The sequence below is a fragment of the Streptomyces sp. NPDC047014 genome, from assembly GCF_040644195.1.
Taxonomy (GTDB): domain Bacteria; phylum Actinomycetota; class Actinomycetes; order Streptomycetales; family Streptomycetaceae; genus Streptomyces.
This window is the reverse complement of sequence record NZ_JBEYVX010000034.1, coordinates 1-57,671: the sequence shown is the minus strand read 5'-3', so window position 1 is coordinate 57,671 and position 57,671 is coordinate 1. Positions and strand designations below refer to the sequence as shown.

45 protein-coding genes and 1 pseudogene (1 of these 46 running past the window's edge) are annotated in these 57,671 nt (G+C 73.0%); 26 read left to right on the top strand and 20 right to left on the bottom strand.

What is annotated here, in order from left to right; all coding sequences use genetic code 11:
- Both ABZ873_RS19765 and ABZ873_RS19760 read left to right on the top strand, forming a co-directional pair.
- Positions 1-742, top strand: the 3' portion of a protein-coding gene (locus tag ABZ873_RS19765; protein WP_360873374.1) for a polysaccharide deacetylase family protein. It extends 143 nt beyond the left edge of the window; 742 of the gene's 885 nt are visible here — the last part of the coding sequence; its start codon lies beyond the left edge, outside the window; its stop codon occupies positions 740-742.
- 257 nt (positions 743-999) lie between these two features.
- A complete protein-coding gene (locus ABZ873_RS19760; protein WP_360873371.1) occupies positions 1,000-1,656 on the top strand; it encodes a polysaccharide deacetylase family protein in 657 nt (218 codons plus the stop codon).
- Between the two features lie 46 nt (positions 1,657-1,702).
- Here ABZ873_RS19760 and ABZ873_RS19755 read toward each other — a convergent pair whose 3' ends face one another.
- From ABZ873_RS19755 to ABZ873_RS19740, 4 genes are all read right to left on the bottom strand, one after another.
- Positions 1,703-3,868: a tetratricopeptide repeat protein gene (locus ABZ873_RS19755; RefSeq protein WP_360873368.1), complete on the bottom strand. Its 2,166-nt coding sequence runs from the start codon at positions 3,866-3,868 to the stop codon at positions 1,703-1,705.
- 86 nt (positions 3,869-3,954) lie between these two features.
- The gene (locus ABZ873_RS19750; RefSeq protein WP_360873365.1) at positions 3,955-4,563 is read right to left on the bottom strand and encodes a DUF6879 family protein; all 609 of its coding nucleotides are present in this window, start codon (positions 4,561-4,563) and stop codon (positions 3,955-3,957) included.
- Complete coding sequence (locus ABZ873_RS19745; RefSeq protein ID WP_360873362.1) at positions 4,556-4,825, bottom strand: hypothetical protein; 270 nt, start codon at positions 4,823-4,825, stop codon at positions 4,556-4,558. Before ABZ873_RS19745 ends, ABZ873_RS19750 begins: the two co-directional genes overlap by 8 nt.
- A gap of 51 nt (positions 4,826-4,876) precedes the next feature.
- A complete protein-coding gene (locus tag ABZ873_RS19740) occupies positions 4,877-6,289 on the bottom strand; it encodes an FtsW/RodA/SpoVE family cell cycle protein (RefSeq protein ID WP_360873360.1) in 1,413 nt (470 codons plus the stop codon).
- Between the two features lie 779 nt (positions 6,290-7,068).
- Between ABZ873_RS19740 and groES the strand changes: the two genes are divergently transcribed.
- Complete coding sequence (groES, locus tag ABZ873_RS19735) at positions 7,069-7,377, top strand: co-chaperone GroES (RefSeq protein WP_030011064.1); 309 nt, start codon at positions 7,069-7,071, stop codon at positions 7,375-7,377.
- Between the two features lie 111 nt (positions 7,378-7,488).
- Positions 7,489-9,117: a chaperonin GroEL gene (gene groL / locus ABZ873_RS19730; RefSeq protein ID WP_360873357.1), complete on the top strand. Its 1,629-nt coding sequence runs from the start codon at positions 7,489-7,491 to the stop codon at positions 9,115-9,117.
- Between the two features lie 68 nt (positions 9,118-9,185).
- On the opposite strand, the gene ABZ873_RS19725 is transcribed toward groL, so the two are convergent.
- From ABZ873_RS19725 to ABZ873_RS19715, 3 genes are all read right to left on the bottom strand, one after another.
- Positions 9,186-9,896 (bottom strand): ester cyclase, encoded by a 711-nt coding sequence (locus tag ABZ873_RS19725; RefSeq protein ID WP_360873355.1) that lies wholly within the window; start codon positions 9,894-9,896, stop codon positions 9,186-9,188.
- An 88-nt stretch (positions 9,897-9,984) separates the two neighbouring features.
- Positions 9,985-10,758, bottom strand: a complete 774-nt coding sequence (locus ABZ873_RS19720; RefSeq protein WP_360873352.1) for an SDR family oxidoreductase — start codon at positions 10,756-10,758, stop codon at positions 9,985-9,987.
- A gap of 31 nt (positions 10,759-10,789) precedes the next feature.
- Positions 10,790-11,476 (bottom strand): MOSC domain-containing protein, encoded by a 687-nt coding sequence (locus tag ABZ873_RS19715; protein ID WP_360873400.1) that lies wholly within the window; start codon positions 11,474-11,476, stop codon positions 10,790-10,792.
- A gap of 90 nt (positions 11,477-11,566) precedes the next feature.
- On the opposite strand from ABZ873_RS19715, the gene ABZ873_RS19710 reads away from it, so the two are divergent.
- Entirely contained in the window at positions 11,567-12,499 is a 933-nt protein-coding gene (locus ABZ873_RS19710; RefSeq protein WP_360873349.1) for a LysR family transcriptional regulator, read from the top strand.
- Positions 12,500-12,682: 183 nt separating this feature from the next.
- Here the strand turns inward: ABZ873_RS19710 and ABZ873_RS19705 are convergent, their stop codons facing one another.
- The gene (locus ABZ873_RS19705; protein ID WP_360873347.1) at positions 12,683-13,009 is read right to left on the bottom strand and encodes a WhiB family transcriptional regulator; all 327 of its coding nucleotides are present in this window, start codon (positions 13,007-13,009) and stop codon (positions 12,683-12,685) included.
- A 389-nt stretch (positions 13,010-13,398) separates the two neighbouring features.
- Between ABZ873_RS19705 and ABZ873_RS19700 the strand changes: the two genes are divergently transcribed.
- The 4 genes from ABZ873_RS19700 to ABZ873_RS19685 all read left to right on the top strand — a co-directional run bounded on the left by ABZ873_RS19700 (position 13,399) and on the right by ABZ873_RS19685 (position 17,907).
- Positions 13,399-14,010, top strand: a complete 612-nt coding sequence (locus tag ABZ873_RS19700) for a response regulator transcription factor (protein ID WP_003948568.1) — start codon at positions 13,399-13,401, stop codon at positions 14,008-14,010.
- Positions 14,011-14,367: 357 nt separating this feature from the next.
- Positions 14,368-14,997, top strand: coding sequence for a sigma-70 family RNA polymerase sigma factor (locus tag ABZ873_RS19695; protein ID WP_360873344.1), 630 nt, complete (start codon positions 14,368-14,370; stop codon positions 14,995-14,997).
- Positions 14,998-15,120: 123 nt separating this feature from the next.
- Positions 15,121-16,629: an IMP dehydrogenase gene (guaB, locus tag ABZ873_RS19690; RefSeq protein WP_360873341.1), complete on the top strand. Its 1,509-nt coding sequence runs from the start codon at positions 15,121-15,123 to the stop codon at positions 16,627-16,629.
- Positions 16,630-16,782: 153 nt separating this feature from the next.
- Entirely contained in the window at positions 16,783-17,907 is a 1,125-nt protein-coding gene (locus tag ABZ873_RS19685; RefSeq protein WP_360873338.1) for a GuaB3 family IMP dehydrogenase-related protein, read from the top strand.
- 199 nt (positions 17,908-18,106) lie between these two features.
- Here ABZ873_RS19685 and ABZ873_RS19680 read toward each other — a convergent pair whose 3' ends face one another.
- Entirely contained in the window at positions 18,107-18,577 is a 471-nt protein-coding gene (locus tag ABZ873_RS19680) for a hypothetical protein (protein ID WP_360873336.1), read from the bottom strand.
- A gap of 114 nt (positions 18,578-18,691) precedes the next feature.
- Positions 18,692-19,921 carry a nucleotide sugar dehydrogenase gene (locus ABZ873_RS19675; RefSeq protein ID WP_360873333.1) on the bottom strand — a complete coding sequence of 410 codons (1,230 nt, stop codon included), beginning with the start codon at positions 19,919-19,921 and terminating at the stop codon, positions 18,692-18,694.
- A 238-nt stretch (positions 19,922-20,159) separates the two neighbouring features.
- On the opposite strand from ABZ873_RS19675, the gene ABZ873_RS19670 reads away from it, so the two are divergent.
- The gene (locus ABZ873_RS19670) at positions 20,160-21,866 is read left to right on the top strand and encodes a glycerol-3-phosphate dehydrogenase/oxidase (RefSeq protein WP_360873330.1); all 1,707 of its coding nucleotides are present in this window, start codon (positions 20,160-20,162) and stop codon (positions 21,864-21,866) included.
- Between the two features lie 347 nt (positions 21,867-22,213).
- On the top strand, positions 22,214-24,829 hold the full coding sequence (locus tag ABZ873_RS19665) for a serine/threonine-protein kinase (RefSeq protein WP_360873327.1): 2,616 nt from the start codon (positions 22,214-22,216) through the stop codon (positions 24,827-24,829).
- A 113-nt stretch (positions 24,830-24,942) separates the two neighbouring features.
- Here the strand turns inward: ABZ873_RS19665 and ABZ873_RS19660 are convergent, their stop codons facing one another.
- Positions 24,943-25,401, bottom strand: a complete 459-nt coding sequence (locus ABZ873_RS19660) for a hypothetical protein (protein WP_360873324.1) — start codon at positions 25,399-25,401, stop codon at positions 24,943-24,945.
- Between the two features lie 3,397 nt (positions 25,402-28,798).
- On the opposite strand from ABZ873_RS19660, the gene ABZ873_RS19655 reads away from it, so the two are divergent.
- The 5 genes from ABZ873_RS19655 (at position 28,799) to ABZ873_RS19635 (ending at position 37,179) form a co-directional block, all read left to right on the top strand.
- Complete coding sequence (locus tag ABZ873_RS19655) at positions 28,799-29,929, top strand: hypothetical protein (RefSeq protein ID WP_360873322.1); 1,131 nt, start codon at positions 28,799-28,801, stop codon at positions 29,927-29,929.
- Positions 29,930-30,055: 126 nt separating this feature from the next.
- Positions 30,056-31,705, top strand: coding sequence for a serine/threonine-protein kinase (locus ABZ873_RS19650; RefSeq protein ID WP_360873319.1), 1,650 nt, complete (start codon positions 30,056-30,058; stop codon positions 31,703-31,705).
- 113 nt (positions 31,706-31,818) lie between these two features.
- On the top strand, positions 31,819-33,450 hold the full coding sequence (locus ABZ873_RS19645) for a succinic semialdehyde dehydrogenase (protein ID WP_360873317.1): 1,632 nt from the start codon (positions 31,819-31,821) through the stop codon (positions 33,448-33,450).
- A gap of 10 nt (positions 33,451-33,460) precedes the next feature.
- Positions 33,461-35,269 carry a GMC family oxidoreductase gene (locus ABZ873_RS19640; protein WP_360873314.1) on the top strand — a complete coding sequence of 603 codons (1,809 nt, stop codon included), beginning with the start codon at positions 33,461-33,463 and terminating at the stop codon, positions 35,267-35,269.
- Between the two features lie 206 nt (positions 35,270-35,475).
- Positions 35,476-37,179, top strand: coding sequence for a peptidase (locus ABZ873_RS19635; protein WP_360873311.1), 1,704 nt, complete (start codon positions 35,476-35,478; stop codon positions 37,177-37,179).
- A 262-nt stretch (positions 37,180-37,441) separates the two neighbouring features.
- Here ABZ873_RS19635 and ABZ873_RS19630 read toward each other — a convergent pair whose 3' ends face one another.
- Positions 37,442-37,708, bottom strand: a complete 267-nt coding sequence (locus ABZ873_RS19630; protein WP_360873307.1) for a chorismate mutase — start codon at positions 37,706-37,708, stop codon at positions 37,442-37,444.
- Positions 37,709-38,004: 296 nt separating this feature from the next.
- Here ABZ873_RS19630 and guaA point away from each other — a divergent pair, with 296 nt between their 5' ends.
- The 4 genes from guaA to ABZ873_RS19610 all read left to right on the top strand — a co-directional run bounded on the left by guaA (position 38,005) and on the right by ABZ873_RS19610 (position 42,425).
- Positions 38,005-39,591, top strand: a complete 1,587-nt coding sequence (guaA, locus tag ABZ873_RS19625) for a glutamine-hydrolyzing GMP synthase (RefSeq protein WP_360873304.1) — start codon at positions 38,005-38,007, stop codon at positions 39,589-39,591.
- Between the two features lie 179 nt (positions 39,592-39,770).
- Positions 39,771-40,538, top strand: a complete 768-nt coding sequence (locus tag ABZ873_RS19620) for a class II aldolase/adducin family protein (RefSeq protein ID WP_360873301.1) — start codon at positions 39,771-39,773, stop codon at positions 40,536-40,538.
- A 102-nt stretch (positions 40,539-40,640) separates the two neighbouring features.
- Entirely contained in the window at positions 40,641-41,897 is a 1,257-nt protein-coding gene (locus ABZ873_RS19615; protein WP_360873299.1) for a hypothetical protein, read from the top strand.
- Between the two features lie 18 nt (positions 41,898-41,915).
- A complete protein-coding gene (locus ABZ873_RS19610; protein WP_360873296.1) occupies positions 41,916-42,425 on the top strand; it encodes a TQO small subunit DoxD in 510 nt (169 codons plus the stop codon).
- On the opposite strand, the gene ABZ873_RS19605 is transcribed toward ABZ873_RS19610, so the two are convergent.
- Entirely contained in the window at positions 42,371-42,595 is a 225-nt protein-coding gene (locus ABZ873_RS19605; protein WP_360873293.1) for a hypothetical protein, read from the bottom strand. The genes ABZ873_RS19610 and ABZ873_RS19605 overlap by 55 nt on opposite strands.
- Positions 42,582-43,925, bottom strand: a complete 1,344-nt coding sequence (locus ABZ873_RS19600) for a PspC domain-containing protein (RefSeq protein ID WP_360873291.1) — start codon at positions 43,923-43,925, stop codon at positions 42,582-42,584. The genes ABZ873_RS19605 and ABZ873_RS19600 overlap by 14 nt, the downstream gene beginning before the upstream one ends.
- Positions 43,926-44,057: 132 nt before the next feature.
- Between ABZ873_RS19600 and ABZ873_RS19595 the strand changes: the two genes are divergently transcribed.
- From ABZ873_RS19595 to ABZ873_RS19585, 3 genes are all read left to right on the top strand, one after another.
- A complete protein-coding gene (locus ABZ873_RS19595; RefSeq protein ID WP_360873287.1) occupies positions 44,058-45,353 on the top strand; it encodes a PspC domain-containing protein in 1,296 nt (431 codons plus the stop codon).
- Positions 45,350-46,048, top strand: coding sequence for a response regulator transcription factor (locus ABZ873_RS19590; RefSeq protein ID WP_360873285.1), 699 nt, complete (start codon positions 45,350-45,352; stop codon positions 46,046-46,048). Before ABZ873_RS19595 ends, ABZ873_RS19590 begins: the two co-directional genes overlap by 4 nt.
- Before the next feature lie 107 nt (positions 46,049-46,155).
- Positions 46,156-47,259 (top strand): alpha/beta hydrolase-fold protein, encoded by a 1,104-nt coding sequence (locus ABZ873_RS19585; RefSeq protein WP_360873282.1) that lies wholly within the window; start codon positions 46,156-46,158, stop codon positions 47,257-47,259.
- A 48-nt stretch (positions 47,260-47,307) separates the two neighbouring features.
- Here the strand turns inward: ABZ873_RS19585 and ABZ873_RS19580 are convergent, their stop codons facing one another.
- The 3 genes from ABZ873_RS19580 to ABZ873_RS19570 all read right to left on the bottom strand — a co-directional run bounded on the left by ABZ873_RS19580 (position 47,308) and on the right by ABZ873_RS19570 (position 49,909).
- On the bottom strand, positions 47,308-48,372 hold the full coding sequence (locus tag ABZ873_RS19580; protein ID WP_360873278.1) for an NlpC/P60 family protein: 1,065 nt from the start codon (positions 48,370-48,372) through the stop codon (positions 47,308-47,310).
- 147 nt (positions 48,373-48,519) lie between these two features.
- Complete coding sequence (locus ABZ873_RS19575; protein ID WP_360873275.1) at positions 48,520-48,873, bottom strand: hypothetical protein; 354 nt, start codon at positions 48,871-48,873, stop codon at positions 48,520-48,522.
- A 61-nt stretch (positions 48,874-48,934) separates the two neighbouring features.
- Entirely contained in the window at positions 48,935-49,909 is a 975-nt protein-coding gene (locus ABZ873_RS19570; protein WP_360873272.1) for an alpha/beta hydrolase, read from the bottom strand.
- 111 nt (positions 49,910-50,020) lie between these two features.
- On the opposite strand from ABZ873_RS19570, the gene ABZ873_RS19565 reads away from it, so the two are divergent.
- Positions 50,021-50,374, top strand: a complete 354-nt coding sequence (locus ABZ873_RS19565) for a helix-turn-helix domain-containing protein (protein WP_360873269.1) — start codon at positions 50,021-50,023, stop codon at positions 50,372-50,374.
- Positions 50,358-52,874, top strand: coding sequence for a DNA helicase PcrA (gene pcrA, locus ABZ873_RS19560; RefSeq protein WP_360873267.1), 2,517 nt, complete (start codon positions 50,358-50,360; stop codon positions 52,872-52,874). Before ABZ873_RS19565 ends, pcrA begins: the two co-directional genes overlap by 17 nt.
- An 82-nt stretch (positions 52,875-52,956) precedes the next feature.
- On the opposite strand, the gene ABZ873_RS19555 is transcribed toward pcrA, so the two are convergent.
- Both ABZ873_RS19555 and ABZ873_RS19550 read right to left on the bottom strand, forming a co-directional pair.
- Complete coding sequence (locus ABZ873_RS19555) at positions 52,957-54,603, bottom strand: M23 family metallopeptidase (RefSeq protein ID WP_360873264.1); 1,647 nt, start codon at positions 54,601-54,603, stop codon at positions 52,957-52,959.
- 220 nt (positions 54,604-54,823) lie between these two features.
- Complete coding sequence (locus tag ABZ873_RS19550; RefSeq protein ID WP_360873261.1) at positions 54,824-55,624, bottom strand: alpha/beta fold hydrolase; 801 nt, start codon at positions 55,622-55,624, stop codon at positions 54,824-54,826.
- A 173-nt stretch (positions 55,625-55,797) separates the two neighbouring features.
- Here ABZ873_RS19550 and ABZ873_RS19545 point away from each other — a divergent pair, with 173 nt between their 5' ends.
- Positions 55,798-56,199: a cobalamin B12-binding domain-containing protein gene (locus tag ABZ873_RS19545; RefSeq protein WP_360873258.1), complete on the top strand. Its 402-nt coding sequence runs from the start codon at positions 55,798-55,800 to the stop codon at positions 56,197-56,199.
- 162 nt (positions 56,200-56,361) lie between these two features.
- Here ABZ873_RS19545 and ABZ873_RS19540 read toward each other — a convergent pair.
- Positions 56,362-57,579 (bottom strand): annotated as a pseudogene (locus ABZ873_RS19540) (DUF5691 domain-containing protein); the annotation flags it as partial.
- Positions 57,580-57,671: the final 92 nt, after the last annotated feature.

The window sequence follows — 57,671 nt, the reverse complement described above, 5'->3', positions numbered from 1 at the left end:
CGACAAGGCCAAGGCGCTGCAGCAGGCGCGCGTGGTGGCGGCGAAGAAGTGGGGTCTGCGCAAGACGCCGCTGGCCGCGCCGCCGGGGCCCAAGGAGAAGCCGGAGATCGGCACACGGGACGGCTTCGAGGTCTACGACCACGTGGAGGACGGGCTTCCGCCGGTCTTCACCACGGTGCCGACCGAGGACAAGGTCGTCTTCCTGACCATCGACGACGGCTCGGAGAAGGACCCCGAGTTCCTGAAGATGATGCAGGAGCTGAAGATCCCGTACACGGCCTTCCTCAGCGACTACCTGGTGCGGGACAACTACCCGTACTTCAAGCAGATGCAGGCCGCCGGCGTCACGCTGAACAACCACACCATCAACCACCGCTACATGCCCGGCCTCTCCTACGAGCAGCAGCGCGAGGAGATCTGCGGCCAGCAGGACACCATCCAGAAGCGGTTCGGCAAGCGCCCGACCCTCTTCCGGCCGCCGTACGGCAACTACAACCAGGACACCCTGCGCGCGGCCAAGTCCTGCGGCATCAAGGCGGTCCCGCTCTGGAACGCGGAGGCGTTCACGAACCGGATGGACTACCGCGAATGGGACCGCGATCTGCACCCCGGTGACATCATCCTCACGCACTTCCGGGGCAAGGAGGACTGGAAGGGCACGATGCCTGACATGATCCGTCAGGTGATGAAGACCGTCACGGACAAGGGATACGCCGTGGCCCGTCTGGAGGACTACTTGTGAGGTACGCGCGCCGGTTGGTAGCCGGAACGCTGGCGGCCGGCGCGCTCGCGCTGTCCCTGACGGGGTGCGGGGACAGCGTGGACCCCACCGAACGAATGGGTCGCACGACGCAGGAACCACAGGGCGCGGGCGGCGCGACGCCGTCGGCGCCCGCGTCCGGATCGGCATCCGGACCCGCATCCGGATCCGCGTCCGCGTCCGCTTCGCCGACCGGCCCGTCCGAGGACGCGTACCGCAAGTGGGGCCTGACGGCCCCCGTGCAGTACGCGCCCAGGCCCGCCCAGAAGCCGCAGTTCCCGCAGGCGGGGCCGGGCAAGGTGCCGGTGATCGACCGAATACCCGTGCCCGCCGGGGAGAAGGTGGTCTTCCTGACCTTCGACGACGGCGCGGAGAAGGACCCCGAGTTCCTGAAGATGGCGGCCGACCTCAAGCTGCCGATCAGCATGTTCCTGACGGACAACGTGGCCTCCTCGGACTACGGCCACTTCGAGAAACTGCGCGACAACGGCTCGGGAAGCACGGTCAACAACCACACGCTGACCCACCCGAACCTGCGCACCCTGTCCTACGCGGCCCAGAAGAAGGAGATCTGCGGCCAGCAGGACAAGCTGGAGAAACGATTCGGCCAGCGCCCGGCGTACTTCCGCCCGCCCTTCGGCAACTACAACGACGACACCCTCCGCGCGGCCTCGGAGTGCGGTGTCCGGTCGCTGCTCCTGTGGCGGGTGTCGATGCAGATCAACAACTTCCAGTACGCCCAGGGCTCCGCCCTCCAGCCCGGCGACATCATCCTGGCCCACTTCCGCGGCCCGTCCGAACTCAAGGGCACCACGGAAACCCAGATGACGACCCGCATGCTCCAACGCATCCAGGACCAGGGCTACAGGATCGCCCGCCTGGAGGACTACCTGTAACTCCGCCGCGGGCAGGGGCGCCGGGCGGCCCGGCCGCCGCCCGCCGTCAGGCCCCGTCGCGCTCGGCCCGCCGCTCCGCCAGCCGTTCCAGCGACCAGGCGGTCCACGGGTGCGCGGGCCCCAGCACCCGTGTCCGCGCCTCGGCCACCCGCTCGGCCTGGGCCACCGCCTCCTCCCGCAGTCCCAGCTCGCCGAGGACCCGGCTCAGGAGCGAGCGCGCGGCCAGGGTCTTGGGGTGGTCCGGCCCGTGCGTGTGCGCGAAGGCGTCGACCGCGCCGCGCAGGAGGGGCAGGGCCTGGCGCTGCCGGCCACTGGTGGTCAGGACGAAGGCGTAATTGAGCTCGGCCGCCAGCGTGATGGGGTGCGTGGGGCCGACCACCCGGCGGCAGTCCTCCAGCAGCCCGGGGCCGGTGGCAGGGGCCAGCTCCGAGGCGTCCGTGAACTCCAGCAGGTAGGTCCGCGCGACGAGCGTCGACGGATGGTCCGCGCCCAGCGCGGCGGTCCTCCCCTCGACGGTCCGGCGCAGCAGGGCCAGCGCCTCCTCCTTCCGGTCGAATCCCCAGAAGAGCACCGGCGACAGGCCCAGACAGCTCTCCAGTGTCTCGACGGCATCCGGGCCGAACGCCGCGGTGCACGCTTCGAGGGCACCGCGGTGCTCCGCCTCGGCCTCCTCGTACCGTCCGAGCCGGTAGAGGGCCCGCCCGGCCCGCTGGCGGATCGCGATCAGCGCGGGGTGGTCCGCCGCTAGTACGAGCGACCCGCGTGCGATCGCGTCCTGTGCGACCGACAGCGCGGACGCGTAGTCGCCCGACCGGTGCAGCCCCACGACCAGCCGCAGCGCGCAGTCCCACGCGCCCGCCACGGCCGCCGGGCCCGTACCGGGCCACCACTGGCCCGTCCGGCGCAGCAGCGCCCGGAGGTGCGGCGCGAGCGGAGCGAGCGGCGGGTCCTCGGGCGACCACGGCCGCGTGACATCGGGCAGCACCGCGCCGAGCAGATCGGCGGCCGCGGCGGCCAAGGGGCCGCGGAGACCTTCCGGCGTGCCCCGCGCGACGCTGTCGAGCAGCACCCCGTGGGTACGCACACAGCGGGGCGGGCCCGGTACGAGGCGGGTGAGCGAATGGTCGATCAGCCCGCGCAGCGCCGTCTCCACCCGGGCCCGGGGCACCACCGCGCCGATGCCCGCACCGGCCAGCAGATGCAGCGGGAGCGGGTCGTGGGACCAGCAGGCGAGCAACTGGATCAAGGTCGTGGCCTCGGGCAGTCCGAGGGCGCGCAGCGCGTCGAGGGACAGTTCCCAGGTGCTGCTGACGAGGTGCCGCGAGTCGTGGCCGCCGCCGTACCCGGCCCCCTGGTCCAGGAGGTCGATGGCGTCCACCTCGCTGCCCCGGTCGAGGGCCCGGCCGTACTCCGCCATGCTCCAGGGGTCGATCACCTGATGTGCCAGGTAGCCGCCGGCGAGGGTGAGCGCCAGCGGCAGCCGGCCGAGCCTGTCGGCGACCGCGGCCGCCTCCTCCGGCGTACCGCTCGCCGGAGCCAGATCGCACAGCACCTGCGCCGCGTCCTCCCGCGGCAGCACCCCCACGTGGTGCAGCTCGGCGCCGGGCCACCAGCGGGCGGCGACCTGCCGGGTGGTGACCACGGTGGTACCGCGCGGACTCGTACGCAGCCAGCTGCCGTCGCGCAGGATGGACGGGTCGTCGGCGTTGTCGATCACCAGCAGCCACGGCTGCTCGGACCGGTCCAGCCGGTCCCACACCAGGTCCGCGGCGGCCCGCAGCCCGGTGCGGGCGGCGGTCAGCTCGCCCTCGCCCGCACCGCGGTCCGCGGCGACGGCGAGCATTCCCGCCCGGAGGGAGGCCAGGTCGGAGGCGTTGACCCACAGCCCGACGCGGGCCCCGCCGGAGGTCGCCGAACGGAAGATCTCGGAGGCGACGGCGGTCTTGCCGCAGCCGCCCAGTCCGTACAGCACGTAGACCTGGTGCGCCCCGCCCTCCTCCAGGGCGGTCCGCAGGCGTGTCATCAGCTCCACCCGGTCGCGCAGGACCATCGGCGAGCGCCCTGTCGACGGCCTGCGCACGGAGGCCGGGGCGTTCCAAGGCGCGGCGGTCCAGGCGTCACCGTGGTGGTGGTGCTCGGTGATGTGCTGGTCCCCACGGGCCTGGAAGACCCGGCCGTGGCCCTCGGCCCGGCCCTCGGTGCCCCCGCTCATCGCTCGGCCGCGTCGGCCGTCACGAGCGCGGTCGGCTCCGGAACCATGGCGCACACTCCTCACGCCGCCGCACACGGGCCGGCGGATCAGTGGACGGTAGGGGGATCCAGCGGGGCGATCTCGCGCTTGAAGAACTCCGAGAACTCCTCACCCTTGCGGTACAGGTGCTCGAACTCGGCGATCGTCGTCCCGATCTGCCCGGGGTCGACGAACCGGCGGGCACCGGCCCCTTTCAGCTCCTCGTCGTAGATCACGGAGTACATCACCGAGCTCCCGAGGACGACGACCTCGGGCAGCGGGCCGTCGCTCTCCAGATCGGCGATCGCCCGGGCGTCCAGTACGCGGATCTCCTCGCCCAGCTCCGACCGGAGCCGGAAGGAGTTCATCTCCCACTGGAGGTACGGGGTCACGGGGAACTCGACGATCCGCAGCCGCCGGAAGGCCAGACCGCGCCGGGCCGCGTCCTGGAAGTACGCGGCCACGGAATCCCGCTCGGCCTCGATCAGCCGCAGCGCGCCCGCCCAGTCCCCGGAGGCGAAGGCGTCCCAGCTCGGCGAGCCCTGCTCCTTGAACGTCTGGCCGCGTTCGATCTTCGCGAGGAGGCGGATGTCGCTCCCGTAGACCCGGCCGAAGTCGTCCAGGTAGTCCCGCCTCTGCAGGACCTCGCCGGCGCCGTCGCGGAAGCACTCAAACATGGGGGATGTCCTTCTTCGCCGCGATGAGCATGCTGCGGGGGATGACCACGAGGCGTTCGTCCCGGCCGATCGAGACCCCCTCCGGCAGCCGGGTGCCGAGGGAGGCGGTGAGATCGCGGCCGACCACGGCGATGTCGCCGTTCTCCAGCTCCCAGATGTCCGGGCACTCGGGTCCGCTGTTGGTCGCGCCCAGTTCGAGTGCCGACTTGCCCAGACGCCGCTTGAAGTTCGTTGCCGGGTCCGCTTCCCATGGCCTGCTCATGATGCCGCCCCCTCTGCTGCACAGCCACGCCAACGTAACGGTGATCGGTCATCAAGTGCTGTGCATCATAAGGGGTTTGCTCTGAACGGGTGAAGGGTGCGGCCCGCTGTCGGCGATGTCCGCCTCGCGTTGGCGTTCGGCGTTGTCGCTGATGCGGAGGAGGAGGGCGATCATGAGCCAGTTGGCCAGGAGGGACGAGCCGCCCTTGGCCAGGAAGGGCAGGGCCTTGCCCGTCAGGGGGATCAGGCCCGTCACGCCGCCGGCGACCACGAAGACCTGGAGGGCCAGGGCCGAGGCCAGGCCCACCGCCAGGAGTTTGCCGAAGGGGTCGCGGGCGCCGAGGGCCATGCGGAGCCCCCGCTGGACGAGGAGGGCGTACAGGAGCAGGACGGCCATGACGCCGGCCAGGCCCAGTTCCTCGCCCACCGTGGTGAGGATGAAGTCGCTGCGGCCGGCGAACTTGATCAGCTCGGGGTGTCCCTGGCCGAGGCCGGTCCCCGAGATGCCGCCCGTGCCGAAGCTGAACAGTGCCTGCGCCGACTGGTCCGAGGTGACGCCCGGGGGAGGGGTGTCCCAGTAGACGGAGAGCGGGTTCAGCCAGGCCGCCACGCGTGCCTTGACGTGCGGTTCCGTCGAGCCGACGACGAAGGCGCCCGCCGCGGCCATGAGTACGCCGCAGACGATCCAGCTGGTGCGCTCGGTGGCGACGTACAGCATCACCACGAAGACACCGAAGAAGATGAGCGAGGTGCCGAGGTCGCGCTCGAAGACCAGGACCAGCATCGAGAGGATCCACACCGTGACGATGGGCCCGAGCTGGCGCATCGGGGGCAGGCGGACGCCGAGGAACTTGCGGCCGGTCAGGGCGAGGGAGTCGCGGTGGACGACCAGGTAGCCGGCGAAGAAGATCGCGATCATGATCTTCACGAACTCGCCGGGCTGGACCGAGAAACCGAAGAGGATGATCCACCGCTTGGCGCCGTACGTGTCCGCGCCGAAGAACGCCGGCGCGATCAGCAGCACCAGCGCGACGGCCATCGTGATGTAGATGAACCGCTGGAGCAGCCGGTGGTCGCGCAGCAGCCCAAGCACCGCGATGCACGCGGCGACGCCGACCACCGTCCAGAGGAGCTGGCCGGGGGCGTTGGCGTCGGAGTTCCACCGCTCGATGTAGCCCTGGTCGAGCCGGTGGATCAGTACGAGTCCCAGGCCGGTCAGCAGCATGGCGAGCGGCAGGATCAGCGGATCCGCGTAGGCCGCGAAGCGGCGGACGCCGAGGTGGGCGACGAGGGACAGCAGGGTCATGCTGATGGCGAAGCCGGCGAGGTCGGGCGGGAGGGCGCCGTTCATGGCGAGGCCGGCGGCGGCGTGCCCGAAGACGGCGATGCCGACGACGAAGGCGAGCAGCAGCCCCTCGGTCCGGCGGCGGACGCCGGCCGTCGTGAGCGGTTTCAGGCCGCGCACGGTGCGGGGCCCTCGCCGGGCGGGGTGGCGGGGGTGGGTCCGGTCCTTGGTCCGATCTGATCCGCATTCGGGCGCTTTATCTTCATATCTTCTACGACGGTGTCGGCCGGCCGATGGTTCCTCCCGTTTGCGTATGGCCGGATGTGTACGGGTCGGGGGGCGGTGCCGGGGTGGGGTATCTCCTCGGCTCGCGCGTGCGGCGGGGTTCGTCCTGTACCAGGTGGTTGCGCGCTCGTCCTGCGGGGACACCCCACCCCGTCCCCACCCCCCTCGGCGGAATCCCCGCAAGGCCCAAGGGGGTTCAGGGCCGGGGTGTCGGAGCCGGGGCGGTGGGGTGGGGACACGCAGGAGGGTCCCCGCAGGACGAGCGCGCAACCCAGGCCGCACAGGGCGACCTAGGCCGCAGGCGCGAGCCGAGGAGACACTCCGGAGGGGCCCCGCCCCACCCCGCACGCGGGCACCCGCGCCCCGGAACCCCCGCACTGCCGAGCCCGCCCGCAGGGCACCCGCGCCCCGGAACCCCGCACCGCCGAGCCCGCCCGCAGGGCGCCCGGAGCCCCGTCCGCCGGGCAACCCCGCAGGGGCCCCGCAACGCGCCCGCGGCCAGAATTGGCACTCCGCTTGACCGAGTGCTAATCGCCGGAATAGTCTCGCACCTGGCACTCACCCCCGGTGAGTGCCAACACAGCGACAGGCAGGTCCGGCACCCGCGACGACGGATCGACCTGGTCGCCACCTCAGACAGTTAACCCCGGATCTCCGAAGGGGGAGGTCGGACAGTGACGACCGCCAGCTCCAAGGTTGCCATCAAGCCGCTTGAGGACCGCATTGTGGTCCAGCCGCTCGACGCCGAGCAGACCACGGCCTCCGGCCTGGTCATCCCGGACACCGCGAAGGAGAAGCCCCAGGAGGGCGTCGTCCTCGCGGTGGGCCCGGGTCGCTTCGAGGACGGCCAGCGTCTCCCGCTGGACGTCACCGTCGGCGACATCGTGCTGTACAGCAAGTACGGCGGCACCGAAGTGAAGTACAGCGGCGAGGAATACCTCGTCCTCTCGGCTCGCGACGTGCTCGCGATCGTCGAGAAGTAATTCGCCTCACCAGCACTGCTTTGAGCTGCGCCCCTGGTCACCCCGCTGATTGCCGGGCGGCGAGGGGCGCAGCACGTTAAACCGAGTTTTCGAGAGGGCTGAACCGCTCCCATGGCGAAGATCCTGAAGTTCGACGAGGACGCCCGTCGCGCCCTCGAGCGCGGCGTCAACAAGCTTGCCGACACGGTCAAGGTGACGATCGGTCCCAAGGGCCGCAACGTCGTCATCGACAAGAAGTTCGGCGCCCCCACCATCACCAACGACGGTGTCACCATCGCCCGCGAGGTCGAGCTGGACGACCCGTACGAGAACCTGGGCGCGCAGCTCGTGAAGGAGGTGGCGACCAAGACCAACGACATCGCGGGTGACGGCACCACCACCGCCACCGTGCTGGCCCAGGCGCTCGTCCGCGAGGGTCTGCGCAACGTCGCCGCGGGTGCCTCCCCGGCCGCCCTCAAGAAGGGCATCGACGCCGCGGTCAAGGCCGTGTCCGAGGACCTCCTCGCGACCGCCCGCCCGATCGAGGACAAGTCCGACATCGCCGCCGTCGCCGCGCTCTCCGCGCAGGACGCCCAGGTCGGCGAGCTCATCGCCGAGGCGATGGACAAGGTCGGCAAGGACGGTGTCATCACCGTCGAGGAGTCCAACACCTTCGGCCTGGAGCTGGAGTTCACCGAGGGCATGGCCTTCGACAAGGGCTACCTCTCGCCGTACATGGTCTCCGACCAGGAGCGTATGGAGGCCGTCCTCGACGACCCGTACATCCTGATCAACCAGGGCAAGATCGCCTCCATCCAGGACCTCCTGCCGCTGCTGGAGAAGGTCATCCAGGCGGGTGGCTCCAAGCCGCTGCTGATCATCGCCGAGGACGTCGAGGGCGAGGCGCTCTCCACCCTCGTCGTCAACAAGATCCGCGGCACCTTCAACGCGGTGGCCGTCAAGGCCCCCGGCTTCGGTGACCGCCGCAAGGCGATGCTCCAGGACATGGCCACCCTCACCGGTGCCACCGTCATCGCCGAGGAGGTCGGCCTCAAGCTCGACCAGGCCGGTCTGGACGTACTGGGCTCCGCCCGCCGCGTCACCATCTCCAAGGACGACACCACCATCGTCGACGGCGCGGGCAGCTCCGACGAGGTCCTCGGCCGCGTGAACCAGATCAAGGCCGAGATCGAGTCCACGGACTCGGACTGGGACCGCGAGAAGCTGCAGGAGCGCCTGGCGAAGCTCGCCGGCGGCGTCTGCGTCATCAAGGTCGGCGCCGCCACCGAGGTGGAGCTCAAGGAGAAGAAGCACCGTCTTGAGGATGCCATCTCCGCGACCCGCGCCGCGGTCGAGGAGGGCATCGTGTCCGGCGGTGGCTCCGCGCTCGTCCACGCCGTCAAGGTCCTGGAGGGCAACCTCGGCCTGAACGGCGACGAGGCCACCGGTGTCGCGGTCGTGCGCCGCGCCGCCGTCGAGCCGCTGCGCTGGATCGCCGAGAACGCCGGCCTCGAGGGCTACGTCATCACCTCGAAGGTCTCCGAGCTCGACAAGGGCCAGGGCTTCAACGCCGCCACCGGCGAGTACGGCGACCTGGTCAAGGCCGGCGTCATCGACCCGGTGAAGGTCACCCGCTCCGCGCTGGAGAACGCCGCCTCCATCGCCTCCCTGCTGCTCACGACCGAGACCCTGGTCGTCGAGAAGCCGGCGGAGGACGAGGGCGACGCCGGTCACGGCCACGGTCACGGCCACAGCCACTGATTGCACGCACCACGCCGGAAGGCCCCGCTCCGCACTCGCGGAGCGGGGCCTTCCGGCGTGTCGGCCCGTCAGCTCCCGTACGGGGGGCCGGATCCGCCCATCTGTCGTTGCAGGGCGGCCGGGTTGTAGTGCCACCAGCCCTCGACGATCTCGCCGCCCAGGCACCGGAACGTGGTGCTCCCGGACATCTCGTACGTCTTCCCGGTCGGCTCCATCCCCATGAACGGGCCCTTGTGGGTGCCGCGCCAGTTCCACACCGTCGTGACCATGTCCCCCTCGGCCACCCGGGCCACGGGCTCGAAGACCATGTCGAAGGCGGCCCGCCAGGTCTCCATGTCCGCCCGCGTGGCCTCGCGCCCGACGACGGTGGGCTCCTCCTTGCCGGCGTCGTGGTCGATGTAGTTCGCCGCGAAGCACGCGTCGAGCGCGCCCATGTCGCCCGCCTCGGCCATCTCCGTGAACACCCGTTCCGCGAGCTGCTTGTTGAGGTGCTCGTCGCGGACGACGTCGAGGTTCATGAAGCTCGGCATGCCCTCGCAGAGGGACACCATCTCCTGGAACATCCGGTCCGTCTCCGGGAGGCCGGAGTTCTTCATCGCCTCCTCGTACGACGGGAACTCCACCATGTCCACGTAGTGGTTCCGCGCCGCGCGGTCCTGGCCGATCATCGTGTGCGTGGCGGTGCGCCTGCCGCTGCTCTGCTCCGCCCAGCGGTCGATGAGCGCGTTCATCTCGTCGAACCGCGTCGTCTCGTAATCGATCACTTGTACGAATGTCATCGCGTCGCCTCCCGCAATGGATGGGACAGCACCATTTTAGGGAGATTTCACCCGATCGGTCGCTCCCGAGCAGCGGCCCGCCGCACGGCTACTGCGGGCCGTACTTCCGCCCCGTACGCGAGGACACCCCGCCCAGCAGCCCGCGCGGCGTCAGCTTCACCACGCCCATCAGCGCCTTGTACCGCGGGTCCGGCACCGACACCGTCTTCCCGCGCGCCAGATCGGCCAGGGCCGCGGCCACCAGCTTGTCGGCGTCCAGCCACATCCAGCCGGGGATGTTGTCCGTGCCCATGCCGGCCCGCTGGTGGAACTCCGTCCGTACGAAGCCGGGGCACAGCGCCATCAGCCGCACCCCGGAGCCCGCGAGGTCCCGCGCCGCGCCCTGGGTGAACTGCACGACCCACGCCTTGCTCGCCCCGTAGGTGCCGCGCGGTACGAAGGCGGCCACCGAGGCCACGTTGATCACACCGCCGCGGCCGCGCGAGCGCATCGACTCCGAGGCCGCCGAGGTCAGCCGGAGCACCGCCTCCACGTGCACCTTGAGCATGGTCAGCTCGTCGGCCATGGAGACTTCCAGGTAGCGGCCCTTGTTGCCGAAGCCCGCGTTGTTGACCAGCAGGTCGACCGGGTGCGTCCGGTCGCCGAGGCGGTGCTCGACCGCCGCGATGCCCTCCTCCGTGGAGAGGTCGGCGGCCAGCACCTCGGCCTCGATGCCGTGCCGGTCGTGCAGCTCGGTGGCCTGCTCGCCGAGCCGCTTGGTGTCGCGGGCCACCAGCACCAGGTTGTGCCCCTGGGCGGCGAGTTTGCGTGCGAAGGCGGCACCGATGCCCGCCGTGGATCCCGTAATCAGCGCAGTCGTCATAGGCGCAACCTAGCCGCCCCGTCCGACGGCGCTACCGCGCCCCGGCCCCGTCCCCGTACTTCTCCACGTACTGGCGCACCGTCTCGTGGGCCTCCGGCTCCATCGCGGAGCCCGCCGCCAGCGTCCGCGGCAGCAGCGCCCGTTCGGTGGTGAAGGCCCGGAACCAGAACTGCACCGTCACCTCGTGGTCCGGCCGGTGGACGATCTCGATCGGGTCGCCGGGGGAGACCGCGCCCTCCTGGATCACCCGCAGGTACGCCCCCGGGCGGGCCTCCCGGGTGAACCGCTTCACCCAGCCGGGCTCGCCCAGCACGCCCTGGAAGGTCCGGCACGGGATGCGCGCCGAGGCCACCTCCAGGACGAGGTCCGCGCCGACCCGCCAGCGGTCGCCGAGCCGCGCGGTGTTCAGGTCGATGCCGGAGGTGGTGAAGTTCTCGCCGAAGAGCCCGCCGGGCAGCTCCCGGCCCAGCTCGCGCTCCCACAGGTCCAGGTCCTCGCGGGCGTACGCGTACACGGCCTGGTGGTCGCCGCCGTGGTAGCGGCGGTTGCAGACGGCGTCCCCCTCCAGCCCGCTGCCCAGGCCCGCGGCCTTGGATCCCGGGGCGAAGACGCGGACCGGGCCGGGGACCGGGCGCTTGCCGATGCCCGTCACCCCGCCCTCGTAGTCGGTGTGGGCGTCCGGCTCGGCGCGGCCGACGTTCACGGAGATCAGATGCATGGGGGCCATGGACCCCACGCTAGCCGAGGCATCCCAAAGGGGGCACCGGGGTATTCGTGCCCGGCTGAAAGCGGGCCTTATGCTCGAAGGGTGATCGAGGCACGTCATCTCCGCGTCCTGCGCGCCGTCGCCGGGACCGGTTCCTTCTCCGCCGCCGCCCGCGAGCTCGGCTGCACCCAGCCCGCCGTCTCCCAGCAGATGAAGGCGCTGGAGCAGTCCGCCGGCACCCCGCTGCTCATCCGTACCGGCCGCGAGATGCGGCTGACCCAGGCGGGCGAGGCCCTGGTGCGGCACGCCGCCGGGATCCTGGCCGGGCTGACGGCGGCCGAGGAGGAGGTCGCCGCCATCGCCGGGCTGCGCGCGGGCCGGGTGCGCCTGGTCTCCTTCCCCAGCGGCAGTTCCACCCTGGTCCCCACCGCCCTCGCGGCGATGCGCGCCGAGCACCCGGGGACCCGTATCTCCCTGGTCGAGGCAGAGCCGCCGCGCTCGGTGGAGATGCTGCGCGAGGGCGACTGCGATGTGGCACTGGCCTTCCGCTACGGCGCCGACGGCGCGGACGGCGGCCCGGCGGCCTCCGGCGGCCCGGCCCCGGCCGCCGAGTGGGAGGACCTGGTGGTGCGCCCGCTGCTCACCGACCGGCTCGTCGGGCTGGTCCCGGAGGGGCACCGGCTGGCCGGCGCGGAGCGCGTGGGCATGGCCGAGCTGGCCGGCGAGCCGTGGATCGCCGGCTGCCCGCGCTGCCGCCGCCATCTGGTGGAGGTCTGCGAGGGCGCGGGATTCACCCCGCGGATCGACTTCGCCACCGACGACTACCCGGCGGTGGTCGGCCTGGTGGGCGCGGGGCTGGGCGTGGCGGTGCTGCCGGAGCTCGCGGTGGAGTCCGTACGCGCCAAGGGCGTGAGCACGGTCGCCGTGGAGCCGGCGGTCGAGCGGGAGGTCGTGGCGCTGACCCTGCCCGACCTGGCCCGGGTGCCGGCCGTCGCCGCGACCATCGCCCAGCTGGAGCGCGCGGCCGCGCGCTGACCCGTACGGACGGCCGCGCGCCGACGGTACGGACGGCCCCGCGCGGCCGTACGCACCGGGGAGGGTGCGTACGGCCGGACGGGTGAATCCGGGCCGGGGCGGCGACACGCCCGGGAGGGTGGCGGACGGAAGGGCGGGAGGAAACGTTCCTGCTCGATGGGGGGTTCGTCGGTCCGCCGGCACTCAGTCCGGGGTGACGCGACCGATCGCGCTCGACGCGGGGATGAGCCGGTGGCGGGCGCGGCCCATCAGCTCCTCGCGCTCGTCCTCGGTGAGGCCGCCCCACACCCCGTAGGGCTCACGGACGGCGAGTGCGTGCGCGGCGCATTCCGAGCGGACCGGGCAGCGCATGCAGACCTCTTTAGCCGAGGTCTCGCGCGCGCTCCTGGCCGCACCCCGCTCGCCTTCCGGGTGGAAGAAGAGCGAGCTGTCGACCCCTCGGCAGGCAGCGAGCAGCTGCCAGTCCCAGAGGTCGGCGTTGGGTCCGGGGAGGCGGGAGAAATCTGCCATGGGTAGTCCTCTTGGTGCCGGTACTGAGGCGGATACGGTCCATGTCTCCAAAGGTCTCCACACCTACTGTCCGAGTAGATGTAAATATGACTCATTGGGAATCTAGCCTCAGACACGTGCCAAACGGAAGGAAAGCCGCCAAATAGGGCATAGCTCCAGATGGAGGACAGGCGGCCCGCGCCTCCGCCGCCGTGATCGCTTCCTCACGTAGAGTGCCGAAGGTGTCCGTCCGACCCGTAACTCTTTCGAGTGACCATCGTTGAGAGTGCGAAGGCGGTTGAACTCAGAAGTTCTCGGACAGGTGTCCGGGGGCATCGACCGCACAGGTGACGATACGTACCAGCCTGGAGGCTCAAGGTGACGCGCATCAGCAGCTGCGGAGGGCGGTCATGACTTCCGTCCTCGTCTGCGACGACTCCCCGCTTGCCCGAGAGGCGCTCCGTCGCGCGGTTGCCACCGTGCCCGGCGTCGAGCGTGTGACGACGGCTGCCAACGGCGAGGAAGTCCTCCGCCGCTGGGGCGCCGACCGCTCCGACCTGATCCTGATGGATGTACGGATGCCCGGGCTCGGCGGTGTGGAGACGGTCCGCCGCCTCCTCTCGGCCGACCCCGGGGCCCGCATCATCATGCTCACGGTCGCCGAGGACCTGGACGGCGTGGCCCTCGCGGTCGCCGCCGGCGCCCGCGGCTACCTGCACAAGGACGCCTCGCGCGCCGAACTGCGGGCCACGGTCACCCAGGCCCTCGCCGACCCGACCTGGCGGCTGGCCCCGCGCCGGCTGCGCTCGGCGGAGATGGGCGCCGCGCCCACCCTCACCGCGCGCGAGATCCAGGTGCTGGAGGGCATGAGCCACGGCCGGTCCAACGCGGAGATCGGGCGCGAGCTCTTCCTCTCGGAGGACACGGTCAAGACGCACGCCCGCCGGCTGTTCAAGAAGCTCGGCGCCTCGGACCGCGCGCACGCCGTGGCGCTCGGCTTCCGCTGGGGTCTCGTCCGCTGACCCCGGCCGCGGCCGGGCCCGGCCCGGTCCGCCGTACACCGCGGATCGTCGGGAGCGGTCCCGTCCGCCATCGGTGGACGGGGCGCCCCGCCCCTCGTACCGGCTCCTGTCCGCGGGCCATCCCCGTCCCGCCGTACCCGGTGCGCACCCGGGGATTGGCGGGGCACAATCCGGGGGACGTCTCGCTTCGTGCGCGATGCCGCATCCTTGAGGGTGTGGAGTCTCTCGGGGACTATTCGGCCGAGCGGGGAGGGGAGGGCGCAGATGATGAGCTCCGGCGCACCCGCTCATAACGCTTCTGTGCACAACACGGGCCGCGGTGCCGCGGATGCTCCGGCGTCAAGGCACCATGGATTGATGCGCGACGACGAGGCCCTGGGGTCCCCCGCGGCCACAGGCCCCACCGGCGCCGCCGGAGGCGGCGGTACCGGGGGCGTCAGCGCGCTCGTCCGCCGGGCGGTGGAGGGCGACGAGCAGGCCACGCACGACCTGCTCGCCTTCGTGCACCCCCTCGCCATCCGCTACTGCCGCACCCGGCTGTCGCGGCTCCCGGGCGACGCCCGGCACTTCGTGGAGGACCTGGCGCAGGAGGTCTGCGTCGCCGTGCTGATGGCGCTCCCGCGCTACCGGGACACCGGCCGGCCCTTCGAGGCGTTCGTCTTCGCCATCGCCGCCCACAAGGTCGCGGACCTCCAGCGGGCCGCCATGCGGCACCCGGGCAGTACGGCCGTGCCCTCGGACGAGATGCCCGAGCGGCCGGACGACTCGCTGGGCCCGGAGGAGCGCGCGCTGCTCAGCAGCGACGCCGCCTGGGCCAAGAAGCTGCTGGCCAACCTCCCGGAGAACCAGCGCGAGCTGCTCGTCCTGCGGGTGGCCGTCGGGCTGACCGCGGAGGAGACCGGGCAGATGCTCGGCATGTCCCCGGGGGCCGTGCGGGTGGCCCAGCACCGGGCGCTCAGCCGGCTCCGCGCGCTCGCCGAGCAGTAGCCGGGCCGCGTGGCCGACGTAGGAAACTACGAATCTTCCGGTTGACCTTGGTCGTGGAATGAGACGCGTCGGTATCCCGTTAGCATGGACATCCGCGCTGAGCAAGACCATTTGGAAGGTGTCATGACTGACAGCGGTTCGACTGGAGTGCCCGACAAATTCGCCACGCTCGGACTGACCTACGACGACGTGCTGCTGCTGCCGGGCGCGTCGGACATGGCTCCGGACGACATCGACACCTCCTCCCTGATCTCCCGCAACGTGCGCGTGAACATCCCGCTGCTCTCCGCGGCGATGGACAAGGTCACCGAGGCCCGCATGGCCATCGCTATGGCCCGCCAGGGCGGCGTCGGCGTGCTGCACCGCAATCTCTCCATCGCCGACCAGGCCAACCAGGTGGACCTGGTCAAGCGCTCCGAGTCCGGCATGGTCAGCGACCCGATCACGGTGCACCCGGAAGCGACCCTGCGCGAGGCCGACGAGCTCTGCGCGAAGTTCCGTATCTCCGGCGTCCCGGTCACCGACCCGGCGGGCAAGCTGCTCGGCATCGTCACCAACCGCGACATGGCCTTCGAGTCGGACCGCAGCCGCCAGGTGCGCGAGGTCATGACCCCGATGCCGCTGGTCACCGGCAAGGTCGGCATCTCGGGCGTGGACGCCATGGAGCTGCTGCGCCGCCACAAGATCGAGAAGCTTCCGCTGGTCGACGAGTCGGGCGTCCTCAAGGGCCTCATCACCGTCAAGGACTTCGTCAAGGCCGAGAAGTACCCGAACGCCGCCAAGGACAAGGACGGCCGGCTGCTCGTCGGCGCGGCCGTCGGCGTCGCGGGTGACGCCTACGAGCGCGCCCAGGCCCTGATCGAGGCCGGTGCCGACTTCATCGTCGTCGACACCGCCCACGGCCACTCCCGCCTGGTCGGGGACATGGTCTCCAAGATCAAGTCGAACTCCTCCGTGGACGTCATCGGCGGCAACATCGCCACCCGCGACGGCGCCCAGTCCCTGATCGACGCCGGCTGCGACGGCATCAAGGTCGGCGTGGGCCCCGGCTCCATCTGCACCACCCGCGTCGTCGCCGGCATCGGCGTCCCGCAGGTCACCGCGATCTACGAGGCTTCGCTCGCCGCCAAGGCGGCCGGCGTCCCGGTCATCGGCGACGGCGGCCTGCAGTACTCCGGCGACATCGCCAAGGCCCTGGTCGCGGGCGCCGACACGGTGATGCTCGGCTCGCTGCTCGCGGGCTGCGAGGAGTCCCCGGGCGAGCTGCTCTTCATCAACGGCAAGCAGTTCAAGTCCTACCGCGGCATGGGCTCGCTCGGCGCGATGCAGTCCCGCGGCGACCAGCGCTCCTTCTCCAAGGACCGCTACTTCCAGGAGGGCGTGGGCGGCGACGACAAGCTCATCCCCGAGGGCATCGAGGGCCAGGTGCCCTACCGCGGCCCGCTGGCCGCGGTGGTCCACCAGCTCGTCGGCGGTCTGCGCCAGTCGATGTTCTACGTGGGCGGGCGCACCGTGCCGGAGCTCCAGGACAACGGCCGCTTCGTCCGGATCACCTCGGCGGGCCTCAAGGAGAGCCACCCGCACGACATCCAGATGACCGTCGAGGCGCCGAACTACAGCCGCAAGGGCTGAGCGGGCGGTACGACGTCACGCAGTACGCCGAGGGGCGGACCCGGTCACCGGGTCCGCCCCTCGCGCGTGACGTCCGTACGGTGGTCGGCGGAACGCGGCTCCCCGGCGTTCGGGGATACTGGACGGGCAGACCCAGAGGAAAGGCCACCACACGTGACTGAGATCGAGATCGGGCGCGGCAAGCGCGGCCGCAGGGCGTACGCGTTCGACGACATCGCCATCGTCCCGAGCCGGCGTACCCGGGACCCGAAGGAGGTCTCGATCGCCTGGCAGATCGACGCGTACCGCTTTGAGCTCCCCTTCCTGGCCGCCCCCATGGACTCGGTCGTCTCCCCGCAGACCGCCATCCGCATCGGTGAGCTCGGCGGCCTCGGCGTGCTGAACCTCGAAGGTCTGTGGACCCGCTACGAGGACCCGCAGCCGCTGCTCGACGAGATCACGGAGCTGGACGAGGAGGCCGCCACCCGCCGCCTCCAGGAGATCTACTCCGCGCCGATCCAGGCCGACCTGATCGGCCGGCGCATCAAGGAGGTGCGCGACTCCGGCGTCGTCACCGCCGCCGCGCTCTCCCCGCAGCGCACCGCACAGTTCTCCAAGGCCGTGGTCGACGCGGGCGTGGACATCTTCGTGATCCGCGGCACCACCGTCTCCGCCGAGCACGTCTCGGGCGCGGCCGAGCCGCTGAACCTCAAGCAGTTCATCTACGAGCTCGACGTCCCGGTCATCGTGGGCGGCTGCGCCACCTACACCGCGGCCCTGCACCTGATGCGCACCGGCGCGGCGGGCGTCCTGGTCGGCTTCGGCGGCGGTGCGGCGCACACCACGCGCAACGTGCTCGGCATCCAGGTCCCGATGGCGACGGCCGTCGCGGACGTGGCCGCGGCCCGCCGCGACTACATGGACGAGTCCGGCGGCCGCTACGTGCACGTCATCGCCGACGGCGGCGTGGGCTGGTCGGGCGACATCCCGAAGGCCGTGGCCTGCGGCGCCGACGCCGTGATGATGGGCTCCCCGCTGGCCCGCGCCACCGACGCGCCGGGCCGGGGCAACCACTGGGGCATGGAGGCCGTCCACGAGGACGTGCCGCGCGGCAAGAAGGTCGACCTCGGCACGGTGGGCACCACCGAGGAGATCCTGACCGGCCCCTCGCACAGCCCCGACGGCTCGATGAACATCTTCGGCGCCCTGCGCCGCTCGATGGCCACGACGGGCTACAGCGAACTCAAGGAGTTCCAGCGCGTAGAGGTCACGGTCGCCGACTCCCAGCACCGCCGCTGACCCGCGGCAGGCCACACCGAAGGGCCCTGCCCCTGTCCTGGGGGCCGGGCCCTTCGGCGTGCCGACGGCCGGATCGGCCGTCGCCGCGGCGGCGCTTGCGCAGGATCCCGGTCCACGAACAGGCGCAGGACGGTGCCCAGCAGCCAGATACACGCCGTGACGGCGCCGCTGCGTACGGGCCGCGGGGGCGGCCGGTGCCTCAGTGGGCGGTCTTGCGGGCCGTCTGGAAGGCCGCGTAGCCGCCGATGGCGAAGAAGAGGAACGTCATCGGGTCGGCGTTCTCCTTCCAGCCCTCGAACAGCAGGGAGACGCCGAGGTTCAGGACGTCGGTGGTGGAGACGGAGTTCTGGTCGGCCACGATCATCGCCAGGCCGAACATCTGGCCGCCGAGGACGGCGGCCAGGGCGAGGAGGACGCTCAGGACCGGCAGGACCGGGTTGCGGCCGCCGACCTTGCCCGCGGCGAGGCCGATCACGGCGCCGACGGCGACGGCGGCGTAGCCGATCTCGTACTTGGTGGTGCCGATGACCGCGCCGTACACGGCGGCGAGGACCAGCGCGGCGCCCACGGCCGCGGCGATGCCCAGACCGATGTTGCCGCCGCGGGCCGGGGCCGGCGCGGGGGCCGGGGTGTAGGAGGCGGGTGCGGGCGGCTGGAAGTTCTGGGTCATGCGAGGTCCCCCCAGGGATGAAGATCGCACAGGTGTCCGTGACACATAAGTGCGAGATAAGTGACGCCGAAGGCTAGCAGGCACCTGCGACAAGCCCTGGGGGGTTTTCGGCGGTCAGAGGCGGTGGGCCGCGCCCGCCGGGCTGGCGCCGCGGGTGTCCAGGAGGAGCTGGGCCTTCACCGCCAGGCCCTGGAGGTCGTACGTGCGGTGGTGCTGGAGCAGGATCGTCAGGTCCGCGTGGGCCGCGGCCTCGTACAGGGACTCCGCGCGCGGGACCGGCTGGTCGCGGACCCGCCAGCCCGTGATGTACGGGTCGTGGTAGCTGATCAGCGCGCCCAGGTCGATCAGCCGGCTGGCGATCTCGCGGGCCGGGGAGCCCTCCTGGTCGGCCAGGTCCGGCTTGTACGTCACGCCGAGCAGCAGGACGCGGGCCCCGCGGGCGGATTTGCCGTGCTCGTTCAGCAGGGTGGCGGAGCGCTGGATGACGTACTGCGGCATCCGGTTGTTGATCTCCTGCGCCAGTCCGACCATGCGCAGCGGGTGGCCGGGGGTGCGGGTGGTGTGGGGGAGGTAGTTCGGGTCCAGGGGGACGCCGTGGCCGCCGACGCCCGGGCCGGGGCGGAATGCCTGGAATCCGTACGGCTTGGTCTCGGCGCAGCGGATGACGTCCCACAGGTCCACGCCGAGGTCGTGGCAGAGCACGGCCATCTCGTTCATCAGGGCGATGTTGACGTGCCGGTAGTTCGTCTCCAGGAGCTGTACGGTCTCCGCCTCGCGCAGCCCGCGGGCGCGGACCACCTTCTCGGTGAGGCGGGCGTAGAAGGCGTGCGCGGACTCGGTGCAGGCGGGGGTGAGGCCGCCGATCACCTTGGGGGTGTTGGCGATGCCGTGGGTGCGGTTGCCGGGGTCGTGGCGGCTGGGGGAGTACGCGAGGTGGAAATCGCGTCCGGCGCGCAGCCCGGAGCCCGCTTCGAGGATCGGGCGCAGGTAGTCCTCGGTGACACCCGGATGGGCGGCGGATTCGAGGATCACGGTGGTGTGCGGGCGCAGCCGGGCCGCGAGGGCCCGGCCGGCCTCGCCCACGGCGGAGAGGTCCAGTGCGCGGTCGGCCCCCAGCTGGGTGGGCGCGCAGATGACGGCCGTGCGGACCCGGCCGAGCTCGGCGGGGTTGGTGGTGACCCGGAAGCCGGCCGCCGACATGCGGCGGATCTCGGCAGCGGTGAGAGTGGAGTCGGTGACCGGGCCGCTGTCGTAGCCGACCGTCTCGATCCCGGCGGCGACCGCCGCCTGCGCGAGGGGCAGGCCGAGGTGGCCGAGTCCGATGACGGCGAGGTCTGCGGGCATGGGGGATGCCGTCCCTTCCCTGGCGTGCGGGGCTGCGTCGCAAGTCCTCCGTGGGGCACGGGAGCTGGCGCAATGTCAGACTAGGCTTATATATGACAGATATGTCGCATTCTGGAGCGAGCGTCATTGTTGTGTTGTCGCCGGGTTGTCCACAGGCGGTGGCTGATGTCGGGCCGGCGGGTCAGAATCATGGAACGGGGCATGTGAGCGGGATCACCCGCACCAACGGGAGGCAGCCGTGAGGACAGCGACACTGGGGCCGGAGCAGCGGGCCGAGGCCCTCGCCCGGATGGCCGAGCGCGAGCTGGACGTGCTGGTCGTGGGCGCGGGCGTGGTGGGCGCCGGCACCGCGCTCGACGCCGTGACCCGGGGCCTGTCCACCGGCCTGGTCGAGGCCCGGGACTGGGCCTCGGGCACCTCCAGCCGGTCGAGCAAGCTGATCCACGGCGGTCTGCGGTATCTGGAGATGCTGGACTTCGCGCTCGTCCGGGAGGCGCTGAAAGAGCGCGGCCTGCTGCTGGAGCGGCTCGCCCCGCACCTGGTGAAGCCGGTGCCGTTCCTGTACCCGTTGCAGCACAAGGGCTGGGAGCGTTTCTACGCGGGCTCGGGCGTCGCGCTGTACGACGCGATGTCCGTCTCCAGCGGCCACGGGCGCGGCCTGCCGCTGCACCGGCACCTGTCGCGGACCCGGGCCCTGCGGGTGGCTCCGGCCCTGCGCAAGGACGCGCTGGTGGGCGCCCTCCAGTACTACGACGCCCAGATGGACGACGCGCGCTACGTCACCGCGCTCGTGCGGACGGCCGCGGTGTACGGGGCGCACTGCGCCAACCGGGCGAGGGTCATCGGCTTCCTGCGCGAGGGCGAACGGGTGGTCGGCGCGCGCGTGCGGGACGTGGAGGGCGGGGTCGAGTACGAGATCCGCGCGAAGCAGGTCGTCAACGCGACGGGCGTGTGGACGGATGACACGCAGGCGCTGATCGGGGAGCGCGGGCAGTTCCACGTACGGGCCTCGAAGGGCATCCATCTGGTGGTGCCCAAGGACCGGATCCATTCGAGCACCGGGCTGATCCTGCGGACCGAGAAGTCCGTGCTGTTCGTCATCCCGTGGGGCCGGCACTGGATCGTGGGCACGACGGACACCGACTGGGACCTGGACAAGGCGCATCCGGCGGCGTCGAGCGCGGACATCGACTACCTGCTGGAACACGTGAACTCGGTGCTGGCCGTGCCACTCACGCGCGACGACGTCCAGGGCGTGTACGCGGGCCTGCGGCCGCTGCTGGCCGGGGAGTCCGACGCGACGAGCAAGCTGTCGCGCGAGCACACGGTGGCCCATCCGGTTCCGGGGCTGGTGGTGGTGGCGGGCGGCAAGTACACCACGTACCGGGTGATGGCGAAGGACGCGGTGGACGAGGCGGTGCACGGGCTGGACCAGCGGGTGGCGCCGTGCGTGACGGAGGACGTGCCGCTGGTGGGGGCCGAGGGGTACCGGGCGCTGTGGAACGCGCGGGCGCGGATCGCGGCGCGGACGGGCCTTCATGTGGTGCGGGTGGAGCACCTGTTGAACCGGTACGGGTCGCTGACGGAGGAACTGCTGGACCTGATCGCGGCCGATCCGGGGCTGGGCAGGGCGGTGACCGGCGCGGACGACTACCTGCGGGCGGAGATCGTGTACGCCGCCTCGCACGAGGGGGCGCGGCATCTGGACGACGTGCTGACGCGGCGTACGCGGATCTCGATCGAGACCTTCGACCGGGGGACGCGGTCGGCGCGGGAGTGCGCCGAGTTGATGGCGCCGGTGCTGGGCTGGGACAAGCAGCAGATCGAGAAGGAAGTGGAGCACTACGAGAAGAGGGTGCAGGCGGAACGGGAATCGCAGCGTCAGCCCGACGACCAGACGGCGGACGCGGCGCGGCTGGGGGCGCCCGACATCGTTCCGTTGTAAGTCCGGAATGCGGAAGGGGGAACCGCAGACCCGGGGGGCCCGTCCGTTGCGGAGTGAGGAACAATGAGGGCTCTGCCGGGGCGGGTTACCGTGGGCCCCGGACGCCGGGTCGCTCAGCCGCTGGGGCAGGCGGAGCAGCGGCGCGATCGCAGAGGGGACGCATGTCGAAGCCGGAGCACACCGAGTCACCCGCCGTTGCGCCTGCGGCGCCGCTCGACGGTACGGATTCGGCCGGGACCGAGCCCGACGCCGCGTCCGCCCCGCCGAAGCGGGGGCCTGCGGCGCGCGCTGACGACGCGAAGCCGGGGGCTGCGGCGCAGGCCGGCGACGCGAAGCCGGGGCCTGCGGTGGAGGCTGGCGACGCGAAGCCGAGCGTCCCGAAGCCGAGGGTCGGCGCCGGGCGGGGCGGGGCCGGGGCCGATGCGTCGTCGCCCGAGGCCGAGCCGTCGCCGCCTGCCGCCGACGCGGGCGAGGCCGAAGCGGCTTCTGCGAAGCCGGAGGCCGACGCGGCCGAAGCCGGGGCTGCCACCCCGGGCCCGGCTGACGCGGCTTCCGCTCCGGCGAAGGACCGGCTGAGCAAGGGCGCTGCCGGGGCTGCCACCCCGGCGGTGGAGCCGCCGTCCGGCGAGGCCGAGGCCGCGCCCGCCAAGGACCGGCTGAGCAAGGGTGCCTCCGACTCTGGCGCGGCTGACGGTGCTTCCGCTTCGGCGGAGCCGGGCGCCGGCGCGGGCGAGGCCGCGCCCGCGAAGGGCCGCCTGAGCAAGGCAGCCGCCGAGGACGCTCCCGTTGCGGCGAAGCCGGATGCCGAGGCCGCACCGGCCAAGGGGCGGCTGGGCAAGGCCGGGGCTGCGAAGCCCGCGGCTGACGCCGCCTCCGCTCCGGCGGAGCCGGAAGAGGGCGCGGCCGCTTCGGTGAAGTCCGCCCCTGCCGTCAATCCCGTGGTCGAAAAGGCCGACGCCGTGGCGGCCGCCGTCAAGGCCGCTGCCGCGAAGGCCGCCGACAACGGGCAGGACGAGGGGCGTCTGCTCGCGGGGCGCTACCGGCTGCGCGCCGTGCTCGGCAAGGGCGGCATGGGCACCGTATGGCGGGCCCAGGACGAGACCCTGGGCCGTACCGTCGCCGTCAAGGAACTCCGCTTCGGCAACGGCGTCGACGAGGACGAGAAGCGCCGTCTGATCACCCGTACCCTCCGCGAGGCCAAGGCCATCGCCCGGATCCGCAGCGGCGGCGCCGTCACCGTCTACGACGTCGTCGACGAGGACGGCCGGCCGTGGATCGTCATGGAGCTCATCGAGGGCCCCTCCCTCGCCGAGTTCATCCGCGAGAACGGCCCCCTCACCCCGCACCGCGCGGCCGAGGTCGGCCTCGCCGTGCTCGACGTACTGCGCGCCGCGCACGGCCAGGGCATCCTGCACCGCGACGTCAAGCCGTCCAACGTGCTCATCGCCGGCAGCGGCCGCGTCGTCCTCACCGACTTCGGCATCGCGCAGGTGGAGGGCGACCCCTCCGTCACCTCCACCGGCATGCTCGTCGGCGCCCCCTCCTACATCTCGCCCGAGCGCGCCCGCGGCCAGAAGCCCGGTCCGCCCGCCGACATGTGGTCGCTGGGCGGCCTGCTCTACGCGTCGGTGGAGGGCGTGCCCCCGTACGACAAGGGCTCCGCCCTCGCCACCCTCACCGCGGTGATGACCGAGCCGGTCGAGCCGCCGAAGAACGCGGGCCCGCTCACCGAGGTCATCTACGGCCTGCTGGTCAAGGACCCCGACCGCCGTCTCGACGAGGCCCGCGCCCGCACCATGCTCACCGCCGTCCTCGCGGCCCCCGAGCCCGTACCCGCCCCCGTGGCGGTCGCGGCGGCCGAGGAGACCCGGCAGATCTCCCTCGCGGACGCCAAGGAGGCGGCGGAGAAGGCCGCCGCCGACAAGGCGGCCGAGAAGGCGGCGAAGAAAGAGCGGGACCGGCGCGAGCGCGAGCAGCGCGACCGCGCGCGGGCCGCGTTGAAGGCGGCCCGCAAGGCGGCGTCGGTCTCGGCCGCCACCGCTGCCGCCGCCCCGGCGGCCGCCTCGGCCGCGGAGGCGCCGAAGCCGAGGCCGGGCCGCGTGCCGGCTCCGCTCACCGATGTCATGCCGCGCCGGACGATCGTGCTCGCGGTGGTGGCCGTGGTCGCGGTGCTGGCGGTGGTCGGCTCGCTCATCGCCTACGCCCTCAGCGGCGACGACAAGGACACCCGGAACCAGGGCAAGAACGGCCAGGACGGCAAGGCCACCCCGGCCGCCTCCGCCCCGCAGGACCCGGGCGGCAACGGCCAGACCTCCCCGAAGCCCTCGCAGAACGGTGGCGAGGCGGCGGCCGGCGCCGGCAACGCGGGCACGGGTAACGGCACCGGAAACGGGAACGCCGGTCAGCCGGACGGCCAGGGCCAGCAGAGCGCGGGCGCGGCGCAGGGCCAGGGCCAGGGCCAGGGACAGGGCAATACCACCGGTGGCGTCGGCCCCGGCGGTGAACTGCCCGCCGGATACACGATGGTGCAGGACTTCGCCTTCCACTTCTCCATGGCGATGCCCGAGGGCTTCAAGATGGACGCCATAGCGGGCGAGAACTCCGGCGCCATATACAACCGCGACGGCGGCTTCCCGCGGATCCAGGTCGACCACACCAACTCGCCCGGGAACGACGCCCGTCTGGCGTGGACCAAGGCGGTCTCGGGCGTGGCCGGCAGCAGCAAGGGGTACCGGACGATCCGCATCGACCAGGTGGACTACCGGGGTTACCCTACGGTCGCGGACTGGGAGTTCGAGCGGGAGCAGAAGGGCATCAAGGTCCGGGTCCTGAACCGCGGCTTCAAGGTGGACGGGAGCCACGGCTACGCCATCATGATCAGCTGCGCGGCGGATCAGTGGGACGGCCCGGAGTGCACGCAGATGCGTAACGTCGCCTTCCAGACCTTCCAGCCTCTGGGCTGACACCGGGACGCGGGTGCCCGCGGCGACGTATCGTGTCAGCGGGGCCATGGGGGGTCAGCCGCACTCGGGGGAGGCGATGTGGAGGAGTACGCGGGCCGGATCCTGGCCGGCCGCTACCGCCTGCCGTTGCCGCCGTCGGACGAGTACGAGCTGGTCGAGACCCGGGCGTTCGACACGCGCAGCGGGCAGGAAGTGCTGGTGCGGCAGGTGCCGTTGCCGGAGGTCGTGGACGCGGAGCTGGTGGAGGGGAGCCGGGCCGTACCGGCGGCGCCGGGTGCGCCGGGGGGCGGGCGTGGGCGTGGGTCGGCTGATCTGCCCGCTGTGCGGCGGGCGATCGAGGCCGCGCAGGCGGCGGCCTCCATCCCCGACCATCCTCGGCTGGACCAGGTCTTCGACGTGTTCGCCGAGGGCGACTCGCTGTGGATAGTGAGCGAACTGGTTCCGGCGAGGCCGCTGGCCGCGCTGATCGCGGACGCGCCGCTGAGCCCGTACCGGGCGGCGGAGGTCGCGTCGGACGTACTGACCGCGCTGCGGGTGCTGCACGCGCACGGCTGGACCCACCGGAACATCACGGTCCGCACGGTGCTCGTCTGCGAGGACGGCCGCGTGGTCCTGACGGGCCTGGCGGCGGGCGCGGCGGAGGAGGCCCTGTCCGGCTACGACCCGGTCCCACCGCCACCGGACCCGGACCCGAACTGGTCCCCGCCCCCCACGCCCACCACAGGCTGGGCCCCGGCCCCCACCACGCCCGTCCGTAGCCAGCCCCCGCCGCCTCCTTCCGCCGACGCCGGGCCCTTGGCGTCCCCGGCCGAGCCGTCCACTCCCGGCCGCGCCACGGCGCCCGCCGATCCGGCCAACTCCGGCCCTGGGTGGGCCCCGGCTGCCGCCGGTCCGGCCAATTCCGGCCCTGGGCGGGTCCCGGCTGCCGCCGGTCCGGCCAACTCGGGCCCTGACCAGGCCCTGACTCCCGCCGGTCCGGCCAACTCCGGTCCTGGGTGGGCCCCGGCTCTCGCCGGTCCGGCCAACTCGGGCCCTGGCCGGTCCCCGGCTCCCGCTGACCCGGCCAACTCCGGCCCAGGGTGGGCCCCGGCCCTCCCCGAGTCCGCCAACTCCGGGCCCGGGGAGCCCCCTGACTCCGCCGGTCCGGGTGCGGGCTGGGCGCTCCCGCCCACCAAGTCCGCAGCTCCCGGCGCTGAATACCCCTCAGGTCCAGCTCAGTCCGCTGACGTCGGTCCTGACTGGGAGCAGACGCCTGACGGGTCCGCTGCCTCCGGCCCCGGCTGGGACTCGGCGTCCCCTGACTCGGCCGGTCCGGGTGCGGGGTGGACGCCCGCGCCCACCTCGCCTGCTGCTCCCGGTACTGGATACGCCTCGGGTCCAGCTCAGTCCGCTGACGTCGGTCCTGACTGGGAGCAGACGCCTGACGGGGCCGCTGCCTCCGGCCCCGGCGGGGCCCCGGCGTCTCCTGACTCGGCCGGTCCCGGTACGGGCTGGGCGCCCGCGCCCACCAAGTTCGCCGCTCCCGGTACCGGATACGCCTCGGGTCCCGCTCAGTCCGCTGACGTCGGCCCTGACTGGGCGCAGGCGCCTGACGAGTCCGCCGAACCTGGCCCCGGCTGGGTCCCGGGATCTCCTGACTCCGCCGGTCCCGGTGCGGGATACGCCTTAGGGCCTAACCAGTCCGCCGGTTTCGGCCCCGACCGGGCCCAGTCGCCCGACGGGTCCGCTGCCTCCGGCCCCGGCTGGGACCCGGCGTCACCTGACTCCGCCGGCCCCGGCACGGGGTGGACGCCCGCGCCCGCCCCGACTGCCGCTCCCGGCGCTGGATACCCCTCGGGGCCGGCCCAGTTCGCCGACGTCGGCCCTGACTGGGCGCAGGCGCCCGACGGGTCCGCCGAACCTGGCCCCCGCTGGGCCCCGGCGTCCGGTGATCCTGCGGGTCCCGGTACTGGCTGGGCGCCCGCGCCTGCACAGCCCGCTGCTCCGGGCGGAGCCCCGGCGTCCCTTGATTCCGCCGGTAACGGCGCTGGGTATCGTTTGGGGCCCGACCAGGACGCTGGGCCTGGGCCCGGTGGGGCCGTGGAGCCCGTCGAGTCGGGTGACTCCGGTGCTTGGTGGAGGAGGGATTCCGCCGAGTCCGCCGATTCCGGTCCCGGCAAGGACTGGGCACCTGTGCCCGCACACCTCCCCGGCACCGGCCGGGTCCCGGCGTCCGGTGACCCGGAGGCCGGGGAGCGGCCGCAGATCACGCCGCCCTCGCCCGCCGAGTACGCGCCGATCGTCGCGCCCGGCTACGACACCACCCCGCGGTACACCGACCACATCGACCCCGAGGCCCCGCAGAACCGGCCCGACCCCCAGGCGGCGGCCCGGGCCGGAGCCATCGCGGCCTACCGGGCCGGGGCCCAGGCCGCGGCCCGTATCACCGCACAGCGCCGGGCGGCGGCCCGGGAGAACGAGGGCCGTACCGCCCCCGAGCTCGAAGCGGAGCGTCGCCCTTCGGGCTCGACCATCCCGCAGGGGTACTCGTACCCGTACGGCGGCCCGCAGACCGCCACCCCCTGGCACGGCGCCACCCCCCGCCGCCCCGCCCTCCCCGCAGCCACCCCGGAACCGGACACCGGCTCGGGTCCCGCCTCCAGCCCAGGGGCGGCTTTCGGTCCGGGCCCGGCCCCGCGACCGCGAACCAGTCCCGAGCGGGCCTATGACCCCGACGCCGCCCCGGGGTCCGCACCCGCGCTGGGTCCCGGATCGGAATTCGACCCCCGGCCGGGATCCGGTCCCGCCCCGGCGTCCGCGAACGGGCCCGCTTCCGGGCGCACCCCGGCACCCCTGCCAGGCTTTGACGCCGAGCCGGGGGCCAATCCCGGAGCTGCGTTCGGGCACGGTCCGGCGCCCCGACCGGGATCCGAATCCGGGTCGGCACCCGACCCCCAGCCGGGCTTCGGCCCCGGACCGGCGTCCGGCCCCGAGTCGGCACCGCGGCCGGGAACCCACCCCCCTGCGGCTTACCGGCCCGGATCCGGGACCGAAGCCGGACCGGACGCAGGCCATGGACTTGGAACCGCGCCGGGGTCCGTACCCGAGCTGGGGCCGGGATCGGCATTCGGCCCCCGGCCGGCAGACGGTTCCGGCCCGGCCGCCCAGCCGGGCTCCGGAATGGAACCGGGGACCCGTTCCGGGCCTGCGTCCGGGCAGGGCCCGACACTCCGGCCCGGCTCCGACACCGAGCGGGGATCGGGTTCCGGATCCGCGTCCGGGCATGGCCCCGCATCGGGAGCGGGGTTCGATTCTGGCGCGGTAACCGGGGCCGCGCTGGAGCCTGGGCCGGGCGCCGGGCTTCGGCCGGGAAGCGAAAGTGGACCGGCACACCGGGAGGCGTCCGGCTCCGCCCACGGGCCGGGCTCCGAGGCCGGAGCGGCGCCCTGGGCGGGCTCCGGGGCCGCCCCCGGCCCCCGAGGGGCTGGCGGGGCGGCGTACGCGCCCTCCGCCACGCCGCAGCCAGGACAGCCGGGCCAGTCGAGCCACCCCGCTCCGCAGCTCGGCCAGTCGGGTCAACCCGCGCCGCAGCCTGGCCAGTCGGGCCACCCCGCTCCGCAGCCGGGCCAGCCCGGGCAGTCGGGTCAGCCCGCGCCGCTGCCGGGCCAGCCCGCGCCGGAGTCGGGTCGGCCCGGCCACCCCGCGCCGCAGCACGGCCAGTCCGGCCACCCCGCGCCGCAGCACGGCCAGTCCGGCCACCCCGCGCCGCTGCCGGGCCAGCCGGGCCAGCCCAGTCGGCCAGGCCAGAACGGTCAGCCCGCACCGCTGCCCGGGCAGTTGGCCCTGCCGCACGGTTACCGGCAGGCCGAAGTGGAGGGTGGGCATGGCGGCGTCGGCCCTGTTCCCGCGCCCGTGGTACCCGCCGGGTGGGGTGGGGTGCGGGGCGGGGGGCCGAGTGGGCTTGATGCCGAGCGGGCTCGGCAGACGCGGATGGCCGTCGTCGGGGCCGTCACCGAGCGGTGGGCGCCCGAGCAGGCCGGGCCCGTGCACGGGCACTGGCAGCTCGCCGCCCCCGTCGGCCCCGCCACCGACCTCTGGGCGCTCGGCGCGCTGCTCTACCGCGCCGTGCAGGGGCACGCCCCCTACCCCGAGGACAGCGTCGCCGAACTGGTCGAGATGGTCTGCGCCGAGCCCCCCGCCTTCGCGGAGGAGTGCGGGGCGCTGCGGCCGATCGTCGAGTCGCTGCTGCGCCAGGACCCCACCGAGCGGCCCGACTTCGAGGAGCTGCGCGGCTGGCTGCGTTCCCTCGTGCGCTCCGCGCCCGAGCCCGACGCCGGGCTGCACATGCTGCCGATGCCCGAGCCGGACCCCGCCCGCCTGCCCGTCGTCCGCCGCCGCGGCGAGGTCCACGGGCGGCACCGCAACCCCGCGGGCCCCCGCAAGCCCCGCGCCCTCGGCCGGACCCTGCTGCTCGGGATCCTGGCCCTGCTCGCCGCAGGCGTCGCGTACGCCGTGCTGTTCATGCCCCGCGCGGACCAGAGCGACCAGGGAGGCGGTGCCGCCCCGGCGAGCCCGGCCCCGGCGAGTCCCGCCCCCGCCACCAGCGCGCCCCCGGCCCCCCGGCCCACACCCCCCGCCCCCTCCCAGTCCGCCCCCGCCCCCGCCCCCGCCCCGCCCGGGTACACCACCCAGCAGGACCCCGAGCACTTCGAGATCGCCGTCCCCGAGGGCTGGGAGCGCCGCGGGATCAACGAGGCGGGCCAGGTCCGGTACACCGACGGGCAGTTCGTGCTCACCGTGGTCCCCGGCCGGGACAAGGTGCAGGGCAATCCGGACCCGGCGGCCTACCAGAAGGACAAGGAGCCGGAGCTGACCCCGTACCGGACGTCCACCTGGTCCACCGTCGGCGAGGTGAAGACCACCACCGTCGGCCAGCAGATGCGCGCCACCGGCCGCTACACCTGGATCGACGGCACCGGCCGCAACGTCTACGCCCGCAACTTCGTCGTCGCCCTCGCCGGCAGCTACCACGTCGTCCTCGTCACCGGACCGGAGGACGAGCAGTCCAAGGTCACCGAGGTCTTCGAGAAGGCCACGGCGAGTTACAAGGCGGGCGGTTGAGACGGATACTGACGACGGATCAGTACGGCGATTGCGTCACAGTGCCGTCTTTCGGCGCCCCGGCGGTTCCAGCAGCCCCCGTGGGCTCCGTAATCTGGCCTGAAGTGCAGAGAGCGGCGGGAATTCGTGGAACAGCAGACAGGTGGGGGCGCCGTGCTGGCGGGCCGGTACCGGCTCGTCGAGCCGATCGGCCGCGGCGGCATGGGCAAGGTGTGGCGCGCGCATGACGAGCTGCTCCACAGGACCGTTGCCGTCAAGGAACTGACGGCGGGTCTGTACGTCGCCCAGGCCGACCGGGACGTCATGCACGCCCGGACGCAGAAGGAGGCGCGGGCCGCGGCCCGCATCCAGCACCCGGCGGTCGTCACCGTCCACGACGTGCTGGAGCACGACGACCGGCCGTGGATCGTCATGGAGTACATCGACGGCCCCTCCCTCGCGGACGCGGCCAAGGCGGCCGGCCGTATCGAGCCCCGCGAGGCGGCCCGCATCGGGCTGCACGTGCTGGGCGCGCTGCGCGCCGCGCACGCGGTCGGCGTACTGCACCGGGACGTCAAGCCGGGCAATGTGCTGCTCGCCAAGGACGGGCGGGTGCTGCTCACGGACTTCGGTATCGCCGCCATCGAGGGCGACTCCTCGATCACCCGTACCGGTGAGATCGTCGGCTCCATCGACTACCTGGCCCCCGAGCGGGTCACCGGCGGGATCCCCGACCCCTCCTCCGACCTGTGGTCCCTGGGCGCGACCCTCTACACGGCGGTGGAGGCCCGGTCCCCCTTCCGCCGTACGTCGCCCATCTCCAGCCTCCAGGCCGTCGTCAACGACGAGCCGCCGGCGCTGCGCCAGTCCGGTGCGCTGGGCCCGGTGATCACGGCCCTGCTGCGCAAGGACCCGACGCAGCGCCCCTCGGCCGAGGAGGCCGAGCGGATGCTGCTGGAGGCGATGGAGGGCCGCGAGCCGAAGGCGGCGCAGGCGTACGTACCCACGCGCGCGGTGTCCTCCGAGGAGCTGGCCCCGGCGCAGGAGCCGCCCGAGGAAACGTCCCCTCCGGCGGAGGCCGCACCGGCGGCCGGCCGGACGGCCGCGATGCCGGAGCCGCAGCTGACCGTACCGGCCGTGGCGGGCGCCGACGCGGCGCGCGGCTGGCGCGGGCGGGCCGTGGCCGTGGCCCTGGTGGCGGCGCTGGTCGGGGGCGGCGGGGTGTTCGCGGTGCTCAAGTACACCGGCGACTCGGGCCCCAAGGGTGGCGACCGGGCGGTGAGCGCGCCGGACGAGGGCGGGCAGTCGGCCGACGACGGGAAGCCGAAGGCGGCGGCCCCGCCGGCGGGCTGGCAGCGGGTCACCGACCCCACCGGCTTCACCCTCTTCGTCCCTGACGGCTGGACCCGTCAGATGGACGGCGACCAGATCGACTACACCCCGGACAACGGGAAGCACTTCATCCGGATCGCGGCCGATACCACCCCGGACTATGACAACCCGTACGCGCACGTGCTCGACCTGGAGAAGCAGGTGCAGAAGCGGACGGACTACAAGCGCCAGAAGCTCAACCAGAACACCTTCCGGGACAGCACCCGGGCCGCGATCTGGGACTTCACCTGGACGGAGAAGGGCACGCACGCCGGTCCCCGCCGGGCCAAGGAGCAGATGTACGTGGCGCCGGACGGCACCGAGTACGCGATCTACATGTCGGGGCCGGTCGCGGACTGGCACACGACCAGCCAGCAGTTCGACATCGTGCTCAGCGGCTGGGAGCCGCCCGCCGAGGGGAGCTGAGGGGGCCGCCGCCTCCGCTCCGCCGCCATTCCGCCAGTGATCACTGGCGGAAATGGCAAAATCCGGTTACCGGCGGGTACCCAAAGGTCCCCGGGCGCAATACGCTCACCGGCATGACGGACTCGCAGGCCCCCGCCGCCCCCCTCCGGACCGCACCGCGGCCCACCAACCCGGTCGCCCCGGCCCCGGCCGGTGCCCGCACCGCCGCCGATGTGGTGACCCCCGACCTGGTCGCCCGGCTGACCCGCGGAGTGATCGGCTCCGGCCGCACCGCCAACCACACCCCCTTCACCGGGGACCGGCTGGCGGAGCTCCCGGAGGCCACGCCCGAGGATGTCGCCGAGGCGTTCGAACGGGCCCGCGCCGCCCAGCCCGCCTGGGCGGCGGTCCCGGTCCGGCAGCGGGCCGCGGTCCTGCTCCGCTTCCACGACCTGGTGCTCGCCCGGCAGGCCGAGATCCTGGACCTGATCCAGCTGGAGACCGGCAAGGCCCGCCTGCACGCCCACGAGGAGGTCCAGGCGGTCGCCGTCTCCGCGCGCCACTACGGCCGCAAGGCCCCCGCCTATCTGCGCCCCAAGGGCCACACGGGCGCCATGCCCACCCTCACCAAGGTCACCGAGCTGCGCCAGCCGCGCGGGGTCGTCGGCCAGATCGCCCCCTGGAACTACCCGCTGGAGCTGTCGGTCGGTGACGCCCTGCCCGCCTTCGTGGCCGGCAACGCGCTCGTCATGAAGCCCGACACCGAGACCGCGCTGACCGCCCTGTGGGCCCGGGACCTGCTGATCGAGGCCGGACTGCCCGCCGAGGTCTTCCAGGTCGTCCTCGGGGAGGGCCCGGTCGTCGGCCCCGAGGTGGTCCGGCACGCCGACTACGTCTCCTTCACCGGCTCCACCCGTACCGGCCGCGAGGTCGCCCAGGGCGCGGCGGCCCGCCTCGTCGGGGTCTCCCTCGAACTCGGCGGCAAGAACGCCATGCTCGTCCTGCACGACGCCGATGTGGAGAAGGCCGCCGCGGGCGCGGTCCGCGCCTGCTTCTCCTCCGCCGGCCAGCTGTGCATCTCCATCGAGCGGCTCTACGTCCACGCCTCGATCGCGGACGCCTTCGTCGAGCGCTTCGCCGCCCGCACCCGGGCCATGCGCCTGGGCAGCTCCCTCGCCTACGGCGCGGACATGGGCTCCCTGGTCGGCGAGCGCCAGCTGGAGACCGTACAGCGGCATGTGGACGAGGCCGTCGCCAAGGGCGCCACCCTCGTCGCCGGCGGCACCGCCCGACCCGACATCGGCCCGCTCTTCTACGAGCCCACCATCCTCGACGGGGTCGAGGCGCCGATGGCGGTGTGCGGCGAGGAGACCTTCGGCCCGGTCGTCTCGATCTACCGCTTCACCGACGAGGACGCGGCGATCACCGAGGCCAACGCCACCTCCTACGGCCTGAACTCCAGCGTCTGGACCAAGGACGCCCGCCGCGGCCACGCCGTCGCCGCCCGCCTGCGGACCGGCACCGTCAACATCAACGAGGGCTACGCCCCCGCCTACGGCAGCGCCCAGGCGCCCATGGGCGGCATGAAGGACTCCGGGCTCGGCCGCCGGCACGGCTCCGAGGGCATCCTCAAGTACACCGAGGCCCAGACCGTCGCCCACCAGCGGCTGGTCCCGATGGCGCCCTCGCTCGGCATGGACGACGAGAAGTACGCGGCGTTCATGACCCGCAGCCTCCAGATCATGAAGGCCCTCCGACTGCGCTAAGGGGTTTTGCGTGTCGCACGACGACGTGACCGACGACGACGCCTACGACTACGACGTCCTCGTCATCGGCTCCGGCTTCGGCGGATCGGTCTCGGCCCTGCGCCTCACCGAGAAGGGCTACCGGGTCGGTGTCCTGGAGGCCGGGCGCCGCTTCACCCGCGAGAGCCTGCCGAAGAACAGCTGGGACCTGCGGAACTACCTGTGGGCCCCGGCCCTCGGGCTGTACGGGATCCAGCGCATCCACCTGCTCGGCAATGTGATGGTGCTCGCGGGCGCCGGCGTGGGCGGCGGCTCGCTCAACTACGCCAACACCCTGTACGTGCCGCCGGACGCCTTCTTCCTGGACCGGCAGTGGGCCGCCATCACCGACTGGCGCGAGGAACTGGCCCCGTACTACGACCAGGCCCGCCGGATGCTCGGGGTGCGGCTGAACCCGACCATGACCCCCTCCGACGTCCACCTCAGGGCCGCCGCCGCGAAGATGGGCGTGGCGGACACCTTCCACATGGCCCCCGTCGGCGTGTTCTTCGGCGACGGCGAGGACGCGGCGGGCGCGAGCCGGGCCCGGCCCGGCGAGGAGGTGGCCGACCCGTACTTCGGCGGCGCGGGCCCCGCCCGGAAGGCGTGCACCGAGTGCGGGGAGTGCATGACGGGCTGCCGGCACGGAGCCAAGAACACCCTGAACGAGAACTACCTGCACCTGGCCGAGCGGGCCGGCGCCGTCATCCACCCGATGACGACCGTCACCGCCCTGTCCGAGCACCCGGCGGGCGGCCTGCGCGTCCGCACCGTGCCCACCGACGGCCGCCGCCGGGGGAGGGCGAAGGTGCTGCGCGCCCGGCACGTCGTGCTCGCGGCGGGTACGTACGGCACGCAGACTCTGCTGCACACGATGCGCGACCGGGGCGAGCTGCCGCACCTGTCGTCGCGGCTCGGGGAGCTGACCCGGACCAACTCCGAGGGCCTGGTCGGCGCGCAGACCGACGACCGCCGCTACCGCAGCCGGCACGGGCACGACCGGCGGGCGGACTTCACACGGGGCGTGGCCATCACCTCCTCCGTGCACCCGAACGCCGACACCCACATCGAGCCGGTCCGCTACGGCAAGGGCTCCAACGCCATGGGGTTCATGACCGTCCTCCAGGTCCCCTACAGCGCCCACCGGGTCCGCGCCTGGCTGGCCAGGACCGCCAAGCACCCGCTCCAGCTGGCCCGTTCGCTGTCCAACCGGCGCTGGTCGGAGCGGACCATCATCGGCCTGGTCATGCAGTCCCTGGACAACTCCCTGACCACCTACCGCAAACCGGGCGGAATCGGAAAGGGGCTGCTCACGGCCCGCCAGGGCCACGGCGCCCCCAACCCGGTGCAGATCGCGGAGGCCACCCGCGCCGCGACCCTGCTGGCCGAGGAGATCAACGGCTTCGCGGGCAGCAACATCGGCGAGCTGATGGGCACCCCGCTGACGGCGCACTTCCTCGGCGGCTGCCCCATCGGGGCGTCGGAGCGGGAGGGCGTGGTGGACCCGTACCACCGCCTCTACGGGCACCCGGGCATCTCGGTGGTGGACGGCGCGGCCGTCTCCGCGAACCTCGGCGTCAACCCCTCGCTGACGATCACGGCGCAGGCGGAGCGGGCGATGTCGTACTGGCCGAACAAGGGCGAGGCGGACCCGCGGCCCGCGCAGGGGGCGGAGTACGTGCGCCTGGAGGCGGTGGAACCGGTCCGTCCGGCGGTGCCGAAGGATGCCTTCGGCGCGCTGCGGCTGCCGTTCCTCGCGGTGCCGGAGATCCCGCCGCGGCACGCGGAGCCGGCGGGCTGACTGGGCTGACCGGGCTGACGCTGGCGGGTACTCCCGGCTGACAGCGATGGGTACCGCGCTCCCCCTCCGAGCGCGGTACCCACCGCGGTACATAGGTGACAGATGTTCAGCCTTGATGGTTGTACCGGAATCCGCCATGCCGGGCTGTGGCGTCGATCACACGGTGGCGGGTGCAACTGCGACCGGCGCTCGGCCGTCAACGCTGTATGAGAAAGCGCATCTCCCTGCTGGCTGCCTGCGGCCTCGTCGCCCTGGGGCTCGCCGCCACTCCCGCGCACGCCGCGGACCCCGTCTTCACCCTCACCGGGCCGGCCGAGACCGGCCTGCGCCCGCACCCGGGGCAGGGCGGCGACGGACCGCGGAAGACCTCGGTGGAGTTCCGGCTCGTCAACGACACGGCCGCGGCCTTCGGCCGCGCGAGCACCTTCACGATCGACCTGGCCCCCCTCAAGGGCATCGCCGACGTCGCGCTCGGCGACCACCAGGGCTCGGACTGCGCGCTCACCGCGGCGGCCGTCACCTGCAAGCGCCCGGCGCTGTCGCGCGGCGAGACCACGGTGGTGGAGCTGGACCTCGGCGCGGCCAAGGGCAGCGCGCTGGGCGCGACCGCGGACCTGACGCTGACCGGCAAGGCGGAGGGCGCCACCTTCAAGCCCGTCACCACCAAGGTCCGGGTCGGCGGCCCCGACCTGGTGATGGACCGCGCGAAGCTCAGGACGGAGCAGAAGCCGGGCGACAAGCAGGCGCTGCCGGTGGTCTTCGCCAACGAGGGCACGGAGTCCGTGAACGGCGTGGTGCTGGAGATCCGCACCACGCACGGCATGGGCCTGGTCGAGCAGTACGACAACTGCTCGTACTCCGAGGACCCGGTCCAGGACCAGCCGTGGAACACCGGCTGGAGCACCGTGCAGTGCCTGCTGGAGGGCGAGTACGAGGCGGGCGCCGTGTACGGGCTCGACGGCTCGCTCACCCTCCGCGCCGCGCCGCACGCCTTCATCGACTCGCTGACGTACGCCGTGTACGCGAACGGGAGCCAGCCGCAGACGAGCCGGAGCGGCAGGGCGGACAAGGCCGACACGTCGCAGAAGGCGGCCGGTGGCAAGCAGCTCACCGCGCAGGCCCGCCCGGGCAAGGCCAAGGCCGGGGCCGGGGCCGCCGCCGAGTCGGTGGACCTCGACCTGCGCAACAACCGCCAGGAGTTCGACTTCCGTACGAAGAACACCGCCGACCTCGTGGCCTGGCCGGTCTCCCTCGCGGGCAAGCCCGGCGACACGGTCCGGGCGGAGATCGGCTTCCGCAACAACGGCCCGGCGTGGGTGGCGTACCTGCGCTCCGCCGAGTCGGTGGCCCGTACCGACTTCGTCGTCCCGGCCGGGGCGAAGGTCACCAAGGTGCCCGCGGGCTGCCGCGGGGTCAACGCGGACGGCAGCGACCGCGAGCAGGCGCTCGGCGCGCCGCGCTACTTCTGCTCCACCGGCCACGTGGTGGGGGAGAAGGAGCAGGTCGGCTACCCGTTCGAGCTCAGGATCGAGCAGCCGGGCACGGGCGGCAGCCCCGCGGCCGGTTCCGTCGCGGTCGGCCAGTGGACCCCGCAGGGCACCCGCGGCCAGGAGTGGGACCCGAACCACGCCAACGACAAGGCGACCGTCGTGATCGACGCCAAGGGCGGCACCACGCCGAGCCCGACCGCCACCACGAGCCCGACCGCCACGACCTCCCCGACGCCCGGCGCCTCGGCGGCCACCGGCTCCGCCACCCCGGCCGCCTCCTCCGGCGCCACGGCGCACGGCGGGCTCGCCTCCACCGGCTCCTCCGTGGGGCCGCTGGTGCTCGGCGGTGCGGCGCTGCTGGTCGCGGCCGGCGGCGGTCTCGTCCTGGCCTTCCGCCGCAAGGCGGGCAGCCACGCCTGACGCGGCCCCCGCACACACGAACGGCCGGCCCGGGGCGTCCCCAGGGCCGGCCGTCCTTACGGGGTGACCGGGCTGCTGTCCCCTGCCGTCCGGTCACGCGAGGGAGCGAGGTCCCACGACGCACGCGCCACGAGGGCCGTACGTCTCATCGCTCCGGCGGAGCCACGCGTGGTGCTGCGGTCCCGCGGCTGGCTGTCGCGGACACCCACACCAACGAAGCCTCCGGGGGCCGGTCACGGTCCGGACGAGTGACGAACAGCCGTCACACCCGGCCCCGGCTCAGCTCCAGCAGGGTCATGGCGAGGGCCGTACCGGGCTTGCCGAGGGCGTCGCTCCAATGGGACAGCACCTCCATCTCCCGCGAGAGATGCACCCGCCGCCCCCCGGAGGCGATCCGCGCGTCCTGGATGACGGCCGAAACGGCCATCCGCTCCTGGATCAGCCCGATGATCCGGTCGTCGAGGGCGTCGATCCGCGTCCGCGAGTCGGCGATCAGCTGCTCGGGCGTGGTGGTGGTCGTGCTGGTCATGATCTGTCTCCTGTCGGGGTGGGGCCCGCAGGTCCGGCACACGCAGAGCGCCCCGGTCCTGTCGGACCGGGGCGCTCTGGGAAGTCAGCGGCTCAGAAGAGCATCACAAGGACCCATGGCGACCGGACCGGCCGGTGCCATAGGTAAAGAGGAAGCTCAGCTGCTTGCGCACGGAAGGGATTATTACCGTCCGTCCCCTTCCGTGCCAAGCCGATTCGGATGGTGAGACGAAGGGGGCACGGTTGCCACCGTTAGAATCGACAAAACAGCCACCACTTCCGCCGGAAGGCCGTCCCGTGCCAGAAGTACCCTCCGCCGCCCACGACAGCGCCCCGGACACGGTTCTCGTCGTCGACTTCGGCGCCCAGTACGCCCAGCTCATCGCCCGCCGCGTCCGTGAGGCACGGGTCTACAGCGAGATCGTGCCGAGCTCGATGCCCGTCGGCGAGATGCTGGCCAAGAACCCCAAGGCGATCATCCTCTCCGGCGGCCCGTCCTCCGTCTACGAGGAGGGCGCCCCGCAGATCGACCGGGCCCTCTTCGAGGCCGGGATCCCGGTCTTCGGCATGTGCTACGGCTTCCAGCTGATGGCCGTCACCCTCGGCGGCACGGTCGACAACACCGGCGCCCGCGAGTACGGCCGTACCGCGCTGGCCGTCTCCAAGGTCGGCTCCACCCTCTTCGAGGGCACCCCGGCGGAGCAGTCCGTGTGGATGTCCCACGGCGACGCCTGCTCCGCCGCCCCCGAGGGCTTCACCGTCACCGCCTCGACCGACGTCGTCCCCGTCGCCGCCTTCGAGAACGACGAGAAGAAGCTGTACGGCGTGCAGTACCACCCCGAGGTGATGCACTCCACGCACGGCCAGCAGATCCTGGAGCACTTCCTCTACCGCGGCGCGGGCCTGGCCCCCACCTGGACCACCGGCAACATCGTCGAGGAGCAGGTCGCGGCCATCCGGGCACAGGTCGGCGACAAGCGCGCCATCTGCGGGCTGTCCGGCGGCGTGGACTCCGCGGTCGCCGCGGCCCTCGTGCAGAAGGCCATCGGCTCCCAGCTGACCTGCGTGTACGTCGACCACGGTCTGATGCGCAAGGGCGAGACCGAGCAGGTCGAGAAGGACTTCGTGGCCGCCACCGGCGTCCAGCTCAAGGTGGTCGACGCCGAGGAGCGCTTCCTGGCCGCGCTGGCCGGCGTCTCCGACCCGGAGACCAAGCGGAAGATCATCGGCCGCGAGTTCATCCGCGTCTTCGAGCAGGCCCAGCTGGAGATCCTCCAGGAGGAGGGCCCCGCGGTGGCCTTCCTCGTCCAGGGCACCCTGTACCCGGACGTGGTGGAGTCCGGCGGCGGCACCGGCACCGCCAACATCAAGTCCCACCACAACGTCGGCGGCCTCCCCGACGACATCGAGTTCGAGCTCGTCGAGCCGCTGCGCCAGCTGTTCAAGGACGAGGTCCGGATGGTCGGCCAGGAGCTCGGCCTGCCCGAGGAGATCGTCCAGCGCCAGCCGTTCCCCGGCCCCGGCCTCGGCATCCGCATCGTCGGCGAGGTCACCAAGGAGCGCCTGGACCTGCTGCGCGAGGCCGACGCCATCGCCCGCCAGGAGCTCACCGCGGCCGGTCTCGACCGCGAGATCTGGCAGTGCCCGGTGGTCCTGCTCGCGGACGTCCGCAGCGTGGGCGTCCAGGGCGACGGCCGCACCTACGGCCACCCGATCGTGCTGCGCCCCGTCTCCTCCGAGGACGCGATGACCGCGGACTGGACGCGTATGCCGTACGAGGTCCTGGCGCGGATCTCCACCCGCATCACCAACGAGGTGGCGGAGGTGAACCGGGTGGTCCTCGACTGCACGAGCAAGCCCCCGGGCACCATCGAGTGGGAGTAGGCGGCTCCCCACCCCGCACCACGACGGCGCCGCCGTCCGGCTGAGGCCGGGCGGCGGCGCCGTCGCCTTTTCCGCCGTCGCCCTTTTCCGACCCTTCGCGGCTCTGTTCTCCTCGCGCCGCCCCCAGTACCGTGCGCCGACGGCAGGCAGACGGCACGCACCGGCGGAGGAGGCACGCCATGTCCGAGGACACCCGGCCCGCCCCGCTGCCCCCGGACCGGCTCCGCCTGGAGCTGCCGCCCGTGCACGCCACCGTCCGCGAGGAGCGCGCCCACCGCAAGGAGCGCCTGGCGGGCGCGCTGCGGCTGTTCGCGCGCCTGGGCTACGAGGACGGCCTCACCGGGCACATCACCGCCCGCGACCCGGAGTACGACGACTGCTACTGGGTGAACCCCTTCGGCCGCGCCCTCGCCGGCCTGACCCCCGCGGACCTGCTGCTCGTCGACGGCGACGGCCGCGTGCGCGAGGGCGGCCGCCGCGTCAACGAGCTGGCCTTCGCGGTGCACGCCGCCGTGCACCGGGCCCGCCCCGACGCGGTGGCCGTGGTGCGCGCGCAGGCCCCGTACGGACGCGCCCTCGCCTGCCTCGGCGAGCTGCTGGCGCCGCTCACCCCCGAGGCATGCGTGTTCTACGGGGACCACGCCCTGCTGGACGAGTACGCCGCCGCGGAGGACCCCGTACGGATCGCCCGCGCGCTCGGCCCGTACAAGGCGCTGGTCCTGCGCAACCGGGGCCTGCTGACCGCCGGCGGCTCGGTGGACGCGGCCGCCTGGTGGTTCGTCGCGGCGGAACGGGCCGCGCAGGTGCAGCTGCTCGCGCGGGCCGCTGGGAAGCCCCGCCCCGTCGGCCACCACGCCGCGCTGGCCACGCGCGAGCGGTTCGGCGGGGATCTGGCCGCCTGGGTGAGCTTCCAGCCGCTGTGGCAGACGGTGGCGTCAACATCATGAACCGTTAATCACCTGCTCTGACATCGCGCGCAATCCGGAGCACTGCCGCAGTGGTGCACAATTCGCTGGCATTGCCCCGTAGTTCAGAGAGGCGGCACGTACGTGGCTGTCCAAGAGATGTCCCGCGGCACCCATACCAGCGCCTGTGCCTGCGAGGAGTGCGCCCGGGAAGGCCACCGCCGCGCGGTCGCCGCCTTCCTGGAGAAGCGCGACGAGTTCGCCTCCGGCCAGGGCGTGCCGGCCGCCGTCGCCCACTCCCTCGGCGCCTCCCGCCAGTGGGTCTCCGACGAGCTGGCCCTGTCCGCCCGCACCGTCGCCGACCGCGGCCGCGAGGCCGGGAGCACCTGGCTGTACGTGTTCTCCCGGCGGGCCGTGCTCGCCGTGTGGATCGCCGCCGGGATCCTGCTGCTGGTGCAGGTCGCCGCCGCCCTCGGCACCGGCTGGTCCACCGCCCGCACCGCCGGACTGCTGGCGGGCCTGCTGCTGGCCGGGCTGCTCACCGCCGGGGCCCGCGCCCAGTCGGTGCGCGGCGGGCTGCTCGCGCCGCTGGTCGGCGAGGACAACCGGCTGTCCACCTCCAAGGCCGTGCCCTGCGCCTGGGTGCTGCTCACCGCCTTCGCCACGCTGCTGCCCGCGCTGCGGCTGGCGGCCTCGGAGCCCGGGCCCGAGCGGCGGGCGCTGTCCGCGGGCCTCGCCCTGGACCGGGCGCTGCCGCTGCTGGCGGTGGTCGCGCTGACCTCGGCCGTGGCGGTGCTCGTCCGCCGCGTGGTCTCCGTACGGATCATGGGCCAGCGGCTGCAGAAGCTGCCCGCCGACCGGCCGCGCGGGGCGGACCTGCTGACGGACGACGCGGGCCGCGGCAGCTTCCCGGACGCGCAGTACGTCCTGGTCTCCACGGCCGTCCTGGTCCACGCGGCGGCCTCGCTGGCCCGCTACCCGGACCGGCTGCCGCGGCTGCCCTGGGCGCTGGCGCTGCTGCTGGCGCTGTCGGCCGCGGTGTACCTGGCGGCGAAGTACGCGGAGGGCAGCCGCCCGCTGGTGCTGTCGGTGGTCCGCAGACGCGAGCCCGGGGACCTGGACGCCGCCGTCCGCCCCGGGGACGACATCGAGATCCGCGGCGTCGGCTTCGTGCCGCCGGGGGCCCAGACGCCCGAGATGCTGGCCCGGCTGGTGGTGCGGATCGGCGCGGTGCACGTGCACGTCCCGCTGGTGCCGGTGTCCGGCGGCTTCACCAACCCCTCCGACGCGGTGCTGACGGTGCCGGTCCCGGCGGAAGTGGAACCGGGCCGCGTCGAGGTCCAGGTGGTCACGGCCGCCGGAGTGGAATCCAACCGGTGCACCATCGACGTCGCCGAGTGAGCGGGGTAGACATGTCGCGTGACCAGAACCGAAGCACCTCCCCGGACCGACGTACCGCGCGGGCTGCGTGACCAGGCTGCCCGGTACCACCTGCTGCCCCTGCGGCTCTTCCTCGGCGTGACCTTCGTCTACGCGGGGCTCGACAAGCTCTTCGATCCCGCCTTCCTCGCCTCCTCCGGCGAGGGCTCCATCGGGGACCTGATGCGCGGGGTGCGCGACACCTCCGCCGTCCCCGCCCTCGTGGACCTGTCCCTGGAGGCCCCGGTCGGCTTCGCGGTGTTCCTCGCCGTCGCCGAGATCCTGGTGGGCCTGGGGACCCTGGCCGGGCTGCTGTCCCGTACCGCGGCCGTCGGCGGGGCGCTGATCTCGCTCAGCCTCTGGCTCACGGTGTCCTGGGCGGTGACCCCGTACTACTACGGCAACGACCTCGTCTACCTGATGGCCTGGACCCCGCTGATCCTGGCCGGTGCGCCCTATCTGTCGCTGGACTCCGAGATCCGGTCGCGCCGGTCGCGCCGCACGGCGTAGGTGACCAGCCCCACCAGCGCGGCGAGCGTGAGCCCGCCCATGGTGATCGGGACGACCGCGTACCACGGCACGTCCGCCTCGCCGGTGGTGTCGAGCAGGTAGAGCACGCCCGCGAGCAACAGGACCAGGCCCGCGATCAGCCGTCCCGGCTGGAACTCATGACGCCGCACGGGCCACCTCCACCTGTCCGATACCCGCGCTCAGGTCCAGCTCGATCGTGCCGCCCGCCTCGGTGCCGGCGTCCGGCGCGAGGGTCGCCGTGCGGTGCTGGCGGCCGGGCTGCTCGATGCGGCCCGCGTAGTCCCCGGGCAGCTGGATGTCGCCCAGCCGCCGGATGGTGATGTCGGCCCGCGCGGTGACCTCCCGGGGCAGGACCACCTTGAGCCGGCCCGCGTCGAGGGAGGCCGTGACGGGCACGGTGGTGCCCTTCGGTACGTCCAGCCCGCTCAGGTCCAGGGTGGCGAGCCCGGTACCCGCCTCGTACACCGGCTGCACCTGGGCCACCGCGGCCGGACGCCACTCGGTCTCCTCCCAGTCGGTGCCGATCTCGCGCGGCAGCACCGCGGCGCCCGCCAGCAGCCCGGAGGTGAACACGGCCAGGACGACCGTGCCGAAGCCGGTGCGGCCCAGTACGGAGCTCACCGCGAGGCCCAGACCGAAGACGACCAGGGCGGCGGCCAAGCCCGTCTGCAGGGCCTCGCCCAGCGGGCTGCCCTCCCAGTCGGCGGCCGTCCCGGCGGCTCCCGCGAGCAGGGCCAGGACGAACACCCGGCCGCCGATGCCCCCGCCCCGGCGCGCCGCAGCGGCGGGCCGCCGGGTGGTCCTGCCGGGGCCGCCGCCGGCCGCGCCCGCGGTCTCCTCGGCGTCGTCCGCGGGCCCCCACAGATAGCCCGTCGAGCCCACCGGCCCCGTCGTACCGTCCTTGACCAGCGGGTCCCGCCACCAGGACGGGCCGCCCGGGGCGGGCGGGGCCTGCGTCTCCGGAGGGGCCGGCGGATGCGCCGTACGGGGCGCGGCCGCGCCCCCCGGCCCCGCCGCGGAGGCGGGCGCCGCCTCGGGGTCGGCGGTCTGCCGGCGCCGCTGCGACCAGTACGAGGCCCCGCCCAGCGCCAGCACCACCAGCACGGAGAACACCGCCAGCGCGCCGTTGTCCAGCATCGACAGGAACAGCGCGCAGCCCACCAGGGCGGCGAACACCGCGGCCAGCGTGGCCCCCTCGACCCGGCCCGTGAGCAGCTTCTTCGCCTCGCTGTCCTCCTCGCCCTCCTGCGGCAGCAGCAGCCAGGCGAAGCCGTAGAAGATCAGGCCGACGCCGCCGGTGACCGCGAGCACGCCGAGGACGACCCGGAAGACCACCGGGTCGAGGTCGAAGTACCGGCCGAGACCGCCGCACACGCCCGCGAGGACCTTGTCGCGCCTGCTGCGGCGCAGCGGCGGCCGGGCGGCCGCCGTCCGGGGGGCCCCGGGCTCCGCCGTCGGGGCTTCGTGCACATCGGTCATGGGTCCATGGTGACGGCCCGGCTCCGGGACCCGCATCGGGCCCCGACCCTGGGACAACCCTGATATCTCCGGGGCGGAACTGGGGGGATGCCCTGATGCCGGGCCGCCGCCGCGCGTGTGAACCTTGGTGGCATGCCCGTTGCCGCCGCGCCCCGCACCCCGCACGCCCCGGACACCGACGAGCCGCCGCAGCGCAAGCTCTACCGGAGCGCCGACGGCCGCATGCTCGGCGGTGTGGCGCGCGGGCTCGCCGGGCACCTCGGGCTGCCCGTGGGCTGGGTGCGGCTGGCCTTCCTGCTGCTCTTCCTGTGGGGCGACGGCCTCGGTGTCCTGCTGTACGCCGCGTTCTGGGTGTTCGTACCGCTCGGTGTCGGCGGGCGCGCCGGGCACCGCTCCTTCTTCGAGACCCTGCCCGACGGCACCCGCCGGCTGCGCAAGCCCGACAGCGGGCAGATCACCGCGCTGATCGCCCTGTTCGTCGGCGCGGGCATCTTCATCTCCAAGGTCCAGCTCGGCGGCGCCTCCGGCCGCTACGTATGGCCGACGCTGCTGGTCGGGGCCGGGGTGGTGCTCGTATGGCGGCAGGCCGACAACGCCCGCCGGGACCACTGGCGCACGGCCTCCGGGCGGCACGGGCGGCTCTTCCAGGCGGCCCGCGCGCTCGCCGGGGTCGCGCTGGTCGGGGTGGGCCTCACCGTCTTCATCGTCGTACGGGGCTCCGCCGCGCAGCTCGGCAACGTCCTCACCGCCACCCTCGCCGTGCTCGTCGGCATCGCCCTGCTCGCGGGGCCCTGGCTGATCCGGATGACCCAGGACCTCTCCGAGGAACGCCTGATGCGCATCCGCGCCCAGGAGCGCGCCGAGGTCGCCGCCCATGTGCACGACTCCGTCCTGCACACCCTCACCCTGATCCAGCGCAACGCGGAGGACGCGGGCGAGGTCCGCCGGCTCGCCCGCGCCCAGGAGCGGGAGCTGCGCAACTGGCTGTACAAGCCCGAGGGCACCGGCAAGGACGAGGCGGAGGAGCCGGCCACCCTCGCGGAGGCCGTGAAGAAGACCGCGGCGGAGGTCGAGGACCACCACGGGGTGCCCATCGAGGTGGTCGTGGTCGGTGACTGCCCGCTGGACGAGAAGCTGGGCGCGCAGATCCAGGCCGCGCGCGAGGCGATGGTCAACGCCGCCAAGTACGGTGGCGAGGGAGGGCCGGTGCAGGTGTACGCGGAGGTGGAGGGGCAGACCGTCTTCGTGTCCGTACGGGACCGGGGGCCGGGCTTCGACATCGACGCGGTACCCGACGACCGCATGGGCGTACGAGAATCGATCATCGGCCGGATGCAGCGCAACGGCGGGACGGCACGACTGCGGTCCGCGCCCGACGGCGGCACGGAAGTCGAGCTGGAGATGGAGAGGGCGGCGAACACGGCATGACCGAGGCCGGAGAGAACACAGGCGCGGGGACGACGCGGCGGGTCCGGGTGGTGCTCGTCGACGACCACCGGATGTTCCGCACGGGTGTGCAGGCCGAGATCGGGGAGACGGCCCGGACCGGCGTGGAGGTCGTCGGTGAGGCGGCCGACGTGGACCAGGCCGTCACGGTGATCACGGCCACCCGGCCCGAGGTGGTCCTGCTCGACGTGCACCTGCCGGGCGGCGGCGGGGTCGAGGTGCTGCGGCGCTGCGCCCCGCTGATGGCGGCGGCCGAGCAGCCGGTGCGGTTCCTGGCGCTGTCGGTGTCGGACGCGGCGGAGGATGTCATCGGGGTGATCCGGGGCGGGGCGCGCGGGTATGTCACCAAGACCATCACGGGCACCGACCTGGTGGACTCCGTCTTCCGGGTGCAGGAGGGGGACGCGGTGTTCTCGCCGCGGCTGGCGGGCTTCGTGCTCGACGCCTTCGCCTCCACCGACGCGCCCCCGGTGGACGAGGACCTGGACCGGCTGACCCAGCGCGAGCGCGAGGTACTGCGGCTGATCGCGCGCGGCTACGCGTACAAGGAGATCGCCAAGCAGCTGTTCATCTCGGTGAAGACGGTGGAGTCGCACGTCTCGGCGGTGCTGCGCAAGCTCCAGCTGTCGAACCGTCACGAGCTGACCCGCTGGGCGACGGCGCGCAGGCTGGTCTGACCGCGGGGCCGCTCGCGGTGCGGCCTGCGGCGTGGCCTGCGGTGTGACCGAAACCGCAGGTCGGTGCGGCAACCGGGGCCCGGTCGGCCGCCCTCTTCGGTGGCGTGATGAGCCTGACCGGGACCCCCTTCTTCGCCACGGTGATCGCGCTGACCGCGATCGCCGTCATCCTGCCCCTCGCCCTGTGGAGCAAGGTGCGCGGCCCCGCCGCCGTGCGCACCGTCCTGCGCTTCCTGATGGTGGTGTTCGCCCAGGTCACAGCCGTCGCCGTGGTGTTCGTCGCGGTCAACAGGTCCGAGCACTTCTACAACTCGTGGGGTGACCTGCTCGGCACCGGTACGTATGTCACCGCGGCCCCCGACCTCGGCCCCGACGGGCTCGGCGGCAAGAAGGCCGCCGAGGCGCCGAAGGTGAAGCAGGAGTTCCAGCCGGTCGAGGGGCTGGGCGGCCGGGTACGCAAGACCGAGCTCGACGGGAAGATATCCGGGGTCAAGGGCGACGTCCTGGTGTGGCTGCCGCCGCAGTACGACGACCCCGCCTTCAAGGACAAGAAGTTCCCGGTGGTCGAGCTGATCCCCGGCATCCCGGGCACCGGCAAGTCCTGGTTCCAGGGGCTCAAGGCGCACGAGGTGCTGGAGCCGCTGATGAAGAGCGGCAAGGTCCAGCCGTTCATCCTGGTCTCGCCGCGCGCCATGCTGCTCGGCAACGGCGACACCGGCTGCGCCAACCTCCCGGGCAAGGTCAACGCGGACAGCTGGTTCAGCGTCGACGTCCGCAAGATGGTCGTGGACAACTTCCGCGCCTCGGACGAGGCCCGTACCTGGGGTGTGGCCGGCTATTCGGCGGGTGCATACTGCGCCGCCAAACTGGCCATCCTCCACCCTGACCGCTACAGCGCGGCCGTCTCCCTCTCCGGCTACAACGACCCCGGCCAGGAGCCGACCTCGCTGGTCGCCCAGGACCCGCAGACGCGGACCGCCCACAACCTGAAAACCCTGCTCAAGGCGCAGCCGGCCCCGCCCGCCGTCTCGCTGTGGCTGTCCGGCGCCGAACAGGACGGCTACCTGTCCGGCATGGACCTCAAGGGGATCGCGCAGAAGCCGACGGCGGTGCACGCGGAGAAGGTCACCGGCGGCCACAACCTCGAATCGTGGTCGAAGCAGCTGCCGCAGACCTTCGGCTGGCTGAGCGGCGTGGTCAAGGCGCCGTAGCGGCTCCGGGCGGGTGCCGGGCGCTTCCGGGCGGTTGCGAGGGCTGCCTCACGCGGGACGGGAGGCCCCCGCCCAGGGCATCGAGTCGATCGGGGCCAGGCGGACCGTGGAGCCGGGGCGCGGGGCGTGGACCATCTGGCCGTTGCCGACGTAGAGGCCGACGTGGGTCACCCCGGAGTAGAAGAACACCAGGTCACCGGGGGCGAGCTGGTCGCGGGAGACGCGCCGGCCGGCGTTGATCTGGGTGTAGGTGGTGCGGGGCAGGCCCACCCCGGCCGCGCGCCAGGCCGCCTGGGTGAGGCCCGAGCAGTCGTAGGAGCCGGGCCCGGTCGCGCCCCAGACGTACGGCTTGCCGATCGCCCCGTACGCGAAGGCCACGGCGCGGGCGGCGCGGGAGCCGTCGGCGGGGGCCGGGGCAGCGGTGGCCGCGCGGGTGGCGGTGGCGGAGGCGGCGCTGCCCGGGGTGGTACCGCCGGGGGCCTGGGCCTCGTACGCGGCGCGTTCCTCGGCGGTGAGCCTGGCCAGCAGCCGCTTCGCGGTGTCCAGCTTCTGCTCGATCTCGGTCTTGTGCCGGGCCAGCTCGTCCTGGCGGGCGCGCAGCTCGTCGAGGCGGCCGGACGCCTGCTCGCGCAGTTTCCCGACCTCGTCCAGCCGGCGGCGTACGGTGCTGATCCCGGCGGCGTTGCGCTCCCCGGCGCGGGAGATGAAGGCCGCCTGGGCCAGGTACTCCTGCGGGTCCTCGGCGAGCGCGAGCTGCATGGCCGTGCCCAGGGAGCCGCTGCGGTACTGGGAGGCGGCGAGGGTGCCGAGCGCGCTGCGGGCGGTGTTCAGCTGCTCGGTCCTGCGGGCGGTCTCCTCGCGCAGGCCCGTCAGGGAGCGCTCGGCCTCGTCGGCCCGCTCCTTCGCCCCGTTGTACCGCTCGGTCGCCGCCTCGGCCTCCTCGTAGAGCCGGTCCACCTCCGAGGTGATCTGCGCGGCGGTGGGCCGGGGGTCGGCCTGGGAGGTGCCTTCGAGGGCGGTGGCGGTGGCAGCGCCCGCGAGGGCGAGGGTGGCGGCGGTGCGTACCGTGCCGCCGGAGAGCGGGCGCTGCCTGGGCTTTCGGTGACTGGCCACCAGGGCCTCACGTCCTTTCCTCTGCCGGGCCCGGTCGGGGCTCGGGGGCTCGGAGGAGGACGCTAGACCGGAAGGTAACGGGCGGATGACGGGATGATCGCAAGTGTTCCGATGCGACCGGAGATGTCCGGCCCGGACCGCTGGAGATCAGGTCCAGAGGACGGCGATAAAGATATTGACCACGGTCAGTCCGCCGACCGCGGCGAAGATCCCCTTCTCCACCCGCTCCTCGTCGCGCTTGACGTAGACGAGGGCGAGGATCACGAAGAGGATCGCCAGCTTCACACCGATCTTGATGTTGTTGACCGTCCCGCCGTCCATCTCGCGGAAGCCCACGAGCAGGACGCCCGTGACGAGCATGGTCAGCGCGCCGTGCAGCATGGCGGGCACGAAGCGGGCGGTGCCGGCGCCCATCGCCTTCATCTGGGTGAGGAAACCGCCGAGCAGCGAGGCGATGCCGATGATGTGAAGGCCGACGAAAACGTGGATCAGGACGCTCATGGCGTCGAGCGTACGGACCCCCTCCCGGCCGCCCCCGACCGGGCCCCCGCCCCCGCGGCACTCACCCGAGGAAGCGCAGCAGCTCCGCCGTGACGGCCTCCGGCCGTTCCTCCGGGAGGTAGTGCCCGGCGCCGTCGACGCGGACCACCCGGGTGTCGGTGCCCAGGGCCGGGACGCTCTCGCGCAGCACCTCGTAATTGCTGTACTCGCCGCCGAGGGCGAGCAGCGGGGCGTCCACGGGGGCGGCGCGGCCGACGAGGTCGGCGATGTCCTGGGGGAAGGCGCGGTACCAGTCGTTGCCGGAGCGGATCGCCTCGGCGGAGTCGTAGGCGCGGGCGTAGACGGCGCGGGAGCGGGCGTCGATGGTGCCGGGGTCGGCGGCGGCCTGGGAGAAGAGCCAGTCCAGCAGGAGGTGGTAGCGGCCGGCGAGCAGTTGCTCGGGCAGGCCGTGCACCTGGTTGAAGGCGAACCACCACAGGTGGTGGGCGCCGGGGCGGGGCAGCAGCGGCATCCGGGCCCAGTCCTCGTCGGGGTGCGCGACGTCGAGGAGCACGACGCGGCCGGTGGCCTCGGGGTGGTCGGCGGCGAAGGCGTAGGCCACCATCGCGCCGATGTCGTGGCCGACGAGGTGCGCCCGCTCCACTCCGAGGTGGGTGAGCAGGGCCCGGATGTCGGCGGCCATCGTCCGCTTGTCGTAGCCGCCCTCCGGTTTGGCCGAGCCGCCCATGCCGCGCAGGTCCACGGCGATGACCCGGTACCGGCGGGCCAGGGCCGGCATCACCTTGTGGAACTGCCACCAGGTCTGCGGCCAGCCGCCGAGCAGGACGAGGGGAGGCGCGGTGGGGTCGCCGCCGGCACCGTTGTCGGCATTGTCGGCATTGTCGACGTAGTGCAGCCGTGTCCCGTTGACCTCGGCGTGGTGGCTGCTGAAGCCGCCGTCGAGGGAGGCGGCGAGCGAGGCGTCGTCGAGCGGTCCGAGGCCGGTGGGCGCGGTGGTGGCGCTGACGTTGGCCGGGGTGGTGGTGGTGCCGGGCATGGGAGTCCTTCCGCGGGCGGGGTGACCGTACGAAGATCTCGTACGGTCGGACTGTACGAGATCTTCGTACGGTCCGGCAATGTCCGTACGAGAACTGCGTACAGTGGGGGCATGCCTGCCGCCGCCTCCGCCGAACCCGCGCACCCCGCCGCCGACCGGCTCGACCTGGCCGAGGTGCTCGCCGCGCTCGGGCACCCCGTCCGGCTGGAGATCGTCCGCAAGCTGGCCTCGGGCGAGGAGACCTTCTGCGGCGAGGTCGTCCCCGACCTGCCCCGTTCGAGCGTCACGCACCACCTGCGGACGCTCCGTGAGAGCGGGGTCATCTGCCAGCGCCCCCAGGGCCGCAAGCTCTACCTCGCGCTGCGCCGCGAGGACCTGGAGATCCGTTTCCCCGGTCTCCTGGAACTCGTCCTGGCCTGTCGGTCCCGCCCCCTAGACTCGGATTGCGATGAGCAGCCTCTTTGACGACAGCTTCCTGGCGGACCTCACCCCCTCCGACGAGGTCCCCCCGCCGCCCGAGGAGCACCCCGCCCCGGAGGCGGGTGCCGACGACCTCTTCGGGGGCCGCTTCGACGCGCCCATGAGCGGGGACGCGTACTACCGGGACGGCGCCCCCAAGCCCGTCATCGACCCGGCGGCCCTCCTCGACGGGCTCAACGAGCAGCAGGCCGCGGCCGTGGTTCACGCGGGCACCCCGCTGCTCATCGTGGCCGGAGCCGGCTCCGGCAAGACCCGGGTGCTGACCCACCGCATCGGCCACCTGCTGGCCGCGCGGAACGTCCACCCCGGCCAGATCCTCGCGATCACCTTCACCAACAAGGCCGCGGGCGAGATGAAGGAACGCGTCGAGGGCCTGGTCGGCCCGCGCGCGAACGCCATGTGGGTCTCCACCTTCCACAGCGCGTGCGTCCGCATCCTGCGCCGCGAGTCCAAGCGGCTCGGCTTCACCTCCTCCTTCTCGATCTACGACGCGGCCGACTCCAAGCGCCTGATGGCGCTGGTCTGCCGGGACCTGGACCTCGACCCGAAGAAGTTCCCGCCGAAGTCGTTCAGCGCCAAGATCTCGAACCTCAAGAACGAGCTCATAGACGAGGACGCCTTCGCCGGTCAGGCCGCCGACGGATTCGAGAAGACCCTCGCCCAGGCGTACGCGATGTACCAGGGGCGGCTGCGCGAGGCCAACGCGCTCGACTTCGACGACATCATCATGACCACCGTCCACCTCCTCCAGGCGTTTCCGGACGTGGCCGAGCACTACCGCCGCCGCTTCCGCCACGTCCTTGTCGACGAGTACCAGGACACCAACCACGCGCAGTACACCCTGGTCCGCGAGCTGGTCGGCACCGGCTACCCGGACCTGCCGCCGGCCGAGCTGTGCGTGGTGGGTGACGCCGACCAGTCGATCTACGCCTTCCGCGGCGCGACCATCCGCAACATCCTCCAGTTCGAGGAGGACTACAAGGACGCGACGACGATCCTGCTGGAGCAGAACTACCGCTCCACCCAGACGATCCTCTCCGCCGCCAACGCCGTCATCGAGCGCAACGAGAACCGCCGCGCCAAGAACCTGTGGACCGAGGCGGGCACCGGCGCGGGGATCACCGGCTACGTCGCGGACACCGAGCACGACGAGGCCCAGTTCGTCGCGGACGAGATCGACCGGCTCACCGACGCCGGGGACGCCAAGGCGGGCGATGTCGCGATCTTCTACCGGACCAACGCGCAGTCCCGTGTGTTCGAGGAGATCTTCATCCGGGTCGGCCTGCCCTACAAGGTCGTCGGCGGCGTCCGCTTCTACGAGCGCAAGGAGGTCCGCGACGTCCTCGCGTACCTGCGCGTCCTCGCGAACCCCGAGGACAACGTCCCGCTGCGCCGCATCCTGAACGTCCCCAAGCGCGGCATCGGGGAGCGCGCCGAGGCGATGATCGACGCGCTCGCGCAGCGCGAGAAGATCACCTTCCCGCAGGCGCTGCGCCGCGTGGACGAGGCGTTCGGCATGGCCGCCCGCTCCACCAACGCCGTGAAGCGGTTCAACGTCCTCATGGAGGAGCTGCGCACCATCGTCGACTCGGGCGCCGGCCCGGCGGTGGTGCTGGAGGCGGTCCTGGAGCGCACGGGCTATCTGGCCGAGCTCCAGGCGTCGACCGACCCGCAGGACGAGACCCGTATCGAGAACCTGCAGGAACTCGCGGCGGTGGCGCTGGAGTTCGAGCAGGGCCGCGAGGCCGCGGCGGCCGAGGCACCGGAGGGCGCGGCTCCGGCCGGTCCCGGGACCCTGGCCGAGTTCCTGGAGCAGGTCGCCCTCGTGGCCGACTCCGACCAGATCCCCGACGAGGACGAGGACGGCTCCGGCGTCATCACCCTGATGACCCTGCACACCGCCAAGGGCCTGGAGTTCCCGGTGGTCTTCCTGACCGGCATGGAGGACGGGGTCTTCCCGCACATGCGCGCGCTGGGCCAGACCAAGGAGCTGGAGGAGGAGCGCCGCCTCGCCTACGTCGGCATCACGCGGGCCCGCGAGCGGCTGTACCTGACCCGGTCGAGCATGCGCAGCGCCTGGGGCACGCCCTCGTACAACCCGCCGTCGCGGTTCCTGGAGGAGATCCCGGACCAGTACCTGCGGTGGAAGCGCACGGGCGCCGCGCAGAAGCCGGCCGGTCCGGTGCGCGGCTCGGGCTACGGCTCGGGGACCGGCGGCGGCCGCTCGTCCTTCGGCACCTCGCCCGAGGCGTTCCTGTCCTCGGCGCGTACGAAGTCGGGCCCGTCCGGGTTCGCGACGCGGCGGGCCTCCGACAAGCCGGTCATCGCGCTGTCGGTGGGGGACCGGGTCACGCACGACCAGTTCGGGCTGGGCACGGTGACCGAGGTCAAGGGGGCCGGTGCGGACGCGCAGGCCACCATCGACTTCGGGGACGAGAAGCCCAAGCGGCTGCTGCTGCGGTACGCGCCGGTGCAGAAGCTCTGAGGGAGCCGCCCGCCGGTATGCAAATGCCCGGCAGCGGTCTCGCTGCCGGGCATGCGTGGAGTGGTTCGGGTCGTGGTGGCCGTTAGCGCGGGTCGAGGCCCTTGGTGCGCAGCCAGGCCAGCGGGTCGATCGCGGAGCCGCCGCCGGGCCGGACCTCGAAGTGCAGGTGCGGGCCGGTGGAGTTGCCGGAGTTGCCCGAGTAGGCGATGACCTCGCCCGCCTTGACCTTGCCGCCGCGGATCTTGGTGGAGCTGAGGTGGCAGTACCAGGTCTCGGTGCCGTCGGGGGCGGTCACTATGGCCATGTTCCCGTAGGCGCTGTTGTACTGCGTGCGCACGGTGCCGTCGGTGGCCGCCATGACCGGGGTGCCGTAGGAGACGGGGAAGTCGATGCCGGTGTGCACCGACATCCACATGCCGCCGGCCTGGCCGAAGCTGGCGCTGAGGCCGTGCTGCGCGACCGGGATCGCGAACTTGGGGCGGGCGGCCTCCTTGGCCGCGGCCTCCTCGGCCTTTTTCTTCTTTTCCTCTTCCTGGCGTTCGCGCAGGTCGATGCGCTCCTGCGTGCGGCTCGCGCGGTCCGCGAAGTCGCCCGCGTCGGCGCTGAGCGCGACCAGTTGGGTGTCGAGCTTGGTGTTCGCCGCGACCGGCTTCACCGAGGCCGGGTCGGGCGCGGCCATCGTGGTGGTCTCCTCGGCCGGCTTCTCCGTGCCGGTGAGACCGCCGACGGAGGCGGCCGCGACACCCGCCACGCCCATCACGCAGGCGGAGGGGACGGCGACGGTGAGCAGGGCGGAGCGCTTGGCCGGGCTACGCCGACGGCTCCCGGCCGCCTTGGCGGCGGTGCCCGAGGCGGCGGAAGCGGCCGAAGTGGCCGCGGCGGCCTTGGTGGCCTTGCCCGTGGCGGACTTGGCGTTGCCCTTGGCGGCGGTACGGCGTGCCGAGCGCGGGCCGGCGGCGGTGACGGGCATGGCCTGGGTGGGCATGTCGTGGACGCCGTGCAGGGCGTGGACCTCGGGCAGTTCGAACATCTCGGTCGGCGCGTAGCTCTGGGCGTCCGGGCCGGGGGTGTTGTCGGTGCCGTCGGTGAGCACCTCGAAGACGGCGGTCTCGCTGTACGCGAGGGCCACGGCCTCGGGGTCGGCGTGGACCGGCTCCATGCCGGCGACGACGGTGGCCTCGTAGGCGTACTCGTGCGGCTGTGACTGCGAGTGCGGCTGAGGCTGCGAATGGGGCTGCGGGTATCCGTAGCCGTAGTCCGGGGTGTCCGTCAGGCCGGGCGCCTCGGCCGGGGCCGGGTCCGCGGTGACGGTGTTCCAGGCGGTGGCGTCGTAGGCGCCGGTCTCGGTGCCGGTGGTGCCGAAGCCCGGCATCGCCCAGTGGCCGGTCTGCTCGGCGGAGGTGTCGTAGCCGAAGGAGGCCGTCCCGTACGCGGCGTAGCCGGACATGTCGCCGTTCGCGGCGTTCGCGGTGTTCCAGGCGTTCGCGTCCCAGGCTCCGGTGGTGTCCTCGGAGACGGACTGGGAGGGGATCGTGCCGGGGTAAGCCTCGTGCGCGGTCCAGGCGGTGGTGTCGTACGCGCCGGTCTCATAGGAGCCGTAGGCCGCGTAGTTGACGCCATGGCCCTGCGTTTCATAGGAAACATAGGGCGACTCGCCTGCGAAAGCGGTGGTGGAAAGGCCGTCATACCCGGCATCCGGGTACTGGCCCGACGTGGGGCGGTCGTTCACCAACTTCTCTTTCGCCTCGGCAGTGGGGCCTGGGTGGCCGGGAACTCGACGTTCACCGGAGGAGAGCAGTGGCGTGACTGTACCCGGCGGTCACTCCGCTCGACAATCTTCGCCGGGTCCCCAGATCTCCGGAACCGGGCATTCAGCCGCCATTCGGTCGCCGAAAGACGCAGCCTTGGCCTTGAGTTCGAAATTAGTTCGACTGGGTGTGGCCGGGCGACTAGGCGACGGAAGCGGTGTCCGCGGCGGCGGAGGCGAGCGATCCGGGGCCGTCCAGGGCGCGCCGCACCGCCGCGATGACGGCGGGGTGCCGGGGCAGCGCGAGATGTCCGATCCCGGTGACCTGCACGTTCTCCGCGCGTAAGTCGGCGTGTTCGATCCGGGCCGTGCCGACGGGGGACATGAGCGTGTCGAACTCGCTCCAGAACGCCACGCATCGCGTGGCACAGCCGGGCGCCGGTGCCGCCAGCTCGGTGAGCACCTCGGAGCCCGGGCGCAGTTGCCGGACGAGCGGGTGCGCGTCCATGAAGGGGGCGGCCCGTGTACCGGAATGGGGGGTGCCGAGGGTGACGAGGGTGCGCACGCGGGCGTCGCCGCCGAGGCGCTGCACGTAGTACCGGCCGACGAGCCCGCCCAGGCTGTGCCCGACGAGGTCCACACGGTCCTGCCCGGTGCGCTCGCACAGCTCCTCGACACGCCGGGCGAGATGGCGGGCGGCGACCCGCAGGTCGAGGGTGAGGGGCGAGTAGTTGTACGCTTCCACGTGCCGCAGGCCGTCCGCGCCGAGGGCGCGGCGCAGCAGGACGAAGACGGAGCGGTTGTCGGTGAAGCCGTGGAGGAGGAGCGCGGGCGGGCGGCGGCCGGCGGAGGGGCGCGGGGCCGCGGGCCGCTCCTGGAGCATGCCGGTGGCGTAGAGGAGGAGGTGCCCGCCGAGCACCACGATCTCCAGCGCGCCGGCCCGCAGCGCGGCGCCGGACCGGGGGAGGGTGGCGGGTACGACCATCGGTATGAGCAGCCCCATCGACGGCCTCCCCTGAGCCTCGCGGGACCCCGGGCGCCGCGCCACCGTGCCGTGCGGCTGTCGGCACGGTGGCGCAATGCCGTCCCACGTGTGATTTCCCCCTCGTGATTGACCGCGAAACGGTGGCGTGCGCGATGCTGTACTTAACGTTCGTTCACTCGGGAGGCAGTGCGATGGGTGTGACCGGTCCGATCCGTGTGGTGGTGGCCAAGCCGGGTCTCGACGGCCACGACCGCGGGGCCAAGGTGATCGCGCGGGCGCTGCGGGACGCGGGTATGGAGGTCATCTACACCGGCCTCCACCAGACCCCCGAGCAGATCGTGGACACCGCGATCCAGGAGGACGCCGACGCGATCGGCCTGTCGATCCTCTCGGGCGCGCACAACACGCTGTTCGTGCGCGTGCTGGAGCTCCTGAAGGAGCGCGACGCGGAGGACATCAAGGTCTTCGGCGGCGGGATCATCCCGGAGGACGACATCGCCCCGCTCAAGGAGAAGGGCGTGGCGGAGATCTTCACCCCGGGCGCGACGACCACGGCCATCGTCGACTGGGTCAACACCCACGTCCGCCAGTAGCCGCATACTCCGGCGGACTCCGCCGCACGCCGCCGGACTTCGCCGCACGCCAGCGGACTCCGGCGGACTCCGGCGTTCTCCGCAGGACCCCGCCGGATTCCTGGGGGCGCCGGGCAGCGCCCCGCACTCCCCCCCCCCCCGGGATCCGTGGTGCGGGCCCGGTCATGAAGCCGGCGGGGACAGCTCCGCCAGCATCGTGGCGCGGAGGTGGAGGGTGGCCGAGAGGCGCTGGAAAGCCTCCGTCCAGTAGGACGCGGCGCCCGCGGAGCCGTCCGGCGGGTTCTCCGCGGCCGCGGTCAGGGCCTCCAGGCGGCCCGCCTCCGCGGGGTCGAGGCAGCGCTCGGCCAGGCCCATCACCCCGCTGAAACTCCACGGGTAACTCCCCGCGTCCCGCGCGGTGTCCAGCGCGTCCACCACCGCGCGCCCCAGCGCCCCCGCCCAGGGCACCACGCACACCCCGAGCAGCTGGAACGCCTCCGACAGCCCGTGGGCGCGGACGAACTCCGCCACCCACTCGGCCCGTTCCCCGTCCGGCAAGGACTCCAGCAGCTTCGCCCGCTCCGCGAGCGAGGCCGTCCCCGGCCCTGCGGCCGGCGGGGCCGACGGCGGGCCGAGCAGGGCCCGCGACCACTCCGCGTCCCGCTGCCGCACCGCCGCCCGGCACCACGCCGCGTGCAGCTCCTCCGTCCAGCCCTCGGCCGCCGCCACCGGCAGCGCCACGATCTCCGCCGGCCCGAGCCCCCCGAACCGCTCGCGCCAGCACGACAGCGGCGCGGCCTCCACCAGCTGCCCGAGCCACCAGGCCCGTTCGCCCCGCCCGGCGGGCGGCCGCTTCACCACCCCGTCGCGCAGCATCCCCGCGTCGCAGTCGGCCGGCGGGGTCACCCCCTCCGGTCCCACGCAGGCCAGCGCCCGCTGCGCCATCCGGCCCGCCAGCGCCGACCGCGGCAGTGCGGACAGCAGCTCGGCCGCCGTCGCGCGGACATTGCGGCTGCGGTCCCCGAGGGCCTCCTCCAGGAAGGGCTCGTCCCCCTCCGAGAGCCCCGCCCGCAGCGAATCGAGGAACATCAGCCGGTCCTCGGCCCGTTCGCTCGCCCAGGTCGTCGCCAGCAGCCGCGGAGCCGCCGCCGCCTCGTGCGCCCGTACGGCGCCCAGCAGCGCCACCCGTTCCGCGAACAGGCCCTCCTGCCACAGCCGTTCCACCGCTGCCGGATCCCTCACGTCCGGCAGCTCCCCGCCGCCCGCCCCGCCGCGCAGCGCGAAGCGCCAGTCCGGATTCATCCGGGCCAGCCACAGCCCCCGCGTCCCCGCCAGGGCCAGCGCCTGCGGCCGGAGATCCGTACGCGCCCGCGCGGCGTCCAGCAGCGCCGGTACGAGGGCGGTGCTGCTGGTCGGCTGGGAGGTCATGGGCATCTGCTCCTACTTCCTCGTCGGCCACTCCTGGGAGACCGAAGCGGCCCGCTCCGCCTCCC

Excerpts from the sequence above, each read along its gene's own strand:
- ABZ873_RS19570 (WP_360873272.1), bottom strand. The coding sequence starts at position 49,909 with ATGCCCGGCACCACCACCACCCCGGCCAACGTCAGCGCCACCACCGCG.
- ABZ873_RS19755 (WP_360873368.1), bottom strand. The coding sequence starts at position 3,868 with ATGAGCGGGGGCACCGAGGGCCGGGCCGAGGGCCACGGCCGGGTCTTC.
- ABZ873_RS19585 (WP_360873282.1), top strand. The coding sequence starts at position 46,156 with ATGAGCCTGACCGGGACCCCCTTCTTCGCCACGGTGATCGCGCTGACC.
- ABZ873_RS19745 (WP_360873362.1), bottom strand. The coding sequence starts at position 4,825 with ATGAGCAGGCCATGGGAAGCGGACCCGGCAACGAACTTCAAGCGGCGT.
- ABZ873_RS19715 (WP_360873400.1), bottom strand. The coding sequence starts at position 11,476 with ATGCATCTGATCTCCGTGAACGTCGGCCGCGCCGAGCCGGACGCCCAC.
- ABZ873_RS19620 (WP_360873301.1), top strand. The coding sequence starts at position 39,771 with ATGTCCGAGGACACCCGGCCCGCCCCGCTGCCCCCGGACCGGCTCCGC.
- ABZ873_RS19705 (WP_360873347.1), bottom strand. The coding sequence starts at position 13,009 with ATGGCAGATTTCTCCCGCCTCCCCGGACCCAACGCCGACCTCTGGGAC.
- ABZ873_RS19550 (WP_360873261.1), bottom strand. The coding sequence starts at position 55,624 with ATGGGGCTGCTCATACCGATGGTCGTACCCGCCACCCTCCCCCGGTCC.
- ABZ873_RS19600 (WP_360873291.1), bottom strand. The coding sequence starts at position 43,925 with ATGACCGATGTGCACGAAGCCCCGACGGCGGAGCCCGGGGCCCCCCGG.
- groL (WP_360873357.1), top strand. The coding sequence starts at position 7,489 with ATGGCGAAGATCCTGAAGTTCGACGAGGACGCCCGTCGCGCCCTCGAG.
- ABZ873_RS19720 (WP_360873352.1), bottom strand. The coding sequence starts at position 10,758 with ATGACGACTGCGCTGATTACGGGATCCACGGCGGGCATCGGTGCCGCC.
- ABZ873_RS19725 (WP_360873355.1), bottom strand. The coding sequence starts at position 9,896 with ATGACATTCGTACAAGTGATCGATTACGAGACGACGCGGTTCGACGAG.
- ABZ873_RS19645 (WP_360873317.1), top strand. The coding sequence starts at position 31,819 with ATGACGGACTCGCAGGCCCCCGCCGCCCCCCTCCGGACCGCACCGCGG.
- ABZ873_RS19575 (WP_360873275.1), bottom strand. The coding sequence starts at position 48,873 with ATGAGCGTCCTGATCCACGTTTTCGTCGGCCTTCACATCATCGGCATC.
- ABZ873_RS19590 (WP_360873285.1), top strand. The coding sequence starts at position 45,350 with ATGACCGAGGCCGGAGAGAACACAGGCGCGGGGACGACGCGGCGGGTC.
- ABZ873_RS19545 (WP_360873258.1), top strand. The coding sequence starts at position 55,798 with ATGGGTGTGACCGGTCCGATCCGTGTGGTGGTGGCCAAGCCGGGTCTC.
- ABZ873_RS19695 (WP_360873344.1), top strand. The coding sequence starts at position 14,368 with ATGCGCGACGACGAGGCCCTGGGGTCCCCCGCGGCCACAGGCCCCACC.
- ABZ873_RS19635 (WP_360873311.1), top strand. The coding sequence starts at position 35,476 with ATGAGAAAGCGCATCTCCCTGCTGGCTGCCTGCGGCCTCGTCGCCCTG.
- ABZ873_RS19565 (WP_360873269.1), top strand. The coding sequence starts at position 50,021 with ATGCCTGCCGCCGCCTCCGCCGAACCCGCGCACCCCGCCGCCGACCGG.
- ABZ873_RS19595 (WP_360873287.1), top strand. The coding sequence starts at position 44,058 with ATGCCCGTTGCCGCCGCGCCCCGCACCCCGCACGCCCCGGACACCGAC.
- ABZ873_RS19630 (WP_360873307.1), bottom strand. The coding sequence starts at position 37,708 with ATGACCAGCACGACCACCACCACGCCCGAGCAGCTGATCGCCGACTCG.
- pcrA (WP_360873267.1), top strand. The coding sequence starts at position 50,358 with ATGAGCAGCCTCTTTGACGACAGCTTCCTGGCGGACCTCACCCCCTCC.
- ABZ873_RS19750 (WP_360873365.1), bottom strand. The coding sequence starts at position 4,563 with ATGTTTGAGTGCTTCCGCGACGGCGCCGGCGAGGTCCTGCAGAGGCGG.
- ABZ873_RS19675 (WP_360873333.1), bottom strand. The coding sequence starts at position 19,921 with ATGCCCGCAGACCTCGCCGTCATCGGACTCGGCCACCTCGGCCTGCCC.
- ABZ873_RS19680 (WP_360873336.1), bottom strand. The coding sequence starts at position 18,577 with ATGACCCAGAACTTCCAGCCGCCCGCACCCGCCTCCTACACCCCGGCC.
- ABZ873_RS19655 (WP_360873322.1), top strand. The coding sequence starts at position 28,799 with ATGGCCGTCGTCGGGGCCGTCACCGAGCGGTGGGCGCCCGAGCAGGCC.
- ABZ873_RS19700 (WP_003948568.1), top strand. The coding sequence starts at position 13,399 with ATGACTTCCGTCCTCGTCTGCGACGACTCCCCGCTTGCCCGAGAGGCG.
- guaB (WP_360873341.1), top strand. The coding sequence starts at position 15,121 with ATGACTGACAGCGGTTCGACTGGAGTGCCCGACAAATTCGCCACGCTC.